Origin of the sequence: Siminovitchia acidinfaciens (assembly GCF_003605385.1) — a bacterium.
GTDB lineage: Bacteria > Bacillota > Bacilli > Bacillales > Bacillaceae_C > Siminovitchia > Siminovitchia acidinfaciens.
In genome coordinates this window covers 173,014-229,370 of sequence record NZ_QYTV02000005.1, presented here as the reverse complement: position 1 = coordinate 229,370, position 56,357 = coordinate 173,014, and the positions used below count along the sequence as shown (strand labels likewise).

General features: G+C 42.0%; 65 protein-coding genes, 1 pseudogene and 1 riboswitch (2 of these 67 only partly in view). Of the genes and pseudogenes, 52 read left to right on the top strand and 14 right to left on the bottom strand.

All coding sequences use genetic code 11. The features are described 5' to 3' along the window. The 3 genes from D4T97_RS13240 to D4T97_RS13230 form a co-directional block, all read left to right on the top strand. Window positions 1-50 carry the final stretch of a metal ABC transporter ATP-binding protein gene (locus D4T97_RS13240; protein WP_126051220.1) on the top strand. It extends 685 nt beyond the left edge of the window, so 50 of the gene's 735 nt are visible here — the last part of the coding sequence; its start codon lies off the left edge, out of view; it ends in the stop codon at window positions 48-50. Window positions 51-239: 189 nt separating this feature from the next. Continuing rightward, complete coding sequence (locus tag D4T97_RS13235) at window positions 240-1,091, top strand: metal ABC transporter permease (RefSeq protein ID WP_126051318.1); 852 nt, start codon at window positions 240-242, stop codon at window positions 1,089-1,091. A gap of 9 nt (window positions 1,092-1,100) precedes the next feature. Continuing rightward, on the top strand, window positions 1,101-1,529 hold the full coding sequence (locus D4T97_RS13230; RefSeq protein WP_126051219.1) for a Fur family transcriptional regulator: 429 nt from the start codon (window positions 1,101-1,103) through the stop codon (window positions 1,527-1,529). Here the strand turns inward: D4T97_RS13230 and D4T97_RS13225 are convergent. Continuing rightward, window positions 1,526-2,113: a 5' nucleotidase, NT5C type gene (locus tag D4T97_RS13225; protein ID WP_126051218.1), complete on the bottom strand. Its 588-nt coding sequence runs from the start codon at window positions 2,111-2,113 to the stop codon at window positions 1,526-1,528. The two genes, D4T97_RS13230 and D4T97_RS13225, sit on opposite strands and share 4 nt — an antisense overlap. 143 nt (window positions 2,114-2,256) lie before the next feature. On the opposite strand from D4T97_RS13225, the gene D4T97_RS13220 reads away from it, so the two are divergent. After that, complete coding sequence (locus D4T97_RS13220) at window positions 2,257-2,580, top strand: DUF4190 domain-containing protein (protein WP_126051217.1); 324 nt, start codon at window positions 2,257-2,259, stop codon at window positions 2,578-2,580. A gap of 39 nt (window positions 2,581-2,619) precedes the next feature. On the opposite strand, the gene ispG is transcribed toward D4T97_RS13220, so the two are convergent. From ispG to D4T97_RS13205, 3 genes are all read right to left on the bottom strand, one after another. Next, the gene (ispG, locus tag D4T97_RS13215) at window positions 2,620-3,717 is read right to left on the bottom strand and encodes a flavodoxin-dependent (E)-4-hydroxy-3-methylbut-2-enyl-diphosphate synthase (RefSeq protein ID WP_206435574.1); all 1,098 of its coding nucleotides are present in this window, start codon (window positions 3,715-3,717) and stop codon (window positions 2,620-2,622) included. Window positions 3,718-3,842: 125 nt separating this feature from the next. Continuing rightward, window positions 3,843-4,187: a hypothetical protein gene (locus D4T97_RS13210; RefSeq protein ID WP_126051215.1), complete on the bottom strand. Its 345-nt coding sequence runs from the start codon at window positions 4,185-4,187 to the stop codon at window positions 3,843-3,845. Window positions 4,188-4,254: 67 nt separating this feature from the next. Next, window positions 4,255-4,797, bottom strand: coding sequence for a DUF1189 family protein (locus D4T97_RS13205; RefSeq protein ID WP_126051214.1), 543 nt, complete (start codon window positions 4,795-4,797; stop codon window positions 4,255-4,257). 131 nt (window positions 4,798-4,928) lie between these two features. Here D4T97_RS13205 and D4T97_RS13200 point away from each other — a divergent pair, with 131 nt between their 5' ends. From D4T97_RS13200 to D4T97_RS13185, 4 genes are all read left to right on the top strand, one after another. Further along, window positions 4,929-5,414, top strand: a complete 486-nt coding sequence (locus tag D4T97_RS13200) for a DUF456 domain-containing protein (protein WP_126051213.1) — start codon at window positions 4,929-4,931, stop codon at window positions 5,412-5,414. Between the two features lie 103 nt (window positions 5,415-5,517). Continuing rightward, a complete protein-coding gene (gene sodA / locus D4T97_RS13195; RefSeq protein ID WP_126051212.1) occupies window positions 5,518-6,126 on the top strand; it encodes a superoxide dismutase SodA in 609 nt (202 codons plus the stop codon). Between the two features lie 438 nt (window positions 6,127-6,564). Further along, complete coding sequence (locus D4T97_RS13190) at window positions 6,565-7,779, top strand: MFS transporter (protein WP_126051211.1); 1,215 nt, start codon at window positions 6,565-6,567, stop codon at window positions 7,777-7,779. A 68-nt stretch (window positions 7,780-7,847) separates the two neighbouring features. Beyond that, window positions 7,848-9,959 (top strand): peptidoglycan D,D-transpeptidase FtsI family protein, encoded by a 2,112-nt coding sequence (locus D4T97_RS13185; protein ID WP_126051210.1) that lies wholly within the window; start codon window positions 7,848-7,850, stop codon window positions 9,957-9,959. 76 nt (window positions 9,960-10,035) lie between these two features. Here the strand turns inward: D4T97_RS13185 and D4T97_RS13180 are convergent, their stop codons facing one another. Further along, the gene (locus D4T97_RS13180) at window positions 10,036-10,497 is read right to left on the bottom strand and encodes an endolytic transglycosylase MltG (protein ID WP_126051209.1); all 462 of its coding nucleotides are present in this window, start codon (window positions 10,495-10,497) and stop codon (window positions 10,036-10,038) included. Then, a complete protein-coding gene (locus D4T97_RS13175) occupies window positions 10,498-10,881 on the bottom strand; it encodes a hypothetical protein (RefSeq protein WP_126051208.1) in 384 nt (127 codons plus the stop codon). A gap of 217 nt (window positions 10,882-11,098) precedes the next feature. Here D4T97_RS13175 and rpmG point away from each other — a divergent pair, with 217 nt between their 5' ends. The 3 genes from rpmG (at window position 11,099) to D4T97_RS13160 (ending at window position 12,171) form a co-directional block, all read left to right on the top strand. Further along, entirely contained in the window at window positions 11,099-11,248 is a 150-nt protein-coding gene (gene rpmG, locus D4T97_RS13170; protein ID WP_018705928.1) for a 50S ribosomal protein L33, read from the top strand. A gap of 120 nt (window positions 11,249-11,368) precedes the next feature. Further along, the gene (locus tag D4T97_RS13165; RefSeq protein ID WP_235872247.1) at window positions 11,369-11,941 is read left to right on the top strand and encodes a 5-formyltetrahydrofolate cyclo-ligase; all 573 of its coding nucleotides are present in this window, start codon (window positions 11,369-11,371) and stop codon (window positions 11,939-11,941) included. A gap of 50 nt (window positions 11,942-11,991) precedes the next feature. Further along, window positions 11,992-12,171 carry a hypothetical protein gene (locus tag D4T97_RS13160; RefSeq protein WP_126051206.1) on the top strand — a complete coding sequence of 60 codons (180 nt, stop codon included), beginning with the start codon at window positions 11,992-11,994 and terminating at the stop codon, window positions 12,169-12,171. Window positions 12,172-12,216: 45 nt separating this feature from the next. Here D4T97_RS13160 and D4T97_RS13155 read toward each other — a convergent pair. Further along, window positions 12,217-12,376: pseudogene (locus D4T97_RS13155) on the bottom strand (IS3 family transposase); the annotation flags it as partial. An 83-nt stretch (window positions 12,377-12,459) separates the two neighbouring features. On the opposite strand from D4T97_RS13155, the gene D4T97_RS13150 reads away from it, so the two are divergent. From D4T97_RS13150 to D4T97_RS13140, 3 genes are all read left to right on the top strand, one after another. Next, complete coding sequence (locus D4T97_RS13150) at window positions 12,460-13,971, top strand: rhomboid family protein (RefSeq protein WP_126051204.1); 1,512 nt, start codon at window positions 12,460-12,462, stop codon at window positions 13,969-13,971. A gap of 18 nt (window positions 13,972-13,989) precedes the next feature. Continuing rightward, complete coding sequence (locus tag D4T97_RS13145; RefSeq protein WP_126051203.1) at window positions 13,990-14,199, top strand: YqgQ family protein; 210 nt, start codon at window positions 13,990-13,992, stop codon at window positions 14,197-14,199. A gap of 324 nt (window positions 14,200-14,523) precedes the next feature. Then, window positions 14,524-16,413: an LTA synthase family protein gene (locus tag D4T97_RS13140; protein ID WP_126051202.1), complete on the top strand. Its 1,890-nt coding sequence runs from the start codon at window positions 14,524-14,526 to the stop codon at window positions 16,411-16,413. 351 nt (window positions 16,414-16,764) lie between these two features. On the opposite strand, the gene D4T97_RS13135 is transcribed toward D4T97_RS13140, so the two are convergent. Further along, a complete protein-coding gene (locus D4T97_RS13135; protein ID WP_126051201.1) occupies window positions 16,765-16,932 on the bottom strand; it encodes a DUF2759 family protein in 168 nt (55 codons plus the stop codon). Window positions 16,933-17,166: 234 nt separating this feature from the next. On the opposite strand from D4T97_RS13135, the gene D4T97_RS13130 reads away from it, so the two are divergent. After that, window positions 17,167-17,790, top strand: a complete 624-nt coding sequence (locus D4T97_RS13130) for an MBL fold metallo-hydrolase (RefSeq protein WP_126051200.1) — start codon at window positions 17,167-17,169, stop codon at window positions 17,788-17,790. Window positions 17,791-18,276: 486 nt separating this feature from the next. Here D4T97_RS13130 and D4T97_RS13125 read toward each other — a convergent pair whose 3' ends face one another. Further along, window positions 18,277-18,522, bottom strand: a complete 246-nt coding sequence (locus D4T97_RS13125) for a DUF2626 domain-containing protein (RefSeq protein WP_126051199.1) — start codon at window positions 18,520-18,522, stop codon at window positions 18,277-18,279. A gap of 236 nt (window positions 18,523-18,758) precedes the next feature. Here D4T97_RS13125 and comGA point away from each other — a divergent pair, with 236 nt between their 5' ends. From comGA to D4T97_RS13085, 8 genes are all read left to right on the top strand, one after another. After that, entirely contained in the window at window positions 18,759-19,832 is a 1,074-nt protein-coding gene (gene comGA / locus D4T97_RS13120) for a competence type IV pilus ATPase ComGA (protein ID WP_126051198.1), read from the top strand. Beyond that, window positions 19,792-20,847 (top strand): competence type IV pilus assembly protein ComGB, encoded by a 1,056-nt coding sequence (comGB, locus tag D4T97_RS13115; RefSeq protein WP_126051197.1) that lies wholly within the window; start codon window positions 19,792-19,794, stop codon window positions 20,845-20,847. The genes comGA and comGB overlap by 41 nt, the downstream gene beginning before the upstream one ends. Window positions 20,848-20,861: 14 nt before the next feature. Then, a complete protein-coding gene (comGC, locus tag D4T97_RS13110; RefSeq protein WP_126051196.1) occupies window positions 20,862-21,170 on the top strand; it encodes a competence type IV pilus major pilin ComGC in 309 nt (102 codons plus the stop codon). Window positions 21,171-21,174: 4 nt separating this feature from the next. Continuing rightward, window positions 21,175-21,624, top strand: coding sequence for a competence type IV pilus minor pilin ComGD (comGD, locus tag D4T97_RS13105; RefSeq protein ID WP_126051195.1), 450 nt, complete (start codon window positions 21,175-21,177; stop codon window positions 21,622-21,624). After that, on the top strand, window positions 21,611-21,919 hold the full coding sequence (gene comGE / locus D4T97_RS13100; RefSeq protein WP_126051194.1) for a competence type IV pilus minor pilin ComGE: 309 nt from the start codon (window positions 21,611-21,613) through the stop codon (window positions 21,917-21,919). Before comGD ends, comGE begins: the two co-directional genes overlap by 14 nt. Further along, window positions 21,891-22,382 (top strand): competence type IV pilus minor pilin ComGF, encoded by a 492-nt coding sequence (comGF, locus tag D4T97_RS13095; protein ID WP_126051193.1) that lies wholly within the window; start codon window positions 21,891-21,893, stop codon window positions 22,380-22,382. The genes comGE and comGF overlap by 29 nt, the downstream gene beginning before the upstream one ends. A gap of 41 nt (window positions 22,383-22,423) precedes the next feature. Then, window positions 22,424-22,585, top strand: coding sequence for a hypothetical protein (locus D4T97_RS13090; protein ID WP_164525572.1), 162 nt, complete (start codon window positions 22,424-22,426; stop codon window positions 22,583-22,585). Window positions 22,586-22,658: 73 nt separating this feature from the next. Further along, the gene (locus D4T97_RS13085) at window positions 22,659-22,847 is read left to right on the top strand and encodes a YqzE family protein (RefSeq protein ID WP_126051191.1); all 189 of its coding nucleotides are present in this window, start codon (window positions 22,659-22,661) and stop codon (window positions 22,845-22,847) included. Between the two features lie 62 nt (window positions 22,848-22,909). On the opposite strand, the gene D4T97_RS13080 is transcribed toward D4T97_RS13085, so the two are convergent. Both D4T97_RS13080 and D4T97_RS13075 read right to left on the bottom strand, forming a co-directional pair. Beyond that, complete coding sequence (locus D4T97_RS13080) at window positions 22,910-23,704, bottom strand: YqhG family protein (protein ID WP_126051190.1); 795 nt, start codon at window positions 23,702-23,704, stop codon at window positions 22,910-22,912. Continuing rightward, window positions 23,673-25,367: a DEAD/DEAH box helicase gene (locus tag D4T97_RS13075; protein ID WP_126051189.1), complete on the bottom strand. Its 1,695-nt coding sequence runs from the start codon at window positions 25,365-25,367 to the stop codon at window positions 23,673-23,675. Before D4T97_RS13075 ends, D4T97_RS13080 begins: the two co-directional genes overlap by 32 nt. A gap of 208 nt (window positions 25,368-25,575) precedes the next feature. After that, window positions 25,576-25,666, top strand: a riboswitch (glycine riboswitch). Between the two features lie 167 nt (window positions 25,667-25,833). Here D4T97_RS13075 and gcvT point away from each other — a divergent pair. From gcvT to gcvPB, 3 genes are read left to right on the top strand one after another with little or no spacing between them, the layout of a single operon-like run. Continuing rightward, complete coding sequence (gcvT, locus tag D4T97_RS13070; protein ID WP_126051188.1) at window positions 25,834-26,940, top strand: glycine cleavage system aminomethyltransferase GcvT; 1,107 nt, start codon at window positions 25,834-25,836, stop codon at window positions 26,938-26,940. Between the two features lie 22 nt (window positions 26,941-26,962). Beyond that, window positions 26,963-28,306, top strand: a complete 1,344-nt coding sequence (gcvPA, locus tag D4T97_RS13065) for an aminomethyl-transferring glycine dehydrogenase subunit GcvPA (protein ID WP_126051317.1) — start codon at window positions 26,963-26,965, stop codon at window positions 28,304-28,306. Then, complete coding sequence (gene gcvPB, locus D4T97_RS13060; protein WP_126051187.1) at window positions 28,303-29,763, top strand: aminomethyl-transferring glycine dehydrogenase subunit GcvPB; 1,461 nt, start codon at window positions 28,303-28,305, stop codon at window positions 29,761-29,763. Before gcvPA ends, gcvPB begins: the two co-directional genes overlap by 4 nt. A gap of 408 nt (window positions 29,764-30,171) precedes the next feature. Here gcvPB and D4T97_RS13055 read toward each other — a convergent pair whose 3' ends face one another. Then, a complete protein-coding gene (locus D4T97_RS13055) occupies window positions 30,172-30,552 on the bottom strand; it encodes a rhodanese-like domain-containing protein (protein WP_126051186.1) in 381 nt (126 codons plus the stop codon). 427 nt (window positions 30,553-30,979) lie between these two features. Between D4T97_RS13055 and D4T97_RS13050 the strand changes: the two genes are divergently transcribed. Together D4T97_RS13050 and D4T97_RS13045 are read left to right on the top strand one after the other, a co-directional pair. Beyond that, window positions 30,980-33,535 (top strand): vitamin B12-dependent ribonucleotide reductase, encoded by a 2,556-nt coding sequence (locus tag D4T97_RS13050; protein ID WP_126051185.1) that lies wholly within the window; start codon window positions 30,980-30,982, stop codon window positions 33,533-33,535. 209 nt (window positions 33,536-33,744) lie between these two features. Beyond that, window positions 33,745-34,629 (top strand): patatin-like phospholipase family protein, encoded by an 885-nt coding sequence (locus D4T97_RS13045; protein WP_126051184.1) that lies wholly within the window; start codon window positions 33,745-33,747, stop codon window positions 34,627-34,629. A 14-nt stretch (window positions 34,630-34,643) separates the two neighbouring features. On the opposite strand, the gene D4T97_RS13040 is transcribed toward D4T97_RS13045, so the two are convergent. Continuing rightward, window positions 34,644-34,997 (bottom strand): SA1362 family protein, encoded by a 354-nt coding sequence (locus D4T97_RS13040; protein WP_126051183.1) that lies wholly within the window; start codon window positions 34,995-34,997, stop codon window positions 34,644-34,646. A gap of 397 nt (window positions 34,998-35,394) precedes the next feature. Here D4T97_RS13040 and D4T97_RS13035 point away from each other — a divergent pair, with 397 nt between their 5' ends. The 4 genes from D4T97_RS13035 (at window position 35,395) to aroD (ending at window position 38,926) form a co-directional block, all read left to right on the top strand. Then, window positions 35,395-35,877 (top strand): YqhR family membrane protein, encoded by a 483-nt coding sequence (locus tag D4T97_RS13035; RefSeq protein ID WP_126051316.1) that lies wholly within the window; start codon window positions 35,395-35,397, stop codon window positions 35,875-35,877. Between the two features lie 334 nt (window positions 35,878-36,211). After that, entirely contained in the window at window positions 36,212-37,273 is a 1,062-nt protein-coding gene (locus D4T97_RS13030; RefSeq protein ID WP_126051182.1) for a M24 family metallopeptidase, read from the top strand. Window positions 37,274-37,294: 21 nt separating this feature from the next. Further along, window positions 37,295-37,852, top strand: a complete 558-nt coding sequence (gene efp / locus D4T97_RS13025) for an elongation factor P (protein ID WP_126051181.1) — start codon at window positions 37,295-37,297, stop codon at window positions 37,850-37,852. A 321-nt stretch (window positions 37,853-38,173) separates the two neighbouring features. Further along, window positions 38,174-38,926, top strand: a complete 753-nt coding sequence (aroD, locus tag D4T97_RS13020) for a type I 3-dehydroquinate dehydratase (RefSeq protein WP_126051180.1) — start codon at window positions 38,174-38,176, stop codon at window positions 38,924-38,926. Window positions 38,927-38,979: 53 nt separating this feature from the next. Here aroD and D4T97_RS13015 read toward each other — a convergent pair whose 3' ends face one another. Beyond that, a complete protein-coding gene (locus D4T97_RS13015) occupies window positions 38,980-39,501 on the bottom strand; it encodes a shikimate kinase (protein ID WP_126051179.1) in 522 nt (173 codons plus the stop codon). A 190-nt stretch (window positions 39,502-39,691) separates the two neighbouring features. On the opposite strand from D4T97_RS13015, the gene spoIIIAA reads away from it, so the two are divergent. The 20 genes from spoIIIAA to ahrC all read left to right on the top strand — a co-directional run. Next, window positions 39,692-40,606, top strand: a complete 915-nt coding sequence (spoIIIAA, locus tag D4T97_RS13010; RefSeq protein ID WP_126051178.1) for a stage III sporulation protein AA — start codon at window positions 39,692-39,694, stop codon at window positions 40,604-40,606. After that, window positions 40,599-41,114 (top strand): stage III sporulation protein SpoIIIAB, encoded by a 516-nt coding sequence (spoIIIAB, locus tag D4T97_RS13005; RefSeq protein WP_126051177.1) that lies wholly within the window; start codon window positions 40,599-40,601, stop codon window positions 41,112-41,114. The genes spoIIIAA and spoIIIAB overlap by 8 nt, the downstream gene beginning before the upstream one ends. A 154-nt stretch (window positions 41,115-41,268) precedes the next feature. Beyond that, window positions 41,269-41,472: a stage III sporulation protein AC gene (spoIIIAC, locus tag D4T97_RS13000; RefSeq protein WP_018705962.1), complete on the top strand. Its 204-nt coding sequence runs from the start codon at window positions 41,269-41,271 to the stop codon at window positions 41,470-41,472. Window positions 41,473-41,493: 21 nt separating this feature from the next. Continuing rightward, on the top strand, window positions 41,494-41,880 hold the full coding sequence (gene spoIIIAD, locus D4T97_RS12995) for a stage III sporulation protein AD (protein ID WP_126051176.1): 387 nt from the start codon (window positions 41,494-41,496) through the stop codon (window positions 41,878-41,880). A 24-nt stretch (window positions 41,881-41,904) separates the two neighbouring features. After that, window positions 41,905-43,092, top strand: coding sequence for a stage III sporulation protein AE (spoIIIAE, locus tag D4T97_RS12990; RefSeq protein ID WP_126051175.1), 1,188 nt, complete (start codon window positions 41,905-41,907; stop codon window positions 43,090-43,092). A 16-nt stretch (window positions 43,093-43,108) separates the two neighbouring features. Beyond that, entirely contained in the window at window positions 43,109-43,735 is a 627-nt protein-coding gene (spoIIIAF, locus tag D4T97_RS12985) for a stage III sporulation protein AF (protein WP_126051174.1), read from the top strand. After that, window positions 43,732-44,403 (top strand): stage III sporulation protein AG, encoded by a 672-nt coding sequence (gene spoIIIAG / locus D4T97_RS12980; protein WP_126051173.1) that lies wholly within the window; start codon window positions 43,732-43,734, stop codon window positions 44,401-44,403. Before spoIIIAF ends, spoIIIAG begins: the two co-directional genes overlap by 4 nt. Then, window positions 44,403-44,933 carry a SpoIIIAH-like family protein gene (locus D4T97_RS12975; protein ID WP_126051172.1) on the top strand — a complete coding sequence of 177 codons (531 nt, stop codon included), beginning with the start codon at window positions 44,403-44,405 and terminating at the stop codon, window positions 44,931-44,933. Before spoIIIAG ends, D4T97_RS12975 begins: the two co-directional genes overlap by 1 nt. Window positions 44,934-45,415: 482 nt before the next feature. Beyond that, entirely contained in the window at window positions 45,416-45,925 is a 510-nt protein-coding gene (gene accB / locus D4T97_RS12970) for an acetyl-CoA carboxylase biotin carboxyl carrier protein (protein WP_126051171.1), read from the top strand. A 12-nt stretch (window positions 45,926-45,937) separates the two neighbouring features. Then, the gene (accC, locus tag D4T97_RS12965) at window positions 45,938-47,293 is read left to right on the top strand and encodes an acetyl-CoA carboxylase biotin carboxylase subunit (protein ID WP_126051170.1); all 1,356 of its coding nucleotides are present in this window, start codon (window positions 45,938-45,940) and stop codon (window positions 47,291-47,293) included. A gap of 15 nt (window positions 47,294-47,308) precedes the next feature. After that, the gene (locus D4T97_RS12960) at window positions 47,309-47,725 is read left to right on the top strand and encodes an Asp23/Gls24 family envelope stress response protein (RefSeq protein ID WP_126051169.1); all 417 of its coding nucleotides are present in this window, start codon (window positions 47,309-47,311) and stop codon (window positions 47,723-47,725) included. A 249-nt stretch (window positions 47,726-47,974) separates the two neighbouring features. Then, complete coding sequence (gene nusB, locus D4T97_RS12955) at window positions 47,975-48,361, top strand: transcription antitermination factor NusB (RefSeq protein ID WP_126051168.1); 387 nt, start codon at window positions 47,975-47,977, stop codon at window positions 48,359-48,361. 15 nt (window positions 48,362-48,376) lie between these two features. Then, the gene (gene folD / locus D4T97_RS12950; protein WP_126051167.1) at window positions 48,377-49,228 is read left to right on the top strand and encodes a bifunctional methylenetetrahydrofolate dehydrogenase/methenyltetrahydrofolate cyclohydrolase FolD; all 852 of its coding nucleotides are present in this window, start codon (window positions 48,377-48,379) and stop codon (window positions 49,226-49,228) included. 192 nt (window positions 49,229-49,420) lie between these two features. After that, a complete protein-coding gene (gene xseA, locus D4T97_RS12945) occupies window positions 49,421-50,773 on the top strand; it encodes an exodeoxyribonuclease VII large subunit (RefSeq protein ID WP_126051315.1) in 1,353 nt (450 codons plus the stop codon). After that, window positions 50,770-51,000, top strand: coding sequence for an exodeoxyribonuclease VII small subunit (locus tag D4T97_RS12940; RefSeq protein ID WP_126051166.1), 231 nt, complete (start codon window positions 50,770-50,772; stop codon window positions 50,998-51,000). The genes xseA and D4T97_RS12940 overlap by 4 nt, the downstream gene beginning before the upstream one ends. Window positions 51,001-51,020: 20 nt before the next feature. Beyond that, complete coding sequence (locus D4T97_RS12935) at window positions 51,021-51,881, top strand: polyprenyl synthetase family protein (RefSeq protein WP_126051314.1); 861 nt, start codon at window positions 51,021-51,023, stop codon at window positions 51,879-51,881. A gap of 681 nt (window positions 51,882-52,562) precedes the next feature. After that, complete coding sequence (locus D4T97_RS12930; RefSeq protein WP_126051165.1) at window positions 52,563-53,177, top strand: hypothetical protein; 615 nt, start codon at window positions 52,563-52,565, stop codon at window positions 53,175-53,177. 18 nt (window positions 53,178-53,195) lie between these two features. Then, on the top strand, window positions 53,196-55,079 hold the full coding sequence (gene dxs, locus D4T97_RS12925; protein ID WP_408021610.1) for a 1-deoxy-D-xylulose-5-phosphate synthase: 1,884 nt from the start codon (window positions 53,196-53,198) through the stop codon (window positions 55,077-55,079). A 4-nt stretch (window positions 55,080-55,083) separates the two neighbouring features. Continuing rightward, window positions 55,084-55,926: a TlyA family RNA methyltransferase gene (locus D4T97_RS12920; protein WP_126051163.1), complete on the top strand. Its 843-nt coding sequence runs from the start codon at window positions 55,084-55,086 to the stop codon at window positions 55,924-55,926. Between the two features lie 99 nt (window positions 55,927-56,025). Continuing rightward, window positions 56,026-56,357 carry the 5' portion of a transcriptional regulator AhrC/ArgR gene (gene ahrC, locus D4T97_RS12915; protein WP_126051162.1) on the top strand. Its footprint extends 118 nt past the window's final position, so only the first 332 of its 450 coding nucleotides appear in the window; the start codon lies at window positions 56,026-56,028; its stop codon lies off the right edge, out of view.

Below are 56,357 nucleotides of genomic sequence, written 5' to 3'. Positions count from 1 at the left end.
ATAAGCGAGTAAGAGGTGAAAGATTTTCCCTCATGGAAAGTGTCAAGTAAAGAGTTTTTTGTTAAGGCTTATGTAATCTAAAGCTTCCGCGGGTATAATCCTTGGAATGCGAAATAACCGATTGTCGCCGCTTGTTCTGACAATGGGAAGTGTGGCAGGAACATATGGAAGAAGTGTTGATGTTGATGCCAAGATATTGACCAACATGGTTCCTAGTTTATAAAGGGTGGATGTTTGATTTGATCACAGCGATTTTTCAATATGAATTTTTACAAAATACATTTATCACCGGGCTTTTGATCGGCTTGATAGCACCATTGCTCGGCACTTTTTTGGTGGTTCGAAGGCTGTCCCTCATTGCGGATGCTTTGAGCCATGTCACGTTGTCCGGAATAGCAGCAAGTCTTTTTTTAAGTAAAACATCTGCCTTGTTTGCCGGACTTAATCCACTTTTTTTCGGAATGGGATTTTCTGTGATCGGATCCATACTGATTGAACGTCTTCGGACTGTTTATTCACATTATCAGGAGTTGGCCATTCCAATCATCTTATCCGGCGGAATCGGTATCGGTGTCATTTTTATTTCGCTAGCGGATGGATTCAATACAGAACTGCTGAATTATCTGTTTGGGAGCGTCAGTGCAGTTACCCGCACTGATTTATGGGTGATTGCCGGGATCAGTGTATGTGTCTTCGGTATCGTCATATTTCTATATAAAGAACTATTTTTGCTTTCATTTGATGAAGAGCATGCCAAAGCATCCGGCATCCCATCAAAGGTAATCCATTTAATTTTTATCATCATGATTGCCCTGGTTATTGCCGCGTCCATGCGGATTGTCGGGATTCTTCTTGTTTCGGCTTTAATGACATTGCCTGTTGCTGCAGGGATGAGAGTGGCAAGCGGCTTTAAAAAGACTATTTTTATCTCAATCATCTTCGGCGAAACGGCAGTGATCGGGGGACTGATCAGCGCTTATTATCTCGATTTAGCACCAGGAGGGACAATTGTTGTCATTTCCATTGCCATTTTGCTAGGGGCTATCTTATATAAACGCATTTATCATAAACTGCAGCTGAAATTTCATTGAGGTGATATCATGCATATTGCTGAAGCGATACAAATGGTAAAAGAAAGCGGATATAAGCTGACGGATAAACGAGAATCGATGCTGGACATATTTTCTGCCAATAATAAATATTTGACAGCAAAAGAAATTTTGGAACTGATGCAGGAAAATTATCCAAGGGTAAGCTTTGATACGATATACAGGAACCTGTCTTTGTTTTTGGAGTTGGGAATCCTTGAAGCCACAGATCTTGCCGGAGAGAAGCATTTCCGTTATACATGCGGGAAGCATGAGGGGCATCATCATCACTTCATTTGCTTGAAATGCGGCCGTTCAAAAGCGATTGATGCCTGTCCAATGGCATATGTCACAGAAGATTTGCAGGGATATGACGTAGCTGACCATAAATTTGAAATATATGGAAAATGTCCGAAATGTAAAAAAGAAGCCGTAAGCTAGGCTTCTTTTTTTATTTTATTCCTCCCGAACATGTTCTTCACCCATTGCTCGGCCTCCTGCCAACTGTATACCCTGATGACATCTTTTGGAGAGGGCTTTCGGTTATACGGGGTATCAAACAATATGACCGGAATGCTAAGCTCTTCTGAAATAGCAACTGCATTATCATGCTTGTCCTCAAAAAATAAATCAACTTCGTGCTTCTTGGCAGTAGAAACTTTATCATGGGTTCCGATCAACTCAATATGATGATAGTCAAGATTGTGCTGTTGGAACCATGTTTCCGTTACGTCAAGCAATGCATTTCCTCTTGCACTGATAAAATAAAGCTCGTGCTCATTAACCCACTTTTTTAACACTTTCTGCGCCCCGCTTGCAATCGGGGATTGTGCATATATTTTAGGTTCAGTCTCAACGAACCATTGATATAAAGCTTCCTCGGGAATATCGAGGCATCTGTTCAGTTCATATTCAGTCAGATCGTCCAAGGTGATGTTTAAATTAAACGATTCATTGATGAATGGTACAAGGGACGTTGGACATGTAACAGTTCCATCAATATCAATACCGAACCTTCTCTGCATACAATTGACTCCTTTTTGCTATATTGATGAGAAAAACACTTGTATTATTCATTGTAACACATTCCTTCCCATCGGATAACGGATGAAAAGCAGACGTATGAGCAAACTAATCATGCTTGACCGTTAAGCAGGGAGGAAATGTGATGGAACAGCAACAAGATGATGTAAACAGTTTTAAAAAATTTGATGAACGGAGTTTAATCGAAGAAACAGCGGCTGAAATAACTCCGGATATTTTTTGGGAAAAAGCGGCAGATGATGGAATTGGACGATCAAATATATTGGGATATACCGCTCTTGCCATGGCCATACTGTCACTATTTTTTATGCCTGGCCTGATGGGGATTGCAGGGGCTGTGTTTTCGGTTATTGCGATCGCCCGGGGCGCTCATACAATTGGCGGATGGGCGCTTTCCGTCGCTTTGTTATCCCTAGGGTGGCGCTTCCTTATAGTTCCTTTTATTTAAACGTATTAAAAGCACGGTCGAGGGGACCGTGCTTTTACATTACACATTTTGCTTTTCAGCTTCTTGTTTTTTAAAGTATTCCTCAGCCATAATGTCAATTTCTTTTTTCAATTCTTCGACCATCGTTTCCTCTGGAACTTTACGGACTGTTTTTCCTTTTTTGAAGAGCAGGCCTTCTCCACGTGCACCTGCGATTCCGATATCAGCTTCCTTTGCCTCACCCGGTCCATTAACGGCACAGCCAAGGACGGATATTTTAAGGGGAGCTTTGATCTTTTGAATATATTCTTCCACTTCGTTGGCAATACTGATCAAATCGATTTCGATTCTTCCACATGTTGGACAAGAAACGAGTGTAGCTGCGTTGGAAATCAGTCCGAAATCCTTCAGCAATTCCCTGGCGACTTTTACCTCTTCAACAGGGTCAGCACTTAATGAAATTCTAAGCGTGCTGCCAATGCCCCTGCTTAAAATAGCGCCAAGGCCGGCGGCGCTTTTGACTGTACCAGCGAATAAAGTCCCGCTTTCTGTAATTCCCAAATGAAGCGGATAATCAAAGGCTTTCGCCGCTTTTTCATATGCCTCGATGGCAAGATTGACATCGGAAGCTTTTAAAGAAACGATAATATCATGAAAATCGAGATCCTCAAGGATTTTTATATGATGAAGCGCACTTTCGACCATGCCATCTGCAGTTGGATATCCATATTTATTCAATATTTCTCTTTCCAGGCTTCCGGCATTTACTCCGATGCGAATCGGAATGCCTTTTGCTTTCGCTGCTTTAACAACAGCTTCAACTCTTTCTCTTTTTCCGATGTTCCCCGGGTTGATACGTATTTTATCCGCTCCGCCTTCAATCGCTTTTAAGGCAAGGCGGTAATCGAAATGGATATCAACAACAAGAGGGATGTTGATTCTTTTTTTGATTTCGGAAATAGCATTCGCTGCTCTTTCATCAGGGCAGGCTACCCTTACGATTTGGCAGCCAGCTTCTTCTAGGCGTGCAATTTCTTTTACTGTCGCATCCACATCATGTGTTTTTGTCGTTGTCATGCTTTGGATGATAACTTCATTGCTGCCGCCAATCGTCAGATTTCCCACTTTTACCGGGCGTGTTTTGGATCGATGTATGATTGTACCCAAAGGTCATTCTCTCCTTTATCAAATATAGAGACGCTTGTCTCTATTTTTAAATCAAACAAGTTTTCCACCCTTTATTGTATCAATTTATGTGCCTTTATGACAACAGATAGACTAAATTATTCCTCTCTAGGGCGGTATAAGGGGAATTTATACTCTTTATTTATTTGAATTTCATCAGGCTTTAGCCCTTTATTCAATGTCTGGAAGTCATCTATCAACTGATCGATGGAAACCGGCAAAGGACCTTGATGCAGCTCTTCGGTAATTGAAATGACAGTATCGCCGGATTTCGTTGTTTTTGTATGATAGGGCATGTTATCGGATTGTTCCAGTTCGGTGCCAACATTTATTTCTGAGACAGCTGTTACGGCCTTGTCCAACGACAATGTTCCAATTGTCAGGTCATAATAAATACTATAGGCGATAACGGCGACTGCTAGGAAAGCTGCGATTTTTTTCAACGAATATCCCGCCTCATTATTTAAGATGTCCCAAATATATGCAGTCGAGACGGGCTTTATTCCTTGATTAGCTCTTTTTTCTTGGCTTCGGGATAGCTTTAATGCTGACTATAATAATTACGACGGCCATGATCAGAGCTAATAAGATGAAATATGGTTGATCGAAATGAAATAGGTTTAGCAGGCTGAATAAGACAACAGGCAATGTTGTACTGCAAGCTGTCAGCCTCCAGCTTTGTCTATAGGGAAGTTTTCTACCAAGCGCTTTAGCTATCGGCTCACCGATAACCGCCAAAATCGTAATTGACAAGAATGCAAGTCCAGAATTTAATATGAATGCCATCAAAACGACAAGGGCAGCAAAGAGGACCTTCGTTCCAGTATCAGAAGCTGTATGTCCATAGCCTGCGGTAAAATCCTGCTGAAAAATCGCATCATAAAATCCAGCCAGCGATAAAAACAGTCCAAGAATAAACACATATTGGATTGACTTTCCAATAGTAAGGAACCTGTACTTTGCAATTTCTTTCGGTGAGTATATGCTTTTAGAGAAAATAGTTATAAGAGAGATTTTTCTCAAAACCTTCACGTCCTTCATTCGTATACTCATTATTTTGGTTCCTTAATCAAATACATTCAAGCTTTTGAAGAAAGTTTGACAAAAAAGTCGAAAATAGGTTTATTTATATCCTTAATGTCGTATAGAAACATAATCCATTTATAGAAATGAGGGAGCAGATCATGGGAGTTGTATATTGGTCAATTTTTATTATTTTGATTGTCTTGGCATTTGTGGGACTTGTGTATCCGATCATTCCCAGCGTTTTGTTGTTAGTTTGCGCCTTTTTGTTGTATGGCTTCTTTTATACCTTTGAACCTCTGAACTATCTGTTTTGGACAGTTCAAATTCTGTTTGTGTTACTTATTTTTGCCGCAGATTATCTGGTAAATCTATATGGTGTTAAAAAGTTTGGGGGTTCGAAAGCCGGAATATGGGGAAGCACATTGGGCCTGCTTATTGGACCATTCGTTATTCCTGTCGCCGGGATTTTAATCGGGCCGTTCCTCGGAGCAGTTGCAGGGGAGTTGTTGGTTAATCGCACGGCATTCAAACAGGCTGTCAAGATTGGTGTCGGATCTGTTCTTGCGTTTGTTGGAAGTGTTGCGACTAAAGCGGTTATCCAGCTTTTTATGGTGGGCTACTTCCTATTCCTCGTATTAAAATGATCAAGCATAAAATTTGAATGCGATATCAATATTTGATAATCTTATGATGGAATACGATTGAATCGTTCAATGATTCAAATAATTACATAGGAGGAATTTTATTATGGCATACGAATTACCACAATTACCTTACGAATATGATGCATTGGAGCCACATATCGATAAGGAAACAATGAACATTCACCACACAAAGCACCATAACACATATGTTACAAACCTGAACAACGCAGTAGCTGGTAACAGCGAGTTGGAAGGCAAGTCAGTCGAAGAATTGATTGCTGACCTTGATTCCGTTCCTGAATCAATCAGAACAGCAGTCCGCAATAATGGTGGAGGCCATGCAAACCACTCATTGTTCTGGAAATTGCTTTCTCCACAAGGCGGAGGAGAGCCAAGCGGCGATTTGAAGGATGCCATTGAAAGCAAATTCGGCAGCTTTGATAAATTCAAGGAACAATTCGAAGCGGCAGGAGCTGGACGTTTCGGTTCTGGATGGGCTTGGCTGATCGTTGACAACGGTGAGTTGGCAATCACAAGCACTCCTAACCAGGACAGCCCTGTAATGGAAGGCAAAAAGCCGATTCTTGGCCTTGATGTTTGGGAGCATGCGTATTACCTCAAATATCAAAACCGTCGTCCGGATTACATGAAAGCATTCTGGAACGTCGTGAACTGGAACGAAGTGCAAAAGCTTTACAACGAAGCAAAATAATTTTAATGAAAACGAATTGCCTGTATGATGCGGGTGATTCGTTTTTTTTATTTGACAAATCCAGGGGTGACAGTCGCACCTACCGGGCTCCATCCGCTTTTCCATTTTCTAGCTACAGGCGCCTTTCGCTTTTCCTATTGTCCAGCTTCAACGCCTAGCCCCTCGAGGTCATAAGCCAATTCCCTGTGGTGGCTGAAGGGCTGCCTCCTCGGGAATCGTCTTATGCTTGTCGGGGCTAATCAAGGCGTTTCCGCTTTTCTATTGTCCAGCTACAGGCGCCATCGGCTCGAGGTCACAAGCCAATCGCTGCTGAAGGCAAACAGCGCCTTCTTCAGCGCTCGTCTTGTGCTTGTCGCCGATAAACAGTCGCCTTTCGCTTTTCTTAGTATAAAACATTCCCTTTCACAAAAAATAGTGTGTGTAAAGGGGAGTACTATCATGGTGAAAAAATTGTTTGGAAAAGTGGAAGTACCAAAGGACTTGGGGCTGCTTCTTCTTGTTGGCGGCTTGTATTCACTGAGCATCGCTTTGTCGAACACATTTGTAAACATATATTTATGGAAGCAGTCGGGAAAATACATAGACTTGGCCCTTTACAATTTGGCTATTGTCTTTTTTCAGCCATTGACTTTCATATTAGCAGGAAGATGGGCGAAAAAAATTGACAGGGTGATTGTACTTCGAATCGGCGTAGTATTTTTGGCATTCTTTTTTTTAGTCGTACTATTTCTGGGAGAAAAAGCACAATCTTACTTAATTATTTTAGGGAGCCTGCTTGGGATTGGCTATGGCTTTTATTGGCTCGCATTCAATGTGCTGACATTTGAAATTACTGAGCCCGAAACACGAGACTTTTTCAACGGATTCCTTGGGACGCTTACTTCTGCAGGCGGGATCATCGGCCCAATATCAGCCGGCTTCCTTATTACAAGATTTACCTCGAATATAGGCTATACAATCATATTTGCCATTTCTTTGGCGTTGTTTGCGCTTGCTGTGGTAATCAGTTTTTTTATTAAACGCCGTCCAGCCAATGGGGTGTACTGCTTTAGAAGGGTATGGCGGGAAAGGAAGAAGAATCAGAACTGGAAATATATTACCAATGCGCATTTCTTTCAGGGATTCAGGGATGGTACATTCATTTTTATCATCTCGGTCTTTGTGTTCATTTCAACTGGAAGCGAACTTGCTTTGGGAACGTTCGGTCTGATCAATTCGGGAATATCGTTTATCGCTTATTATCTGGCAGGGCGTTTTATTAAAAATGATAAAAGAAAGCCGGCTATGCTTATAGGCGGGCTATTACTGTATCTGGCGATTTTTCTGATTGTATTTAAAATGAACTATCCGCTTCTGCTTACATATGGGGCAGCAATTGCCATCGCTTATCCCATTATGCTCGTTCCGTATTTTTCAATGACCTATGATGTGATCGGGAAAAGCTGGAAGGCAGCTGAAATGAGGATTGAATATATTGTCGTTAAGGAAGTTTTTTTGAATACGGGTCGGGTAGTTTCAATTTTGTCTTTCATTGTGGCCATCCTATTTTTTGACGCACAAAAAAGCATTCCCATATTATTGCTTATCATCGGTACAGGCCATGGTCTTGCCGCAATACTGCTTCAAAAAGTAAAAGTCACCTTTTCTTCATGAACAAACATCATCTTTTTGTCCCACACTGTAGAAAAAAAAAGCTTTTTCTTTTACAATAAAAGATACGGATGAGGGAGAAAGGGCTGGAGAAATTGAATAACACTAAGGAAAAGAAAAAAAACCATGTTCCCTTTAGAATGAACATGCTGTTTTTTATTGTCTTCTTGTTATTTTCGCTGTTGATTCTCCGTCTAGGAGTAATTCAGATTGTGTACGGTGAAGATGCAAAACGGGAAGTTGAACGGACTGAGGACGTTACCGTCAACAAGTCTGTACCCAGAGGAAAAATTTACGATCGGAAACATAGGCTTATTGTTGATAATGACCCGAAAAAGGCAATAACGTATACCATTCCGAACCAATTTGACCAAGAGAAAACGCTGGAAACGGCCCAAGCTTTGGCTAAGCTCATTAATAAGGACACGGAAAAAATTACGGAAAGAGATAAGATTGACTACTGGCTTATGACTCATCCTGATGAGGCGGCGAAAAAAGTCACCAAGGCAGAATTGGAAAAGTATAAAGACAAAAATGATGAAATTTATAAGCTTCAGCGAGACCGCGTGACGAAAGAAGAACTGGCTAGCCTAACCCAAGACGACTTGGAAGTGCTTGCGATTTATAGGGAGTTTACAGGCGGATATGCTCTTACCCAGCAAATTGTAAAAAATGAAGATGTTACAACCGAGGAATATGCGCAGGTGAGCGAAAGGCTTTCAGAGCTGCCGGGTGTTGACACTACGACAGACTGGGAACGCAAGTATACCTACGGTGAAACCTTGAGATCGATATTGGGCGGTGTCAGTAACGGTTTACCTAGTGAGAAACAGGATTATTACATGTCACGGGGCTATAGCAGGAACGACAGGGTAGGAAAAAGTTATATCGAACTTCAATATGAAGATGTACTCCGCGGTCAAAAAGAGAAGATCAAGAACATCACCCGCTCGGGTGCTGTCATAGAAACAAAAGTCCTTCATGAAGGCCAGCGCGGAAAAGACCTTATTTTGACAATTGACATGGAACTGCAGGAAGCGGTTGACCAGATTATTGAAGAAGAACTCCGTAAAACAAAAATGAGGGGTGGCACCGGGCTTCTTGATCGGGCTTTCGTGACTTTGATGGATCCATACACTGGAGAAATTTTGGCGATGTCCGGAAAGCAATATGCTTATGATGAAGATGAAGGAAGGTATAAATTCAGTGATTTTGCTGCCGGAAACTTCACGACATCCTATGTTGTAGGTTCATCTGTCAAAGGAGCATCTGTGCTGACAGGATATATGAGTGGAGCTATTGCACCTGGAAGAAATGTTTTATTGGACGAACCGATTGTCATAAAAGGATCAAAGCCTAAAAGCTCCCATTTTAACAGGGGTGGATATATTTATCTTAATGATCATACAGCTTTAGTGAGATCTTCAAACGTTTATATGTATAAGATTGCCATTGCCGTCGGGGATGGGCAATACAGAAGAGGGCAATCTTTAATTATAGATAAAGAAAAGGCGTTTAGGGAAATGCGTATGTACTTCAGCCAGTTCGGGCTTGGAATCCGTACAGGCATAGATCTCCCAGGGGAGCAGATCGGTTTCCGTGGCTCTGTGGAACTTGCCGATGGAGGTAACGTACTGGACTTTGCCATCGGGCAGTATGACTCCTATACACCGCTTCAACTGGCTCAATACGTATCGACCATTGCCAACGGCGGCTATCGGATGCAGCCGCATGTCGTAAAAGAGATTAGAGATCCTTCTAACGAAAAAGAAGAAATTGGACCGCTCGCCCAGGAAATAAAGCCAAAGGTACTTAATAGAATTAATGCACAAGATTCGTGGATTCAAAGGGTCCAAGGCGGTTTCTGGGGAGTTTTCCACGAAGCGAACGGAACAGGAAGAGCATTTGCCAGCGAACCATACCGTCCGGCAGGAAAAACGGGAACAGCCGAAACTGTAGACAGGGGCACCGGTGTTTGGAACCTCTCGCTTGTAGCCTATGCCCCCTACGAGAATCCGGAAGTGGCAATGGCTGTCATTGTCCCTTCGGCGTATGTCAAGGGAGGAACACCGAACAGCATCAATTCTGAAATTGGCAAGCGGGTACTGAAAGCTTATTTTGATTTAAAAAATAAGAAAGATGATGCAGCTTCTGAAGAAACAAATGAGGATCAAGGAGAATAATAAGAAACGCAAGCGCATGTTCATCGATAGAATTATATAGTTATGAACGAAAATAAAGCAGGCTCTTTGGCCTGCTTTACTCTTTCTTAGGTAAATTTCCCGTGATTGTTTCGGCGATTTTCTGCATTTCCATTTCGCTTGTAAGCTCATAATCGCCGATTTGAATGGACTGCTGCCAATTCTTTGCAGCGAGATAATCATTGAATTCGTTCGCATCTTTAATGATCTCGGCTTTTTCCATTTGCTTGCTCACTTCTTTTGAAGTCATACCGTCATTAATGTACAAATGCATGATCTTTACGACTGTTTTGTCCTTCTCTTTCCCTGTTGTTTCTTTTTGCTTCAGCTCTTCATATTTTTGTTTCCATTGGTCGCGTTCCTTTTCCAGGCCTGTGTAATCCGACTGCTTCACTTCAATAAATCCTGCCTCGGGCGCTGCGACAGCTTCTTTCTTTGGCTGAATGTTTTTTATGCCGATCAGGATAATTGCTATCACAAGGAGAAGTGAAGCCAATTGCCTAGTGAGCCGTTTGTCCATTTATATCATCCTCCTGGCAGCGGGATCTGATTCGATAATCCTTTTGACAGTATGCAAAGGGAGGGATGACTGGTTTGATATCCGTTGTAAATCAATACCTTGATTATGCAATGAAAGTACTTGGTTTTTTATGATTTCGTGTACAGCCGGCGGATCTTCCTCAATCCTAGCCTTACCAGTCGAAGGGTGGACAATCTGTTTTTCCAAAAGCAGCTCTTCCTCCAGCAACCCGATCCTTTTTTTGATGTTATGGTAATCTTGCAAAAGTGTCATGGATAATTCTTCAACTTCGGTTTCAAGCTGACTAGTCTTATCTTTTTGAAAAATAGAGATGATAAAGAGTAACGTTGACAGTGACAATAAAATAATGATAGCGGTATCCATAGTTCACCTCGAATTAAGTTTACCTATCTGTTATACCATATACAGGAATTTTCAGCTATGCTATTAGTCGTGTTTCCGTATAAATACTGATACAATTTTAAAGTTTATCAATACATTTTTAGGAAATACAGACTGGCATTTCATCGGAATTAATGATATTATAAAAAAGTCCTTAGAATAGTAAAGAATGCCATGAGGTTTGGAGGGATAGATAGACATGCGTGTAAATATTACATTGGCTTGCACCGAGTGCAATGATCGCAATTATATTTCAACAAAAAACAAACGTAATAATGCTGACCGCCTTGAGCTTAAAAAATATTGCCCAAGAGAAAAAAGGGTTACATTGCATCGTGAAACAAAATAATGACCAAAAGAGCCAGAACACTGATCAAGTGGAGCTGGCTTTTTCTATTTAATGTAAAAGCTAATTGGTAGTTTCATTACGATCAACGGGCGTTTACGCTTTTAAATGAGGAGTGGTGTTTTGGACAAAAAATCCATAAGGCAAAACATAAGCAGCGAACTTCAGGCAATGGATCGAATGACATATGAACAGTTCTCTTATTTGATTGGAAACGTACTGGTTGAAACAGATGATTGGAAAAGTAGTGGCACCATTGGCTTGACAGTATCACGTTTTCCCGAAGTGGATACTTGGCAATTGATACGCACAGGTTGGGAACAAGGGAAAAGAATCGTTGTTCCAAAATGTATCCCGGAAACAAAAGGAATGTCCTTCCGGAGAATATCCGCTTTTACTCAATTGGAAAGTTCATTTTTCGGGCTTTTTGAACCGATTGAATCCCAAACAGAAGAAATATCTAAAGACGAGATCGACCTATTGATTGTGCCTGGTCTCGTATACAGCAGAAAAGGCTACCGCACTGGTTTTGGCGGCGGATATTATGACCGTTTCCTGACCGATTACCATGGCAAGACAGTATCGCTTGCATTTTCCAGGCAATTGGCTGAACATGTGCCTGTTGAGGAACATGATATACCTGTTGAAAAAATTATTACTGAAAAAGGTCTGATTGATTGTAACAATGTAAATTAATGTATAAAGCCTCCTCACTATCGAACAATAGTAGGGAGGAGGAGATGAAAATGAGAAAGCTTATCTCAGCTGTGGTGCTTCCGCTTGCAGCAATCATGCTTTACAAATGGCGGTACAAACTTCTGAATCTGGTTTTGGGCAATGACTCAATTAGAAGAATGAGTGTAAGGGCTGCCATGGGCATGCCAGGTATCAGATCCCGCCTTCTCAGCAGAGCATTTCGGAGTTAAGAAAGACCTCAAAGTGTACTGAACCCCAAAAGTTAGACTTCAATATTAAGCAGCTGGTTGGCTGGTATGAAGACGGTATTCAACCGGGCTCATGCCAGTCAATTTTGTTTTTATCCGTATTGTTATAGTAAAAAATATAATCAGTCACAGCTTGCTTTAGCTCTATAAATGATTGATACACCTTTCGATAATACATTTCCTGTTTCCTTTACAATCACTTCCACACTTCGCTATATTAGAGTCACAAAAAGAGAGCGATTTGCGCCGGGAAAGCGGGGAAGGAAAATTTTGACGGAACGTGAGCAATATTTATTTTGGAAGTTGGCCAATTATTTTATAATAGATCTGGATTACAGGCTTGTTCACATGGATCAGGAAGAAAATGAGATTTGGATTGAAACTGTTCGCAATAAAAGTGTTAATCTGATTCGGATTTTTGCCGAAGATATCGACTGGGCGAATTGGTTGAAACGGGATATACAGCAAACTGGCACAAGGGCCGAAGAAATTCGAAAGCAATTTTTGAAAAAAGAATTCACCGTGCTTAATATTTATGTGTCAAAATATCCACCTGTGGACGATTATGAATATGTCATTCAACAGCCCTATGATGTTCAAGGCGGCAAAACACAGGTAAAAACCTTGCTGATGGCAAACGGCTTATTGGAGGATTCCTTTCAGCAAATAGCCGTGATCTTTAATAGGTCTTTTCAATTCCAACCTCAAAATCCATATGACGAAGCTCTCATACAAGGGTTAAAAGAAGCTGCCCTTCAAAAAGCGAATAGCCGGGAAAGAGAAGAGAGAGAGCTGTTCGAAAATGGAAAACCTTTTTTTACTTATTTTTTCGTTGCTGCTCAGCTTCTGATGTTTTTTATCCTCGAAAGTAATGGAGGCAGCACGAATGTAGAGACACTCGTTAAATACGGGGCTAAATATAATCCGCTCATATTGACTGGTGAGTGGTGGCGTTTTTTTACTCCCATCTTCCTGCACATTGGACTATTACATTTAATGATGAATACTTTGGCACTTTATTATTTGGGCTCTGCTGTTGAGAAAATTTTTGGACGCTTACGTTTTTTATGGATCTACTTATTTTCGGGCTTTGCAGGTTCAGTAGCCAGCTTTGTATTTACAAGTAATTTATCGGCGGGAGCAAGCGGAGCCATATTCGGATGCTTTGGTGCACTTTTATATATGGGTGTCGTTAATCCCAGGCTTTTCTTCAGGACAATCGGAATGAATGTCATAGTTGTGATCATTATCAACCTGATCTTTGGGTTCACTGTGTCCGGCATTGATAATGCGGGTCATATAGGTGGACTCATTGGGGGCTTTCTTGCCACGGGTATTGTGCACTTGCCTGGTAAAAGAAAATGGGGAAGGCAATTTATCTTCTTATTGGCAGCGGCAGTAGCGGTCTATTACATGCTGAATATTGGTTATCACAATGACCGCCCCGATGCAGTGAATGCCAAAGCCCAGAAGCAGATAGAAAATGGAGAAATTCAAGCGGCCTACGAAACACTCTCAAGCTTTGTGGATGAAGGAAAAGGAGATGCTGTCAGCTTTTTTCAACTTGCATATGCGGAAATTCAACTTCAAAAATATGATGATGCAAGGTTACACTTGGAAAAGTCAGTTGAATTGGAACCAAAGTTTCACGAAGCGCATTTCAATTTGGCGATAATTTATTATGAACAAGGCAATATCGAAAAAGCGAAAGAACATGCTTCAAAAGCAGAAAAATTAGCGGACCAACAAAAATACCGGGATTTTTTAAAGAAAATAGAATAATAGCATTAAGGTGATGTAATGAACTCCGTTTACGATGTACAACAATTGTTAAAAAAATTCGGCATTTATGTTTATATTGGCGACAGGCTTTCTGACTTGGAGCTGATGGAAGAGGAGATCAGGGAACTGTATTCAGCAAAGTTGATTTTAAGGGAGGATTTTACACAATCCATCTTGATACTTAGAGCGGAGAGAAGTCGAATACAAAAAGATCAAAACAAAGAATGAAGGAAGGGGAATTTCCTCCATTCTTTGTTTTTGATGAAATTACGCCTATTTCAATTCGACACACACTGCTTTTCAAATAAGTTTGTCCACCATGTAATTCACAAAAAAGGCACTTAAAATGGAAATAAAGCGAAACCTTTTCAAAGTTTATTTCGTCTAATCTAAGGGGATAGAGCATACGCTGTCTCTATGTATGGGATGTTCGTCCCAACGTACGCCGTATTTGATTTTTTACAAGAAACATATTATGATATTGCTTAGTGCTGTCATGGTATTTCAAAAAAATGGCAAAAAAGAACCAGATAGCAATCGGGAGGTAGGGCATTGAACAGGCTTAAGATTGAAAAGATTTCTCTACCGGTTTTAGCGGCTGTCATGCTTTGGCTCAAGACATACATCGTTTATAAAACAAGCTTCAACATTAAAATTGAAAATGTCATGCAGGAACTTATATTGTTCATCAATCCTTTAAGCTTTCTGTTATTTGCTTTCGGGATTGCGCTATTTTTTAATTCAGAGAAAAATAGAAATCGGTATGTCATCATCACGAGCTTTATATTAGGTTTCATCCTATATGCGAATGTGGCGTTTTATCGGTTTTTCACCGACTTCATCACATTGCCGGTCCTATTCCAGACGAGCAATTTTGCCGACCTGGGGGACAGTGCGCTGACGGAAATCCATCTTTACGACATTGTTTACTTTATCGATGTCATTCTATTGCTTGTTTTCATTAGATACAAGCGGAATTTTCAGGTGTTTACACCAATGAAAAAAGTGAAGCGCCGGGCTTATTTCCTTGTTGCGGCAGCTCTGCTATTTTTAAATATAGGTCTGGCAGAAACCGAGCGTCCACAGTTGCTGACAAGAACATTTGACAGGGAAATGCTTGTGAAGAATCTTGGAACGTATAATTACCATTTATATGATATTTTCCTGCAGTCAAAATCATCCGCACAGCGGGCAATGGCTGACGGCAGCGAATTGGTGGATATTGATAACTATGTAAGGGCCAATTATGTCAAGCCGGACAAAAATATGTTTGGCATTGCCGAAGACAGGAACTTGATTGTTGTTACACTTGAATCACTCCAGAGTTTTGTCATCAATAACGATGTATACGGCGAAGAGGTAACTCCGTTCTTAAATGAGTTCATTAATGACAGTTATTACTTTGACCAGTTTTACCATCAGACTGGCCAAGGGAAAACATCGGATTCCGAATTTTTGATTGAAAACTCTTTGTATCCGCTGAGCCGAGGAGCAGTTTTCTTTACACACTCAGGCAATGAGCTGAATTCTCTTGCCCAAAATTTAGGCGAACGGGGATATTTTACATCCGCCATGCACGCCAATAACAAAAGTTTTTGGAACCGGGACATCATGTATAAGGCCATTGGTTATGATTACTTTTATTCTGCTTCTGACTACGAAATCACCCCTGACATTTCTGTCGGTTGGGGTATGAAGGATATCCCATTCTTTGAACAGTCAGTAGATCTGATGAAAGAAATGCCGAAGCCTTTTTATACGAAAATGATCACGTTGACAAACCACCATCCTTTCAGGCTGGACGAAGAAGATATCTTCATTGACGAATATGATTCGAAGAGCGGTACATTGAATCGTTACTTCCAGACTGTCAGGTATATGGACGAAGCTGTAAAACAGTTTATTCAAAAACTGAAGGATGAAGGATTATATGACAATTCCATCATTGTCATGTACGGAGATCACTACGGGATATCGGAAAACCATAATGAAGCGATGGCGCAATATTTGGGTAAAGAAGTAACTCCATTTGTTAGCGCACAGCTCCAGCGGGTTCCTTTGATTGTCCATATCCCTGGGGTGACAGATCATGGGAAAGGGAAAGTCATATCCAAGGTGGGTGGACAGATTGACCTGAAACCGACGATATTGCATCTGTTGGGAGTCGATACAAAGCAAGCCATCCATTTTGGAGAAGACTTATTTTCAAATGACCATCGTGATTTTGCAGTTTTCCGGGACGGGCGCTTTGTTACAAAAGATTATGTTTATGCTGATAATACATGTTATTCAAAAGAGACTGAAGAACCGACAGAGGCCTCTTACTGTGACCAGTATAAGGAAAAAGCACGTGCTGAGCTTGCTTACTCGGATAAAATCATATATGGTGATTTACTGAGGTTTTATGAATCTTCTGAATATAGAGTGGAAAATCAGGAATAGGAGCTCCCATTAAAGGGAGCTTTATTTTTTGTTTAGAAAAATTTAAGCTATTGTATAACTTCACCATAAAGCTATGCCAGTCCAGAGAGGTTACAAGCGGTCAAGAAAGCTATTTAAGAAGAAGATGCTCCTTTGCCACAGGTGATTCGAAAAAGGATTGCTCAGCTCGTCGCAAAGTTGCACAATAAAGAATCAAAGAAGTTTTACATGAAGGGATTGAACCAGCAGCTTACCCGGTGGCTTCCGAACTGCCACTTCGAGAAATGACTGGTTTGCCAGTGCTAAGCAAGGGGATTGCACTTTTTCTGGAAAATAAAAAAAGCAGAAACCGAATTGTTTCTGCTTTTTGTGTTATTGAGGAAAGCCTGATTTTATTATGGTCATGATTGAGAAGAAACCAAATACCGCTACCGTTCCGAATGTGAAAACCAATGCTAGTACATTTCTGTTTTTTAACGCGCCGATGAATGCAAAAATGGCAAGGATTGCTACTAAGGCAAATATAATTGCTGTTCCCATTTATTAAGATCTCCCTTCCGAAAATATTAAGGAATTAATTAAACTATGTATGAAAAATACGGCTCCCCCATATTTTATAGCTTTTTATCGTGTTTGTCGAGTTTCAAAAGTGACACTTCTTTGACTTATCTATAGGATACCCCGGTTGGATCCTTTTAACCGTATATGTTTCCTTAACTACCATTTGCGGATTAATGGTAAACTTGAGAAAGAAAACGTGAAAGGAGTATGCATATGAACTGGAAACAAATTCCCTTGGGACCGCTGCAAACAAATTGTTACCTACTTTTCAACGAGGATAAGCAGTGCATCGTTATCGACCCAGGAGCACAAGGAGAAGACTTGATACAATATATGGAGCAGGAAGGACTGAAGCCTTTGGCAATCTGCCTCACCCATGCGCATTATGATCATATCGGAGCAGTCGAGAATGTTCGCAGTCACTGGGGCATCCCTGTATACATACATGAAAACGAGAAAGAGTGGCTTACGGATCCTTCCTTAAACGGATCTGCTCGCCATCCAATGGAGCCTGTTTCAGGGCAGCCTGCAGATCATCATCTGGAAAAGGAGGGCGCTTTGGAGATAGGGCCATTTACAATGGAAGTGCTTGAGACACCCGGACATTCTCCAGGAAGTGTCTCCTATTATATAAAAGAAATAGAAACTGTATTTTCAGGGGACGCCCTTTTTAATGGTGGTATCGGCAGAACGGATTTGTTGGGTGGAGATCATGCTACATTGATTGACAGCATCCATAACAAACTTTTGAGTTTGCCGGATCAAACAACAGTCCTGCCGGGCCATGGATTTTCAACCTCGGTGGAAAAGGAAAAGACAAGTAATCCGTATCTTTAAAAACAAGGCGCTGAATATCTTATTTATTTTTGTTAAAAACAAGTTTTGCTGTTTGTAGTAGAAGACACCGGCTCCTATAAAAAAGGCGGAGGGCGACGTCTAGCCTATGAAAAGACCGAAGCGTTCAGAGAGACTCAAACCCGCGTCCAGAAAGGGTAAAGGCGTGTCCAGGTTGATCCCGCAGGAAAGCTGTCAATGGCCCGTAAGCGTGCGCGAGGAAGTCTCATGGACTGCCTGAAGGGGTAATTACAGGTGTTATCTAATAGAACAACAACAAAAAAGCTTCCGGAACTCCGGAAGCTTTCTTGTTGTTGATGAAATTATTGATTTCCCAACTTGTGGACGACTTTAAATAAGATATTATTCGTCCAGCTCAGCGCCTAGCTCCTCGAGGCCACAAGCCGCTTCCTTGTGGTGGCTTAATAGCTGCCTCCTCGGGGAATCAGTTTGTGCTTGTCGGGGCTAATCAAAGCGCTTCTGCGTTTGTTACGACAATCCGCCGCCAGGCGGCATGATGAACATGGTGTAGTATGTAAAACCAGCAAAGAATACAGTCAGGTATGCGCCAAACACATACATATACATACGTTCTGTCAGGTTCATATAGCCAAGCAGTACAAAGAATCCTGTTTGACCGAGAAAGAGTAAAGCAGTCTTATCCATTCCTCCAAGGTAAAACATAACAGTAAAAATTGCAGTCCAAAAACCCATTACTCTGTACATGCGATCCATAAAGATTCCCTCCTTTGCAGCATGTAATCCATCAATTTCTTATTATAAAGGAAAAGCAACAAAAATGTAAATATATTCGCAGGCTCGATTGTGTCGAATGCGTGATAAAACTAATGATTAATGATTATCATACCCCTTTTTAACAGATTTAAAATATTTATTATTTTTAGCAGGAAAATGCCAAACATTGTCGAATACGTATTATCAAGAAGAAAAAAGGAGGTATTGTATGATAAATGACAATTGAGAGGACAGCTGATTTGCTCATTACCCAGGCGGTACAGCTGAATGCATCTGACGTTCATATCACTCCGCGCCGTCATGATTACCACATCAAGTTCCGCCTTAACGGACAGCTTACCCACCACAAGAACCTTCCGCCTATTGCAGGAGAAAGACTCATATCTCATCTAAAGTTCATGGCCTCGATGGATATCGGGGAAAAGAGAAAGCCCCAAAGCGGTTCATGGCAGACATATTGCCAAAACACGTTCGTTGCCCTTAGAATCTCCACCTTGCCATCCACCCTCTCCAAAGAAAGCCTGGTCATCCGCATCTTTCCGCAAAACAATTCTTTTTCACTAGAAACCATGGCCCTTTTTCCAAAAAGTATGGCAAAGCTTACCTCTTTGATGTCCCATTCGCATGGAATGATCATTTTTACAGGGCCTACAGGCTCAGGCAAGTCGTCGACGATTTATTCACTTGCAGAATACTGTGCATCTCAATTGAATCTCAATATTATCACTTTGGAGGATCCTGTGGAGAGGCAGAGTGATCGTTTTATACAAATGCAAGTGAATGAAAAAGCAGGCATCACATATGAAACGGGGTTAAAAGCTATTTTGCGCCATGACCCGGACATGATTTTTGTGGGAGAGATCCGTGATGCAGAAACAGCAGAAATTGCTGTACGGGCAGCGATGACAGGGCATCTTGTGCTAACAAGTATGCATACAAAAAATGGAGAAGGAGCAGTTTATCGACTGTTGGAATTCGGTATCATGCCTTTGGAAATCGAACAAACCCTGATTGGCGTTACAGCCCAGAGACTTGTCTCTTTACTTTGTCCTTTTTGCGGTACGAGCTGTTCAAAGTACTGCAATGGAAGCCTGATTAAACGGGCAGCCATTTTTGAAATACTTGAGGGGCGAAGGTTGGAACGAGTCATTCAAATGGCAAGGAAGTCAGCAGGATCCAGGCTTTTTGATCACGCATATTCACTAAGGAGATTAATCAGAAAGGGGATTGCGCTTGGATATATCGCCGATGAAGAATATCGCCGTTGGATTTTTCATGAAGGAGATTAAGCTGCCTTGGAAAGATCAAGGGCTGTATCTGACCCGGATCAGTGAAATGCTTGATAAAGGTTTTACATTGGGGGAATCGCTTGATTTTCTAGGGCGCACTAATGTAAAACGACTGGGAATGTTTCAGTCAATGGCAACTTTACTGAAGACCGGTCAGCCCATTTACGAAGTATTTTACATGGAGGGTTTTGATCATCAGACATGTACACAGCTTTATTTTGCAGAAAAGCACGGCTTCCTCATCACCGCTATGAAAGAATCAGGAGAGTATCTTCTTCGAAAGGATGACCAGCGTAAAAAATTAATTCGCTTATTGCAATATCCAATAATTTTAGTAGTGATTTTAATCATCGTAAGCTTTCTTCTTCAAACTCTTCTTTTACCACGATTTCAAATGTTCTACGACTCCATGGATTACCAACCTAACTTCATTCTCAAGCTGTTTCTTCAAATCATCCAGACTTTTCCGCTATATTCAATGCTTGTTATTCTTTTAATTCTTCCGACCAGCATTGTTTTCACAAAAGGTTTATTCAAAAAGTCGGCTATGGAAAAGGCTGTGTTTCTTTCACGATTTCCAGGCCTACAATCTTATTACAAGCTATATCAAACAATTTTCCTAGCGAGAGAATGGAGTTTTTTATTAAAAAGCGGTTTTTCCATCAACGAAATCATTCACATCATGAGAAGGCAGGATTTTCACCCATTATTAAAGGAGTCTGCAGTTGAGATAGGAGAAATGCTGAAGTTTGGATATTCATTTTCCGAAGCGATTTCACACCTTGGATTTGTGGAAGAGGAGCTTATGGTTATTGTTGCCCACGGTGAAAAAAACGGAAAGCTTGAAGATGAATTGATGTTTTATAGTCAATTTTGTCTCCAAAGGATGGAAGAAAAAATAATGAAGGCATTGTTGGTGGTCCAGCCTGCAGTTTTTGCATTGATCGGCTTAGTCGTCATAGCTATCTACTTATCGATTTTTCTTCCGATGTTCCAAGTGATCGACTCAATTTGAAGGGGGAAAATGAAATGAAACGCTTTTTTAAAAATGAAAAGGGCTTCACTCTTATAGAAATGATGATCGTTTTGCTAGTGATTACTGTGCTACTGTTAATTGCTTTGCCGAACATTACAAATCATAGTGCAAACATTAATGAGAAAGGCTGTTCTGGTCTTAAGCATATGGTCCAGGGGCAGGTTGAGGCCTACAGGATGGATAAAAATGAAATTCCCAATGCTGCTCAATTAGTAGATGCTCAGTATTTGAGAGATGCGGATTTAAAATGTCCGGATGGGACAAACCTAACAATCGATCCAACGAGCGGCAAGGTTGAATAATGCTATGCCATTAATATACTTTCGTTCAAACAGTGGCTTCACCTTGTTAGAATCTCTAATCGTTATGTCCGTTGTTGCGATCGTTCTTCTTTTTGGGATTTTCACGCTGAATCCCGTGATGGAATGGGTGCAAAAAAGGATGTTCATATCCCAGCTGCAGTCTGATTTGTACTATGCTCAATCTCATGCCATTAATCGAAAGGAAAGGGTGTCAATTATCTTTTCGAGAAACGACAATCGCTATTCAGCCACTGGGGAAGCAAGCGGCATATTAATTAGCAGGGACCTTAAGCATCCTGTCAAAATTACAGGCGGGTCGTTAAACCAGCTTCGGCTTCACATTACCCCGGAGGGGACAATCAATAATTTCGGAAGCGTAAATTTTAATTTGAACAAGCAAGTGATAGTGCTCAATTTCCATATTGGTAGGGGGCGGTTTGTTGTTAAAGAATGAAAAGGGGTTCACGTTTTTGGAAAGTATCATTTCTTTAAGTTTTATCTTGCTAATTTCATCTTCGTTTTTTCCCGTCATGTCGAACATGCTGGCCCACTTAAAGGAAGGTAAGAAAGAAATGACCGCTTATCGCCTGATGTATGAGCATGTGGAAAGGGAGGTTATGAGCGGTACAATGGGCAAAGGACAAGTGAATTGGAAAAACATCACATATGAGTTATTTATAGAAGAAAATAAAAAAGGAGATTGGAAAGCATGCGCCCGCTATGAGAAAAAAACACTTTGTGTTGACTGATCAATCAGGTTTCACCCTTATCGAATCCATTTTTTCGATAGTCGTTCTAACTATTCTCATGTCCCTCCTGCCCTTGATGTACAATTCTTTATCAGCAATTGACCGTTCAATATCATTGGAGGAAGATTTTGAATGGAACATCTTCCTTATACAGCTAAGGGATGAGCTGGGGACCGTTGACAGCTGCAGGTTTGGGACAGAACGTGTTTATTTAATAAAGAACACAATCTCAATCAAGTATGAACGATTCCAATGGGATATCAGGAGGCAGGTAGGTGACAAAGGGCATGAGGTAGTTTTGCAAAATGTAAGAAAGTTTGATGTCAAGGATGAGGCCCACATGCTTGTCATCAATGTGGAGTTCATAAATGGTACGAAAGAGGAGGCAAGGTTCATTATGCCGGCAAGGGAGGAGGGAGAAATATTTTCAACGAAAGAGGCTCCGTTTTACCCATTACATTGATAATAATATTGATAGCCATGTTCACTTTAGGTCAGGCATCCTTGAGCTATATTTCGCAATATAATTATCTCAATGAAATCGGGCAGTATTATGAAAAGGAGATCCAGTTGCAGCTTGTTAAAGGAAAGCACAGATTGGCATATAGGGATGAGGGAGTGATGAATCTATTGTCTGAAACACAGGGGCAATGGATTGAAGAATAGGTTGGAATGGACCGCTGCTGGGTTCAATTTTCCTTATTCCGGTCATACTATGGATAAGGAGGGATGTGTTGAGATGTCAACAAATGACTATGTGAAATACATGACTGAAAAATTGATCCAGCGTATGGAAACTCCAAAATCTGAAAGAAAGGAAATGAAAAAGGAACAGAAAGAAATAAAAACACCATTCCTTGTTAATTGGTTCGGAATGGTGCCCTTTTCTATTCTTATGTTGCTCAAAAAAGATAAACAGCCATTATAAAGTTCATTGATGAAATGGCATGGATTAGTTGTAAATTTAAATATTGGCTGACTCGGTCTGGATTACGCTGGTAGGGATTGGAGGTAAAATATCCCTCCGTTTAAAATATCAATTTGAATGTCCGGTTTATATTGGTCTTCAAGAGCTTTTTTCTCTATGAAATACGTTTCAGGCTTTTCCTCCTCGCCATCATAAAACTGATCCAACAGCTTGGAATCTTCCATCCATCTTTTTTGAGCTGCGTCAGCCCAGGGATGTTCATGGCTATGAATTTCATTTGTTAAAAAGGCCTCAATCCTTTTAAGACCACTCGTAGGCATGATAATTGGCGAGATTGTAAAACAGTAGTCAGGTATTTTTGGCGTAAGAGACACTGGGGAGATTTTTTCATCAAATTGTTCAATCAGGCTGCCATTTATTAAATTAAGGCCAAAAGATCTGTATACATCTTTCTTTCTGTCAGAGCAGTATGATATTTTCATATTCACATTCAACCAAGGGTGAAGCGGGACGTTTTGTGTTGAATGCATGTGTGGGCTTTCGTAGAGCCGTATATACGCTGCAAGCTTTCTGGCAGCCAAAAAGAGCTGATGCAACCGCGGTGCCCCAAAATGGATGAACTCCCCTTTTATATTCGGTGGTGCCTTTTCTTGATCTGTTATGAAAGTGACTTTCATCGGGTTGGGGATACCGCCTGTTTTCTCCAAATATGTCCAATAGAAAGGGCGGTTCATCAGTTCTTTATCCATTTCAACTGTTAGTTGAACGGTCAAGAACCCTGGGCCGTATTCTTCGATTGTACAGCCGGTTGCCAGGAAAAATTGTTCAAGATATTGATGGACTTCCTTTTGAAGCATAAGCTGCATCTTCCTTTCTAATCGTATCTGCAAACTCGATCATTGCTGCAAGATTGGCCATTTTGACTTTCATTTCCCCTTCTGTACTGGAGGTTTTAAAAATATCCATCATATGTTCCTCTATGCTTCCTCCATCAAGTTTGGCCAATATATCATCAAGTTCACCCACAACCCGTTCGAACAGCTTTATTTTGTTGGTCAAGAGATTCACTATATGCTCTTCGATGGTATGCTTTACAGCAAAATTGTATATATGCACATCCTCTTTCTGCCCCAGTCGGTGAACCCGTCCAATCCTTTGTTCCAGTCTCATAGGATTCCATGGCAGGTCATAATTGATGACGTTGCTGCAAAATTGAAGGTTAATTCCTTCGCCGCCTGCTTCAGTAGCGATAAGTACCTGAACATGATTTTTGAATAAATCCCTCATCCAATCCTTTTTGCTTCGTTTGAATCCGCCGCGGAACGGAACTGACTTGATTCCATGCTGCTGCAGAAACCATTGCAAATAAAGCTGGGTTGCCCGGTATTCTGTAAAGATGATGACCTTGTCATTAATATCTTTAATCAATTCCAAGGCTTTTTTTGCTTTAGAGTTTTCAGTAACGGCATCAATTTTCTGCTGAATGAGCTGAATGGATTTAACATATTGCTGTGATGGATTTTCCCGTTTTTGCAGCATGTTTTTTAAAGTGAAATAGACGGCTTCCCTGCTGCTGCACGCTTCCCGCTGCAAAGTCATAATCGAGAATGCGGGCATGGGCATATCGGTTTGCCGCAACAAGTCTATGGCATGGTACAATTCCTGTTCTTCTCTGTTGAAATCTATCGGAATCGTCTTAACATGGCGTTTTGTCCATTCGATTCCAGTATCAGCCCTTCTATTTCGTATCATCACCTTATTTACAAGACTTTTCAAATGCTCGTTCTCTGCAACTGAGAGCTTTTTGTTTTTATATTTCTCCAGAAAGCTTGTCTGGCTTCCAAGATGGCCGGGTTTAAGCAAAGAGACAAGGTAAAAAATTTCTTCAATCCGATTTTGTATGGGTGTAGCAGTAAGAAGAAGACAAAATTTCTTTTTAAGAGACTGTACAAACTCGTAATTTTTTGTTTTATGATTTTTAAGTTTATGTGCCTCATCAATAATGATCAGATCGAAGGACTGTTCCGCAATGATTTCCTTATGTGGGCTCCTTTTTGCCGTATCGATGGAGGAAACGACACAGTCATAGCGCTCCCATACATAGCTTTTGGTGGCTGCAATAGCATGTATGTAAAACTTTGAGTTCAATTCGGAGGTCCATTGGGAAACAAGGGATGCGGGTACGAGAATCAAAGCTCTTTTTACCAAGCCCCTGATCATATATTCTTTCAATATCAATCCGGCTTCTATAGTTTTTCCCAGACCAACTTCATCGGCAAGGATAGCTTTTCCATTCATATTTTCAATTACTTTGGCCGCGGTTTCCTTCTGATGCGGCAAAATTGTCAGCTCCGGCAGATGCTTTGGAGCTACAAGCCCTTCGAAATCTGGGACGAGGAGATGTTTTTCGGCAGTTAATGATAAATGAAAAAGTTTTTGGTTTGCCCATGGTCCGTCATTTTCGAGGCGTTCCAAGAAACCGGGCATCCAATTCTTGTTGAAATTGATTGTAACTGACATAATTGACCTCCTGTGTGATTCCGAGAAAAAATTTGAAAAGTAAATTAAAGAATGATACTATACAAGTGACAGAGTCGATACATATATTTTTTACTTTTAAGTAAGCGCAGTATGGCCAGCTTCGATAGTTAGGGCGTGCTAGCGCCATCACTCCCGCAGGGTGTGGTACTTTTCTTAGTATAACCATTCTTAAAAAGAATATAGGCGAATGAAGACAAGAGGAGAGACTGTATCAAAACAGCGCCGAAGGAGCAAGCGAATCTCGCGAATCTCTCAGGCAAAAAGACTCTTGTCCGACGCACCTCTGGAGAGTGTTCCGCCAGACGGAACCACCAACGGGGAAAGCCGGGTCATATCCGGTCAAACTTTCAGGTGCCAAGACAGAGAACCTTGTAACGGGGTTTTTCTGTCTTTTTTTATGCCCTTATACAGTAATAAACCAAAATCCAAGGAGGAATGAAAAGCGATGACCGAATTAAAAAAGACCCCATTGTATCCTTTGTATAAAGAATTTGGGGCAAAGACAATCGATTTTGGCGGTTGGGATATGCCGGTCCAATTTTCCGGCATCAAAGAAGAACATGAGGCAGTGAGAAAGAATGCCGGTATTTTTGATGTATCCCATATGGGTGAGATTATTGTCAAAGGGAAAAAAAGTCTGGACTTTCTGCAAAAAATCATGACAAATGACTTTTCCAAGCTTAAAGTCGGCGGTGCCCTTTACACGGCGTTATGCTATGAAAACGGCGGTGTGGTCGATGATTTGCTTGTCTATAAGTTAGGCGAGGAAGAGTATTTCCTTGTGGTCAATGCTGCAAATACGGAAAAAGATTATGACTGGATAACTGACCATGCTATTGATGATGTCAGCGTTGAAAACGTTTCGGATCAATACGTATTAATTGCCATTCAAGGCCCGAATGCTCAGTCAATACTTCAAAAGATTTCAAAAGATACTGACTTGGACGATATTGGTTTTTTCAAATTTAAGCAGGATGTTGATTTGGATGGAGCCCGTGCACTTGTATCCCGTACAGGGTATACAGGGGAGGGTGGATTCGAAATATATTGCCGTCCGGATGATGCGGAAAAGCTGTGGAGAACCCTTTTGGAAAATGGTAAAGAAGAAGGCATCAAGCCGTGTGGTCTCGGCGCAAGGGATACATTAAGGTTTGAAGCGGCGCTTCCTTTGTACGGACAGGAGCTTTCCCCGGAAATCACACCATTGGAGGCAGGACTGGGGTTTGCCGTCAAGTTGAACAAAGAGGCTGACTTTATCGGTAAAGACGCCTTGAAGCAGCAAAAAGAGCAAGGTGTGGAGAGAAAAATTGTCGGCGTTGAAATGATTGATAGAGGAATACCGAGAACCGGTTACAAGGTTTTTTCAGGTGACAACGAAATCGGCTATGTCACTTCAGGTACTCAGTCCCCTACTTTAAAGAAAAATATCGGGCTTGTTTTAATCAGTTCTGACTATAATGAAGAGGGAAATGAAGTGGAAATAGAAGTGCGTAAAAAACGCTTGAAAGCAAAAATTATTCAAACACCGTTTTATAAGCGCCTAAAAAAGTAGGATGGAGGATGAAGGAAATATGATCAAACATCGTTATCTGCCTATGACAGAGCAGGATAAAAAAGAGATGCTGGATACAATCGGGGTGGACTCCATTGATGAGCTGTTTTCCGATATTCCGGAAAAGGTCCGCTTCAAAGGCGAGTACAATATAAAACAAGCAAAATCGGAAACGTCATTAACGAAAGAGTTGGCTAATCTGGCAGCAAAAAATGCCGATTTAAAAAACAATGTGAGCTTTCTTGGAGCTGGAGTATATGACCACTATATCCCGATAATTGTAGACCATGTAATCTCCCGGTCTGAATTTTATACTGCTTATACTCCGTACCAGCCGGAAATTTCACAAGGTGAGCTGCAGGCTATTTTTGAATTTCAGACAATGATCTGCGAGCTTACAGGAATGGATGTGGCCAACTCATCAATGTATGATGGCGGCACCGCTCTTGCGGAGGCTGCGATGCTTAGCGCAGGACATACCAAAAGAAAAAAAGTTCTCGTTTCAAAAACTGTGCATCCTGAATCACGCGAAGTATTAAAGACTTATGCGAAAGGTCAGCACATCGAAGTTATTGAAATACCTTACAAAGACGGCGTGACGGATATTGAAGCATTAAAGTCGGAGCTTAATAATGACGTTGCGGCTGTTGTTGTCCAATATCCGAACTTTTTTGGCCTTATTGAACCATTGAAAGAGATTGAGCCTCTTATCCATGATATAAAAGCACAATTCGTAGTTTCCAGCAATCCCTTGGCGCTTGGTACACTTGCCTCTCCTGGGAGTCTTGGAGCTGATATCGTCACAGGGGATGCCCAGCCATTTGGTATTCCGACGGCGTTTGGCGGACCTCATTGCGGATATTTTGCCGTAACAAAAAAATTGATGCGTAAAGTCCCGGGAAGGCTCGTAGGTCAAACCGTCGATGAGGATGGAAAAAGAGGATTCGTTTTGACGTTGCAAGCTCGCGAACAACATATCCGCAGGGATAAAGCTACATCAAATATTTGCTCGAATCAGGCTTTGAATGCTCTGGCTGCTTCCGTCGCCATGACGGCATTGGGTAAAAAGGGTATGAAAGAGATGGCGTCCCAAAATATCCAAAAAACCCATTATGCGAAGGAAGCTTTTAAGAAAAATGGATTTGAACTTCCTTTGAACGGGTACCATTTCAATGAGTTTGTTGTAAAGCTGAACAGACCAATTAATGAAGTGAATGAAGGACTTCTTAAAAAAGAGATGATCGGCGGATATGATTTGGGGCGTGATTATCCGGAGCTTGAGAATCATATGCTTGTTGCGGTCACAGAAATGCGGACCAAAGAAGAGATTGATCAATTTATCAAAGAATTGGGGGATAATCAATGAGTGAAGTGGTTATGCCATTAATATTTGAAAAGTCCACTCCCGGCCGTATCGGGTATAGTTTGCCAGAGCTTGACGTTCCTGAAATTGATATTGAGCAATGCATCCCGTCGGGATATTTAAGGGAAGATGAGCCTGGTTTGCCTGAGGTTTCCGAGTTGGATATTATGAGGCACTACACTGAGTTATCGACTCATAATCATGGGATCGATTCTGGATTTTATCCGCTCGGTTCATGTACGATGAAATACAATCCGAAAATTAACGAATCTGTAGCAAGATTTCCGGGTTTCGCCCATATTCACCCATTGCAGCCGGAATCATCAGTACAGGGAGCTCTTGAATTAATGTATGATTTGCAGGAGCATCTAAAAGAGATCACCGGCATGGACGAAGTGACTTTGCAAACCGCAGCGGGCGCTCATGGAGAGTGGACGGGACTGATGATGATCAGGGCTTTCCATGAAGCAAATGGGGATATGGACCGGACAAAGGTCATCGTTCCGGACTCCGCACATGGGACAAATCCGGCATCGGCGACTGTAGCGGGGCTGGAAACTGTTACAGTCCGCTCAGGAGAAGACGGTCTCGTGGACCTGGATCATCTCAGGGAGCTGGTTGGCCCTGATACGGCAGCGTTGATGCTGACAAATCCTAACACGCTTGGTCTGTTCGAGGAACAAATTCTTGATATGGCTGAAATTATCCATAGTGCCGGAGGAAAGCTTTATTATGATGGTGCGAATCTGAACGCTGTTATGTCAAAAGCGCGTCCTGGTGACATGGGATTCGATGTTGTGCATTTGAACCTTCATAAAACATTTACCGGTCCGCACGGTGGAGGAGGACCAGGATCCGGCCCGGTGGGCGTTAAAAAAGAGTTGATACCATATTTGCCAAAGCCTGTCATTACAAAGAAAGATGATAAATTTACTTTTGACTATGACAGACCGAGAGCAATCGGCAGGGTAAAACCTTATTATGGAAACTTCGGGATCAATGTCAGAGCCTATACGTATATTCGTTCAATGGGTCCGGATGGGTTGAAAGCCGTAACGGAATATGCCGTTCTCAATGCAAACTACATGATGAGAAAATTGGCTCCGTATTACGATTTGCCATTTGACACGCATTGTAAGCATGAGTTTGTATTAAGCGGAACCCGTCAGAAAAAATTGGGCGTCAGAACGTTGGATATTGCAAAACGGCTGCTTGACTTCGGCTACCATCCGCCAACCATATATTTCCCGCTCAACGTGGAAGAGTGCATGATGTTTGAGCCAACAGAGACAGAATCCAAGGAAACCCTGGATGGGTTTATCGATGCGATGATTCAGATTGCTAAGGAAACGGAGGAAAATCCTGAGATCGTTCAGGAGGCACCTCACAATACGATCGTTAAAAGACTGGATGAAACGCAGGCGGCAAGAAAACCTGTACTTCGTTATACTCAAGAATAAAAAGCGTGTTTACCACGCTTAGCTCAGCTGAAAGCTGAAAATATCAAACAGCCTCTTCGTATTTGAAGAGGCTGTTTGTTGTCTGAGAAAATCAGATAATGTTTTCTTCGGATTATGATTTGTGGTCTGAATGACAGGCGCCCATCACCGCAATCGGCTGCAATGAAGCTCATTCTTTATGCGATGTATTCGTTGAAGTGTATGATACCCTCGTCGGAAAACTGCATGAAGCAAATTCGCTGATGTTTCTCAGGAAGTTATTTAAGCGGCTGCTATGCTGTGGTGGCCAAAAAGCTGCCTTATCAAAGTAAGTCGTGCATTTGTTGCCTAAGGCTGCATGCCTTGCGCTTTTCTTTAAAAGGAAAGGGAAGTATAAAAATTTCATGAATATTGGCGCTTGTGTTTTCTTTATTTCGATCTAATTTTTCCAGTCCACTGTTTGAATCCGCCTTGAAGATGATACAGCTGGCGGTATCCCTTCCTATATAACTGCTGGGCAGCTCTGCCGCTTCGCAATCCGCTTTGGCAATATAAATACACAGGTTTATCTTTCCTGATTTCTTTCATTCTCATTTTCAATTGAGACATGGGAATATTTCGCGCTCCCAAAATATGTCCGCCGTCATATTCTTTCTGTTCCCGAACATCAATTAATTGTGCTTTTCGATATCCGGCGCGGAACTCATCTTGATTCAATGTTTTTAATACTTTTTTCTGTTGAAAGAAATTAAATAGAGAAAAAGCGATGACTGCTCCCAAAATGATAAGCAACGTATAAAGCAATGACAATGTAAAAGCCCCTTTCTAGTAAATAACACTAAATTCTATTATATTCGTCAAGGTACAATGAATCAAAGGTTTTCTCCAGAATACTGGCACCGAATAATAAACAAAATGTGATAGATGAAAGATGGGTGCTCCATTTAATCTGTCAATGGAGGAAAAAGTCTAAAATTGTTGAAATCAATCGGTTTATGAGGGAGTTTCCTTCAATTACTTTGTTTTACTTTTGAATCCTCGCTTTTTAAGATTTGACAAATTGTAATCATTTATTTCTGAAAACACAATATATAGTGGAGAGATTTTAAATAAAAATCAACATATTGTGTTTAAGCATTGATTTTATGGATATATATATGGTAACTTAACTATGACAGATAGTTACATACATACAGTAATCATTCTTCAAATCGTTTTTTATAAAGGAGTTGGCAAAATGTCTGTTGCATTTACGAAAAAACCGAGCTTAAACATAGAGGGGCTCAACGAAGACATTCAATTATTTAAACATGTCCATCCGATTACACCTGATATGAAACTCACTCAAAAAGGCGTTTCACGACTGGTCATGATCGATCGATATGCCTATAAGGATACAGAAAAAATCACATTGTCCGTCGGCGATTTTGTTGTTTTGACTATAAAAGAAGATCCGAAATTCCCAGCAAGGGGACTTGGGTTTATCAAGTCTATTGATTGGGAAGCGAAAACAGCTGAAGTTCTTGTTGAGGAAGAATTTCATACAGCCCTGGACGATGAAAAAGAAAGGGAAACAGGACTCATAGTCCGCCCGCTCGATATCATTGAAAAGCCGCTTGAAGTCTTTTATGAGCAAATTGCGAAAAGAAATGCAACGGGACTTGCTTCAGTGGAAAAAACGGAAGAGAAGAGACAGGAATGGTTTGAGAAGTTCTATGAAGAGCTTGTCAATTTGAATTTTGTTCCGGCCGGCAGGGTGCTCTACGGGGCAGGTGCAGGAACAGATGTTACTTATTTTAACTGTTATGTGATGCCTTTTGTTGCGGATTCACGCGAAGGGATTTCTGAACACAGAAAACAAGTGATGGAAATTATGAGCCGTGGCGGAGGCGTTGGTACAAATGGATCAACTTTAAGGCCTCGGAATACGCTCGCACGAGGTGTCAATGGTAAATCATCTGGATCCGTATCTTGGCTTGATGATATTGCAAAGCTTACCCACCTGGTGGAACAGGGCGGATCACGCCGAGGAGCTCAAATGATCATGCTTGCATCCTGGCACCCTGATATCGTGGAATTCATTATTTCAAAAATGCAGAATCCAAGAATTTTACGCTTTTTGATCGAGAATACAAACGATCCGATCATTAAAAAGCATGCAAAGGATAAATTGAAATTCACTCCGTTGACGCAAGCGGAGGAAGCGATGTACCAAGGAGTGCTAAACTATCGTACAATGCCGGGTCTTGGCGGATTCAGCGAGGAAATTTTCCGTTCTGCTGAAGAAAAGCTGAGTGAAGGCGGGACATATTCAGTCCATAATCCGGAATTCTTAACAGGAGCTAATATATCTGTATGTATTACAAAAGAATTCATGGAGGCAGTTGAAAACGACGGAGATTATGAGCTATGTTTCCCAGATGTTGAAAACTATGATGCAGAGGAAATGAAGGCTTATAACGAAAAATGGCATGAGGTCGGGGATGTACGTGAGTGGAAAAGCCTTGGCCATAAAGTAAGGACATACAGGAAGATCAAAGCGAAAGAACTTTGGAATCTGATCAATATTTGCGCAACGTATTCCGCTGAACCAGGAATATTCTTTATCGATAATGCAAACGAAATGACAAACGCAAAAGCTTACGGACAAAAAGTTGTCGCAACGAACCCATGTGGCGAACAGCCTTTGGCTCCATATTCAGTTTGTAACCTTGCGGCTGTAAATCTAGCCCAAATGGCTGATCTTAAAAATAAAACAGTGGATTTTGAAAGATTGAAGCAAACCGTCAAAGTTGGTGTCCGCATGCAGGATAACGTAATTGATGCTACGCCATACTTTTTGGAAGACAACAAAAAGCAGGCACTCGGAGAGCGTCGTGTCGGCCTTGGTGTTATGGGACTGGCGGATTTGCTCATTTATTGTGAAAAAGAGTACGGCTCGCCTGAGGGTAACGAACTTGTGGACAAAGTGTTTGAAGTGATTGCTACAACTGCTTATCGTGAATCGGTCGAACTTGCAAAGGAAAAAGGCAGCTTTCCGTTTTTGACTGGCAAGAGAGACGAAGAAACAGCGAACCTGCGTGAAGCATTTATCCAAACAGGATATATGAAAGGAATGCCGGAAGATATTCGTGAATCCATTAAGGAGCATGGCATTCGGAATTCGCATCTGTTGACTGTTGCTCCAACAGGTTCAACTGGTACAATGATTGGATGTTCAACGGGTCTCGAACCATATTTCTCCTTTACTTATTACCGTAGCGGACGGTTAGGAAAGTTTATAGAGGTTAAGGCAGATATAGTACAAGATTATCTGAAGGAACATCCGGATGCTGATGAGGACCGTTTACCGGATTGGTTTGTGACAGCCATGGAGTTGGCTCCTGAAGCTCATGCCGATACACAGTGTGTTATTCAGCGCTGGATTGACAGTTCCATCTCAAAAACGGTGAATGCTCCAAGAGGGTATTCAGTCGAGCAGGTAGAGGCAGTTTACGAGCGTCTGTACAATGGAGGAGCAAAAGGGGGCACGGTATATGTAGACGGCAGCCGTGATTCCCAAGTACTCACATTGAAAGCGGAAGAAAATAATTTTGATGAAGAAAAAGATGAACAGCAGCCTGAACGGCCGGTTGTGCTTGTCGATACGATTCAGGATCTAAGGTCAACAAGCGTTACAATCGGTTCAGAGCTGGGGAATACATGCCCTGTCTGCCGAAAAGGACAAGTGAAAGAAATTGGCGGATGCAACACATGTGATAACTGTAATGCACAATTGAAGTGTGGAATATAAAATATTTATATTTGAAAAAGCTGGCTATGAAGAATAGCCAGCTTTTTCCTTTCTCTATTGTAGAGTGACGCATAGGAAGAGCCAGGGCGAGCAAAGCGGCGAGTGAGCTTTTGCGGAAAGGATCCCCTGAAGCGGAAATCGGCAGTTCTTAAATCGAGTCCTTCTATAATATCAATATAAAGACAACACGAAGAAGGGCGGCACAAAAGATGGATATTGACGGCGTGTTTTCCGGTGGGGGAATTAAAGGGGTTGCTTTGATTGGTGCCTATGAGGTATTGGAGGAAAGGGGTTTTATATTTAAAAGGGTTGCGGGAACAAGTGCCGGTGCAATTATTGCCTCTTTGATAACGGCTGGATATTCCAGCAAAGAGATGGCGGATCTGATGAAAGAACTGGATTTAAATGAATTCCTCGACCCACGGAAAACGCTATTGCCCTTCCATTTGGCAAAATGGCTGCTTCTTTACTTTAGAATGGGTTTATTTCGTGGTGATCAGCTCGAGGAGTGGATTGGAAAAAAGTTGGCAAAAAAAGGTATCTATACATTTAAGGATATGCCGCCTGATACTTTGAGAGTAGTTGCAAGTGATCTGTCCACAGGAAGAATGTTGATTCTTCCTGATGATTTAGAGAAATACGGCATCCCAAAAGAAACTTATCCAGTTTCACGTGCCATCAGAATGAGCTGCAGTATCCCTTATTTTTTCGAACCGGTCAAATTGCGTTCATTAAGTGGAATGAATGTCATTGTAGACGGAGGTATATTAAGTAATTTTCCTATCTGGCTTTTTCAAAAGGAAGAACAAAAGCAAGCAAGGCCTATTATCGGAATCAAACTGAGCCAACGTATTGAACAGCAGCCAAAAAGAACGATCAAAAATGGTCTTCAGCTGTTTGAATCATTGTTTCATACAATGAAAGATGCTCATGACGCCAGGTACATTTCCAGAAGGCATGAACGCAATATCATATTTATTCCCACGGAAGAGACATTCGCTGCTGAATTTACAATAAACGATGAAAAAAAAGAAGCCCTTTTGAGAAAAGGGCGGGTAAGAGCAGAACAGTTCTTAAAATCATGGACATATTAACGAAGACAGACAGATTAAAAAATAGCTCTGTCTTTTTTCTTGCTTTTCTTTCCTTCTATTACAGTAAGATGAGCAGTCGACCTTTTGCGAAGCGGTCGGTTTCGGAAATGGTTGCTGGTTTGAGCTGAAGTTTTCCTTTTTTTCGCCCGCATTTTAGACTGCTTTGCTGCTCTGGCAAATGCATTTTTCTCTCTGCCGCCTTGTGATCTATTTGTCCAAATACGGTAGATGATTAATACGGCAGCAACTACCGCTCCCATAAATAAGAGTTGTTTAAATAAACCAACCGGATTATTTATTAAATAGGAGCCCAAACCGATTACAGCTAAAATGAAAATTCCGCTTATGATCAAATTCCGTGCTTTCAAGAGCGCCACCTCCTCGGGAATAGTGGATATCTTTCCCAAAAAGAACATCCTTTATACATAATTAGATGTAGAGATTTAAATGAAATTCATCCTCTCTATCCTTTTCCACCATAATCAAGTCTTTAAACGAAGGAAGAGCGACTTTGTTGCAGGCAAGGTTCTTTTGACTAGCCGCTTGGTTAACATATAAAGAGAATTCTACCCTGGACAAATTCAGCCAGGGTCAAAAAGTGAAATATCAATCAGGATATAGTGTCCTGTAATTGAAGAACGCCTTCCAGTATCTAAATTAAGTATATCTAACTCTATTTTACTAAAAAAATGAAAATTTAACCAGATAAAAAGCTTCGTGAAACAAAATAGACATAAAGGACATGCTATGGAAGAGGTGGTTGTCATGGAAGAAAAAAATTATTATTCAATACCGCTGATCACGATGGCTGTTATCACAGGCTTTGTCGCCGGGGTAGCGGGAAGTTTGATGGGATACCTTGTACATTACTTAAACTTTACAGAGATAAGCCCGGGAATCATTCTAGCTCCCTGGAGCGGGGGGGGGAAGGGCGGCTGGGCAGGGATACTGCTTGCAGCTTTACTATATGGTTTGGTTTCAATCGTGACGGCACTGCTTTATTATGGAACTTTGAAAAAAAGAAAATCATTTTGGTGGGGAATAGCCTATGGAGTTGTTTTATTTTTAATTGTTTTTCTTGTGCTGTTTCCATTGTTTCCTGGAACGAAATCATTATTAAAATATGATATAAATTCAATATTGACTGGACTAAGCGCGTTTATTTTATATGGGGTTTTTATCGGATATTCAATTTCATACGAATATGAGGAATTTCAATACTTGAAACAACTGAAATTGAAACAATAACGGTTGTTTTCATTCATGTTTTTTCCAATCTTTTATGTTAAACTGTTTATGCCAGAACATTCCTGTTTCTTCTTAAAAACTATAATCTGACTATGTTTTCAATCTTGAAAATATGTGTTATGTCTAGCTCCAACGGAGAGGAAGTCCTAGTGCCACCGATAGGAAGTGCTAGTACAAGTGAAGCGACAGGACAAGGAAAGCTTTGGCAGCGTTACATTGCACGAAGGAAAAGCGTCAGCTTTTTCGAGGATGTGGCGTCCTGAGACGGCCAAACGCCTTGCGCTTTTCTTATCTTAAAAGCAACTCTAAGCCTAAATTCCGGGGGAGAAAAAAGATGGATAAAATCGAAAAAATACGAGGGAATTTCACTGAGTTCGACATTGATGGACTGTTGATAACGAGCCCATATAATCGCAGGTATGCTACAAATTTTACGGGGACGGCAGGCGTTGCCCTAATTACCCATGATGCGGCTTATTTCATAACTGACTTTAGGTATACGAAGCAAGCGGAGACTCAGGCGCCTGGATATGAAATCATCCAATACGCCGGATCCATTATTAGCGAAATAGCTGAAATAGTGGAAAAGCATGGAATAAAAAAACTCGGCTTTGAACAGGATTATGTCACTTATTCCGAGTGGACGAAGTATGAGGATGAACTGAAAGCGGAACTGGTACCGATTTCTGCCTTGATTGAAGAGCTGCGCATGATAAAAACGGATAGCGAAGTTGCTGTCATTAAGGAAGCAGCAGATATAGCGGATGCTGCATTTAAGCATATTCTCGACTTTATCAAACCGGGAGCCTGCGAAATTGACATCGCCAATGAACTTGAATTTTTCATGAGAAAATGTGGAGCAACTTCTTCGTCATTTGATATTATTGTCGCTTCCGGCTGGAGATCTGCTTTGCCACACGGGGTGGCGAGCGACAAGCTGATTGAAGCAGGGGATTTCGTCACTTTGGATTATGGAGCGCTACATAAAGGGTATATATCTGATATTACAAGGACCGTGGCTGTAGGGGAACCATCCCAACAGCTCAAGGAGATTTATCAGATTGTTCTTGAGGCACAAATGGAAGCAGTTGAAAAAATAAAGCCTGGCATGACAGGAATTGAAGCGGATAAGATTGCAAGGGATTTGATTGCGAAGCATGGCTATGGCGAACACTTTGGTCATTCTTTAGGTCATGGGATCGGACTGGAGGTTCATGAAGGTCCAGGTCTATCCCCGCGCTCTGAGAAAAAGCTTGTACCTGGAATGACGGTGACCGTGGAGCCGGGAATTTATTTGCCAAATGTGGGCGGGGTTCGGATAGAAGATGATATTCTAATTACCGATTCCGGGAATGAAAGATTGACACACTCAACAAAAGAATTGCTCATTTTATAATTGTTATTGGGAGGCAGTAAGATGATTTCAGTAAACGACTTTAAAACAGGATTAACAGTGGAAGTGGACGGCGGAATTTGGCGGGTATTGGAGTTTCAGCACGTCAAGCCTGGAAAAGGAGCCGCATTCGTCCGTTCAAAATTGAGAAATCTCCGTACAGGGGCCATCGCGGAAAAAACTTTCCGTGCAGGCGAAAAAGTGAAGAAGGCGCAAATCGATAATAAAACGATGCAATATTTATATTCAAGCGGAGATCAATATGTATTTATGGATCAGCATACTTACGAACAGATTGAACTTCCTGCCTCACAAATTGAATATGAATTGAACTTTTTGCTCGAGAACATGGAGGTTCATATTATCATGTTTAACGGTGAAACGCTTGGAGTGGAATTGCCAAATACAGTAAACCTCAAGGTCGCGGCTACAGAACCAGGGATTAAGGGAGATACGGCTTCCGGCGGTTCGAAACCTGCTACAATGGAAACCGGTTTGGTTGTTCAGGTACCGTTCTTCGTTAATGAAGGAGATACATTGGTCATTAATACTACAGATGGCTCCTATGTTTCGAGAGCTTAATCATGTAAAAGGATCAGCCGCGGATCATTCCGCGGTTTTTATGTCTAGCTCCAGGCGCCATCGGCTTGAGGTCACAAGTCACGCAGAAGTTTATTCAGGATGAATGTGCTCCCTGCGCCATAGTAAATTCGGGTAAGCCTTGTTCAGCTCGTCGCAAAGCTGAATGAAGCAAATTCGGTGATGTCTCTCACGAAGTGATTGAAATCAGATGCTTTGCTGTGGTGGCTGAGGAACTCCCTCATCAAAATTCGCCTTGTGCTTGTCGCCTAAGGCTGCGCGCCTTGCGCTTTTCTCAGTCTTGACTAGAAGGTAGGGAAGGAATTGGCTGTAATATTTGAAGAGAAGAAGATACCATATATTTGTACACCTTTAACTGGCAGGAACAAGGAAGAAATTATAGGAGAGCTGGAAGTGATTTTGCCTGAAAAGCCAGATTTGATTGAATGGAGAGCGGACTTTTTGGAAAATTTGGCTGATTTTTCCTGCGTATTGTCCATCCTTGAAGAAATTGCGAAAAAAAGCGGATTGCCGCTGCTTTTTACCATCCGCTCTGTTCATGAAGGCGGCCAGCCAATCACTTTAACCGAAGAGCAAAAAGTACAGCTTCTTAGTGACGTTTGTAAAAGTGATGCAATCAGCTTAATTGATTATGAAGTGTCAAATAATCCAGAGTACATAAGAGAATTGAGAAGGGTGTCTCAATTACATGGGAAACAATTGATCCTCTCCTATCATAATTTTAATTGCACCCCCAAAAACGAGGAAATTATGAAGAAGCTATTTCTAGCGGAGTTTTACGGGGCTGACATTGCCAAAGCAGCTGTAATGCCTGAAACGAAAGACGATGTTTTAAGGCTGCTGCAGATCACGAATAACGTGGAGGAATCAATGGATATTCCTTTGATCACGATGTCCATGGGCAGTCTCGGCGTTCTAAGCAGAATTATCGGCTGGACATATGGATCCTTTCTTACATTCGGTTCAGGAGTAGAGGCTTCGGCGCCAGGTCAGGTTCCAATTAGAAAGCTAAAACAATTGATTGCCATGACAAAAGAGGAAATGGATGCAAAATGAACACCAAAATAATAGCTGCTTCGGAGTATGGTGAACGCTCCGGCAGCTATTTTTCAATTTTTTTTACCTGAATGTAAATATAGTTCAACAATTTTATCTGCAGTTTCATCCGGTGTCAGGTCGTCAACCAATATGCTGTAATGGTGATCGGCATAAAGGACGCGCCGCTTTGAATATAGACCTTTTATCTCATCCAAGTCCCGATCCTGTAAAACTGGACGTGTATCAACGAGCAGTTCATAACGCTTTTTCCAAGCTTCCCATGATATATCCAAGAAAATGACGATCGTGCTGTCCAAACACGTTCTCCTGGTCCCTTCATCCATAAAAGCTCCCCCGCCAAGTGAAATCACTTGCCTTTTTTCAGTGCACTTAGATTCAATGATATTTTTCTCATATGTACGGAATGCTTTTTCGCCATGTTTTTTAAAAATATCCGTCGTCGGCATTCCGAATTCTTTCTCAATCTCCAGATCAATATCGATAAATCCAGTGTTTAACTTCCTTGCGGCAAGTTCACCGGCTGTCGTTTTTCCCGCACCCATAAATCCAATCAAAACAATACTTTTATCCATTCCGACCTGCACCCGCTTTTCTATAAATATCAATATTAATATAACACGTTACGAGGTTATTCGCTTATTCAATTTCCTGGTTCCCCGGTATTTAAGGTCAAACCAATTAATTGCAGTTAATTGGGTCGGTCATAATTAAAGCTTGGCCGAATACATATTAGGTAGAAAAGATGTCTGGGAGAGGGTCGCTTTGGAAAATATCATTCGAATCCTGCCAACTGAAGTCTCGGAATTGATGAATGTTCTTCCGGAAGAAACAAAAGAAGGTATCGAAGAAATCCGGCTCAGGGTCAACCGTCCGGTGGAAGTGACTTCAAGGGGTCTAACAAAATTCCTTCCGTATCTTTTTTCTAAAAGTGAGGCAGAACTACTCCTTGATAACTTAGCCGGACACTCCTTTTATACTCTTGATGAAGAATTGAGAAGAGGGTACATCACCATAGAAGGAGGGCATCGGATTGGGCTCGCGGGAAAAGTCATTCTGGAAGAAGGACGGGTAAAGGCCCTAAGGTATCTTACTTCTTTCAATATAAGGGTTGCTAGGGAGAAAATTGGAGCCGCAGACCAGTTCACACCTTATTTGTATGAAGAAACCTGGAAACATACGATGATTATTGGACCGCCTCAAACCGGTAAGACAACGCTTCTTCGGGATCTTGCAAGGGTTGTATCCACTGGTTGTCCGATGAAGGAAATCCCTGCCATGAAAGTGGGCATAGTTGATGAAAGATCAGAAATAGCCGGATGTATGCAGGGAATTCCTCAACTGCAGTTCGGGCCAAGGGTTGATGTGCTGGATGCATGTCCGAAAGCGGAGGGAATGATGATGATGATCCGTGCATTGAGCCCAGACGTACTGATTGTCGACGAGATCGGCCGGGAAGAAGACAAGGCAGCCATCATGGAGGCTGTCAATGCCGGTATCACCCTTATGATGACCACCCATGGAAATAGTCTTGAAGAGATTAAAAAAAGGCCTTTGCTCAAAGAAATCATAGACCATCAGGTGTTTCAAAGATTCATAGAACTATCGAGGAACGACGGTCCAGGCACAGTAGTTTCCATCAAAGACCATAACGGATATGTAGTGAATCACTATGCTTAAACTGTTAGGCGCTCTACTTATCATTGGAACGACTACATGGGCTGGTTTTGAGGCTTCAAGCCACTTTACCCGCAGACCTAAACAAGTGCGTATCATTAAAGATTCTTTGCAGGCACTGGATGCCGAAATCATGTACAGCCATACACCGCTCAGGGAAGCAGCAAAAAAAATTTCGTTGCAGATGCCAGAACCGGCCGCCCGTTTATATGATTTATTTTCTTCCAAGCTATCCCGGACGGATGTGACAGTGAAATCCGCCTGGAAAGATAGTCTTGATGAAATATGGAATACCACAGATATGAAGGACGAGGAATATGAAATCTTGATTCAATTTGGCGAAAGCCTTGGACGGCACGATCGCTATACTCAGCAAAAACAGATCCTACTTACACTTACCCATCTTGACAGGGAAGAAACTGAAGCAAGGGAGAAGCAAAAAAAATATGAAAAGATAATGAAAAGTGTCGGTATCTTATCTGGAATGCTGTTCATTATTCTACTCTTTTAGAAGGAAAGATTATTGAAATTTATGGTTGAGAGAATGCTGGTAGAGCAATCGGCACAGGACAATATGATAAATATAGAATACCGCGTCACCTTCGTCTTCAGATTCTTGCCTGGGTGCGCGCTTTGTACTTTTTCCGAGGAATGGAGGAAATAGGATGGGCATTGATGTGGATGTGATTTTCAAAATAGCCGGGGTCGGCATTGTTGTTGCCTTTTTGCATACAATCCTTGATCAGGTCGGTAAAAAGGAATATGCCCAGTGGGTCACATTATTTGGGTTTATATATATTCTGTTCATGGTTGTCACCATTGTCGACGGACTTTTTCAAAAAATAAGATCGGTGTTTTTATTTCAATGATGGGAGGGAACGGCGATTGCCATACTTCAAATAGCCGGTATAGCTCTCATTGCCACTTTCCTTGCCCTCATCATCAAGGAGCAAAAGCCTACTTTTGCTTTTTTGCTGATTCTTTTCACGGGATGTGCCATCTTTTTATTCCTGGTAGATCAGATACATGGAATCATTACTACCATCGAGGTTCTGGCTCAAAGTGCCGGCATCAATACGATGTACGTAAAAACAATCTTAAAAATCATCGGTATTGCATACATTGCTGAATTTGCTTCACACATCAGCAAGGATGCCGGCATGGGGGCCATTGCGGCAAAAGTTGAATTAGCGGGGAAAATTCTTATTTTAGCTTTGGCAGTCCCCATTTTGACCGTTCTGATTGATACCGTCATCCATATGATGCCCGTCAAGTAAACATCGACATGCGGGGTGAAATATATGCGTAAAACAATCCAGCTGCTCATTTTTTTCTATGCACTTTTTATAGGTTCATCCGCAATACAGGCAGATCAGGAAGAGGGGGTATCAAATGATGTCATCTCAAATATGGTGGACGAACAGATAGAGACGCTAGGCATTGAAGAGCTCAGCGGTTTTTGGGAAGGTATCATGGAAGAGTATGGAGGATATTTGCCCGAAAGTCAGCGGGGGACCCTTTTGGAGTTTTTAAAAGGGGAGAAATCCTTTTCAATAAAAGAGTGGTTTCGTGGAATTGCGGCATTTGCCTTTCAAGAGCTCACGATGAATGGAAAGCTTCTTGGTACTTTATTGCTTCTAACTGTTTTCAGTGCTTTTTTGCAATCGCTGCACACTGCATTTGAAAAAGGTTCAGTTTCCAAAGTGGCCTATGCCGTCGTTTTCATGGTCTTGATCATTATCGCTCTAAACAGCTTTCGGGTGGCTGTAGATTATGCGGTGGCAGCCATTGATTCAATGTCCCAATTCATTTTTGCACTGATACCCCTTATTCTTGCATTGATTGCCTCATCGGGAGGGGTGACGTCGGCCGCATTTTTCCATCCAGTTCTGGTTTTTTTAATTCAGACAAGCGGTCTCCTCATTCAAGCGGTTGTTTTGCCACTTCTTTTTATGGCATTGCTATTAAACATCGTAAGTGCACTGAATCAAAATTACAAAGTGACTCAACTTTCCGGCCTCCTGAAAAAAGCCAGTATAGGCATTTTAGGTGCATTCATGGCAGTGCTATTGGGCGTCATTTCCATTCAGGGGACAGCATCGGCGGTAACGGATGGAGTGGCAATCAGGACTGCTAAGTATGTAACGGGTAATTTCGTCCCGGTGGTCGGACGGATGTTCACGGATGCGGCGGATACGGTATTGACCGCCTCTGTCTTGATAAAAAATACAGTCGGTTTGGCCGGAGTGGCAATTATCCTGTTGATCGCCGCCTTTCCTGCGGTAAAAATACTCGTCATCATTTTTATCTATAAGCTTGCCGGCGCCTTGCTCCAACCCATAGGTGACGGCCCCATTATCGGATGCCTCGATTCGATCAGCAAATGTATGATGTATGTGTTTGCTTCGTTGGCCATTGTTTCTTTCATGTTTTTTCTGTGCGTCACCATTGTTATCACTTCGGGAAACATTACAATGATGATCCGCTGAAAAGGGAGGATAGACTGTGCAGCTGCTTTCCGAATGGATTATAAATATTGTCATTTTTATTTTGCTGGCGATGATTGTGGACATGCTCCTCCCCCAGACTGCCATAAAAAAATATGTGAAGCTTGTTGTGGGTCTACTATTGATTTCAATAGTTGTCACACCCATTTTTCAAATTTTCTCGACCGACTTTGATGAGGTCCTGGACTCGTTTTTAACAGAGAAAAGCAACCTTGGTATATCCTTGCAAAATGCGTCTGATGAAAAAAAAAGAGAAATAGAAACTTCCCTGCATGCATATACATTAGAGCAAATGGCTGTCCAACTTAAAGAGAAAGCTGAAAAGGAGATGATTGAGAGTCATGGCATGATCATTACCAATATTGATATATCAAGTAATTCTTCTCCCACGCAAGATCCTGAGAACATTTTGGAACATATAAAAAAGATAACTGTCCATATAGAGCCATTGATGGAAAATGAATTGGTGGCTGAAGTGGAACAAGTATCTATTAAGATCAAGGATCGGGGTGAAAGTAAAAACGCCGGCCTGGATGAGAAAATAAAAATGATGCTAGCAAATGAGTGGGACGTGCCAGAATCCAAAATAGAATTGCAGGCGAAGGGAGGAACCGGCCATCAATGAGCAAAAAAAACGGTCCTCTTGATTGGTTGAAAAATTTGTGGTCAGAAGGCAATAAGGCAGATCCTTCACGTAAGAAAAACAATAAACTTTATTACGTTCTCATTCTGGTCCTGGTGGGCGCAGCTTTAATGATCATCTCCGACTTTTGGAAAGCTGGCGAAGAAAAAAATGCTACTACTGCAATGAAAGAAATGGAAGCAGGGGCGGATGAAGAAGAAGCCTTCGGAAGAAAAAAGGATTTAAATGAAGATGGAATGAAAGCTCTGGAAAACCAATATGAAAATCAATTGAAAGAAGCCCTTGAGCAAATAGTGGGAGTCTATGATGTAACGGTTGTCGTAAATGTGGAGGCAACTGCAAAAACAGTTTTAGAAAAGAATCTCACTTTAAAAAACCAGACAACAGTGGAAGAGGATAAAGAGGGAGGAACTAGAAAAATAGAAGACCAATCGACAGAGGATCAGCTTGTGCTGATCAAGGAGGGGGACAAAGAGGTTCCGATAGTATTGGAGACGCGTAAGCCGGAAGTGAAAGGAGTACTTGTGGTTGCGGGAGGAGCTGAAAATATCCAGATTAAGAAATGGATTGTGGAATCTGTAACAAGGGGCCTTGATGTTCCAAGTCATAAAGTGGCAGTCATGCCGAAAAAGTCAAAGGGGGATTCGTAATGCTGTTGAAAAAACAGACAGTTTGGCTTCTAACTATGCTGAGCCTTGTCGTGGTACTTTCCGTATACTATGTGACATCCGATCCAGCCAAAAATGATCTTGTGACGGGCGGAAAAGAAGAGGCTGCGGGTGAAATGGCAGCCAGTGATAAAGACATGAAAGTGATTACCGAAGCTTCCGGAGATGAAGCCTTTGAAACTATAAGGATGGAGGTCCAGGACAAACGGAGTAAGGAAATATCCGATTTAACTGCTCAAGTAGCCTCTCCTGACCTGACTGCCGAGGAAAAAAATGAACTGTATACGAAGATGCAGGATTTATCAGCATTGGAAACAAAAGAAAAAACTCTTGAAAGCTTGATCAAGACCCTTGGATATGAAGATGCGTTAGTACGGACGGAAAATAATGAAATGCTGATAACAGTGAAGGCAAAGGAACACACGCGAAAAGATGCTGCGCGGATCCTCCAGGTTGTAAGAGAAGAGATCGGTACAAATACGGTTGCCACGGTAGTATTCCAGACAAATTAAGAAATTGACGGAGGGGAGGATTCCTGTCCGTCTTTTTTTGCCGAAAAAATGAAAGTGTATGATATTTTGATATTGTTCTGGTGTTGGTTCCCCTTGTCCTGTCGCTTCGTTTGTACTAGCACTACCTGTGCGTAGGTGGCAATAGGATGTCGTGTCAGTCAGAAGGAAAAACAAAGAACTCGTTTTGATTACAATGGTATTCCTTCCAGCGCTTGTCGCCCCTAAACAGCTACCCTTCGCTTTTCTTAATGTCCAGCTGCGACGCCTAGCCCCTCGAGGTCACAAGCCGATTCCCTGTGGTGGCTGAAGAGCTGCCTCCTCGGGAATCGTCTTGTGCTTGTCGGGGCTGATCAAGGCGTCTTCGCCTTCCCTATTGCATTTTAGGATTTATTTCTGTATATTTACCCTGTCGTCGTTGTAATTTTATAACCCGTTATATTATGATATTAAGAGCTACTCATAATTTTTAAGGAGTGTCGTGAATGTTGAAGGTTCAGGAAATACGTGAAATTATAAAACTTATAGACCAATCGGATATTGAGGAATTTGTCTATGAGCATGAAGGCTCAAAAATTGAATTGAAGAAGCGAGTGAACGCGGTTGTTCAGGAGCAGGTACGGTACGTGTCAGAACCAGTTGTGGCACCTCAGCCAGTTGTTCAACAGGTAGCTGCCCCTCAACAGCCGGCAGGAGAAAAAGCGCCATCTGCAACCGAAGCAGCGCCAGCACCAAGTGCAGCAGAAAACAGCAATTTACATAAAATCGTCTCTCCAATGGTAGGAACTTTTTATGAGGCTCCTTCTCCTGACAGCGATGCATATGTGAAAGTGGGATCCGAGGTCACTGCCGACTCTATCGTTTGTATTGTTGAAGCGATGAAGCTGTTCAATGAGATTGAGGCGGAAGTTGAAGGGAAAATAGTGGAGATCCTCGTGAAGGATGGGGAACTTGTGGAATATGGCCAGCCGCTGTTCTTAGTTGAGCCAAGGTAAGGAGCGAAATACATGATTAAAAAACTTTTAATAGCAAACAGGGGAGAAATCGCTGTCCGAATTATCCGGGCTTGTATGGAGCTGGATATTGAGACAGTCGCAGTATATTCCGAAGCTGACAAAGAAGCTTTGCACGTACAATTGGCAGACGAAGCTTATTGCGTAGGACCAACTGCATCTAAGGATAGCTATTTGAACTCTGCCAACGTAATCAGTGTAGCGAAGCTGACGGAATGTGACGCCATCCATCCCGGCTACGGATTTTTAGCGGAAAATGCTGATTTTGCAGAGCTGTGCCGCGAGTGTAACATCATCTTTGTCGGGCCAAGCCCGGAAGCCATCACCAAAATGGGGACAAAAGATGTGGCGCGTTCCACGATGAAAGCCGCTGGAGTGCCTATCGTACCCGGTTCGGACGGAATTGTGGAAACGATGGATGAAGCAAGGGCAATTGCCGAAGAAATTTGTTATCCCGTGATCATTAAAGCAACTGCAGGCGGCGGAGGCCGGGGAATCCGGGTAGCAAAAACAGAAGAAGATTTAATTAAAGGTATTGAAATCACTCAGCAGGAGGCCGCGGTTGCTTTTGGAAATCCCGGGGTGTATATCGAAAAATATATAGATGATTTCCGCCATGTGGAAATTCAGGTTTTAGCCGATACACATGGAAATACAATCCACTTGGGAGAAAGGGATTGTTCCATTCAGCGAAGACTTCAAAAGCTGTTGGAAGAGACTCCTTCACCTGCGATCAGTGAAGTGATGCGGGAGAAAATGGGGGAGGCTGCTGTCAAGGCCGCAGAAGCAGTCGATTATACCGGAGCGGGAACGGTGGAATTCATTTTTGACCATAAAAACCAAGAGTTCTACTTTATGGAAATGAATACACGCATCCAGGTGGAACATCCTGTTACAGAAATGGTGACAGGGATTGATTTGATTAAAGAACAAATTTATGTAGCTTCAGGAAAAGCGCTGTCCGTTACACAGGAAGAAGTAGAATTTAGCGGCTGGTCTATTGAGTGCCGTATCAATGCAGAAAATCCAGAGAAAGGCTTCATGCCTTCAGCAGGGAAAATTGAGATGTATCTGCCGCCGGGAGGCATGGGAGTGCGTGTCGATTCAGGCGTATACCCTGGTTATACGATTCCCCCTTACTATGATTCCATGATTGCAAAAGTGATTACCTATGGTTCCACTAGGGAAGAAGCGATAGCGAGGATGAAACGAGCACTTGAGGAATTCATCATCGAAGGTGTTTACACGACGATCCCCTTCCACTTGCAACTTCTGGAAAATGAAACGTTTGTGGGCGGAGATTTCAACACGAAATTCTTGGAACTGCATCCTGTTATGAAACAAAAATAAACGGAGGTGTTCTTAATGGAAGAAAAGTTGAACATGCTTGAGATGACTCAGGAAAATGGCCAGGATCACGGGAAAATTGAAATTGCCCCCGAAGTGATTGAAGTTATCGCCGGAATTGCTGCTTCTGAAGTAGAAGGTGTAGCTCAAATGAGGGGTAACTTTGCCACAGGAGTGGTAGAGAGACTTGGTAAGAAAAACCATGGAAAAGGGATTAGGGTGGAACTGACAGAAGAAGGAATCATTGTCGATGTTTACTGTCTGATGAACTTCGGAGTTTCCATTCCTACTGTTGCCCAAAAAGTGCAGGACAATATCCGCCAGACGTTATTCAATATGACGGCGCTGGAAGTGGAAGAGGTTAATATTCACATTGTTGGTGTGACGTTCGATCAAGGCAAGCAGGAAACCGAAGAAGAATTTGAAACGGAATAAATGAGGCCAAAGGTGAAATCCCTTTGGCATTTTTAAATGATGGACACGTCTAGCTTCAGCGCCTAGCCCCTCGAGGTTACTAGCCGCTTCCCTGTGGTGGCTAAAGTACTGCTTCCTCGGGAATCGTCTTGTGCTTGTCGGGGCTGATCAAGGCGCTTGCGCTTTTGCGCATGCTTGTTTTTCTTCTTATGTGGTAAACTAAGAAAAACCCAGGGCTAACGAGCCATTTTTAAAGGAGCCTTATGAATAATGAAAAGAAGAGAAGCGCGCGAAAAAGCTTTGCAGGCTTTATTTCAAATAGATATGAGTGATATTCCCCCCGAAGAGGCCCTAATGAACGTTCAGAAGGAAGGACAGTCTGATGATTTCTTACGAGATCTGATTGTCGGTGCAACTTCCAACTTAAAAGAAATTGACCAAGAAATCAGCAGCCATCTAGAAAAGTGGTCAATTGACCGCCTTGGAAAGGTTGACCTGAATGTGCTTCGTATTGGAACATATGAATTAAAATTTACCGAGGTTCCGCCAAATGTAGCTATCAATGAAGCGATTGAAGTTGCAAAAACATATGGTGATGAGAAGTCAGGACAATTTGTGAATGGAATATTATCGAAAATCAAAGGCGAAGGTATGTAAGTAGGAGGAATTGCAATGACAGCAGAGTTGATTGATGGTAAAAAAATATCGCAAGAAATAAGAAAACAGCTTGAAAGAGAAGTCGAGGAACTAACTGCGAAAGGAATAAAGCCTGGGCTTGCAGTTATTCTGGTTGGTGAGGATCCGGCATCCCGAACCTACGTCACTTCCAAGCAAAAAAGCTGCCGTGCAATCGGAATGGAGTCTGTGCTTATTGAGTATCCGGACGATGTAAGCGAAAATGAGCTGCTGGATAAAATCAGGGAATTGAATGCAGATGACAGCATTCATGGGATTTTGGTCCAACTTCCGATTCCTCCGCACATTTCGGAAACAAAAGTCATAGAAACCATTTCTCCTGAAAAAGATGTTGATGGTTTCCATCCAATAAATATCGGAAAAATGATGACTGGTCAGGATACATTTTTGCCTTGCACACCGTATGGCGTTATTAAAATGCTTGAATTTATGGATATCAAGCCGGAGGGCAAGCATGCTGTCATTATAGGCAGAAGCAATATTGTTGGTAAACCAATGGGGCAGCTGCTGTTAAATGCAAATGCAACGGTTACCTATTGTCATTCAAGAACAGCCGATTTGAAATCAATTACAGAACAGGCAGATATACTTGTAGCAGCGGTCGGAAAAGCAAAAATGATTAAAGCCGACCATGTAAAGCAGGGGGCCGTTGTCATTGATGTCGGTATTCACAGGGATGAACATGGAAAGCTATGTGGCGATGTTGATTTTGAAGATGTAAAGGACAAAGCTTCATACATCACTCCAGTTCCGGGAGGAGTCGGACCGATGACTATTACTATGTTGCTATACAATACGGTTAAATCAGCAAAAAAAACGGTTAAATGAACCCAATACCCAATAAAAATATAGTAGAATTAAAGGTGAACATGATGAAAGCTGTCAACTCTAACAAAGGGGCAGCTTTTTGTGTGAAAAGCGGACGCGCTCGTTTAGCGATGTCCTTTGCGTCGGCAGGCTCAAGCAGCCACGTCCTGTGCGTCGCTGACTATGTCAAAAATGGAGGGCGGCCCTTTGGATATGCAAAATCCACAATATTTGACTGTAAAGGCATTAACGAAATACATAAAAAGAAAGTTTGATGCAGACCCGCATTTGGAGCAGGTTTTTGTAAAAGGGGAAATCTCCAATTTTAAAAAGCACTCCAGCGGCCACATGTATTTTACACTAAAAGATGAAGATACAAGGGTCATGGCTGTAATGTTTGCCAGATATTCTGCAGGAATGAAGTTTGTTCCCGAAAATGGCATGCATGTACTGATTAGGGGAAGCGTTAGTGTATACGAAATGAGCGGACAATATCAAATATATGTAAATGAGATGCTTCCTGATGGAATAGGAGAGCTATTCCTTGCTTTTGAGCAGTTGAAAGAGAAACTAGGAAAAGAAGGATTATTCTCCCAGGAAACAAAGAAGCCAATCCCCATCTATCCCAATGTAATTGGCATCATTACATCTCCAACTGGCGCCGCGATAAGAGATATCATCACTACAATTAAGCGGCGATATCCGATGGGTCAAATACTTGTCATTCCCGCCCTTGTACAGGGAAAAAACGCCTCAAAGACAATAGCAAAGGCAATAGAAAAGGCGAATGCGGGAAATGTGGCCGATGTTTTGATCGTTGGACGTGGTGGAGGCTCAATGGAAGAATTATGGGCTTTTAATGAGGAAGTTGTTGCGAGAGCGATATACGAATCAAAAATTCCTGTTATTTCTGCAGTCGGCCATGAGACGGATGTTACAATTGCTGATTTTGTTGCCGATCTAAGGGCGGCAACTCCTACAGCGGCTGCTGAATTGGCCGTCCCTCATATTGAAGATCTCATGGAGCAGCTTATGCAGCGAAAGGCCAGACTGTATCAGGGCATGGGAGCAATTATTAAAACAAGAAGAAATCAATTGAATTACATGGAGCAGTCCTACATTTTAAGGAATCCTCACAAATTATATGAGCAGAAGTGGCAGCAACTTGATAGGATGAAGGAAACTCTCATCGCAGCCCAGAACCATATCATTTTTAAGAAGAACAGCCATTATGGTGAATTGCGAAACAGACTTGCAAGGAGCCACCCGTCTGCTCTATTCGAAATGAATAAAGAAAGGGCTGCAAGGGCGGAAACAAGACTGCAGCAGGAAATACGGACAATCATAAAAACGAAAGTCAGTGAATTTATGGGGAAAACCGCAACACTCGATGCACTTAATCCTTTGAGTATTCTTCGCAGAGGTTTTAATGTAGCCCATACGGAAGATGGAAAATTGATAAAAAGTGTCAGTCAAGGGTCGGTCGGAGATAAATTAACGCTGACGCTGGCAGATGGCCGGCTGTATTGTAAAATTGAGAATAAAGAAGAAGGTGCGCAAAAATGAGCGAGAAACTAACCTTTGAACAAGCACTCGAGCAGCTGGAAACAATCATAAAAAGGCTTGAAGAGGGGGATATCCCTTTAGAAGAGGCGCTTGCAATCTATCAAGAGGGGATGGAATTGTCAAAGACGTGCCATGATAAGTTAAAATATGCGGAAGAAAAACTGACGAAGGTATTAACGGAAGATGGCGAAGAGGAGTTTCGTGTCAGTGAGGAGGACCAAACTTGACGAGTAATTTGGAAGACTTCATGGAAAAGCATAAGAAAATATTGAACAAGCAATTGTTAGCTAGTGTGTCCGGGCTCGATGCACCACCTGTACTAAAGGAAGCGATGGCCTACTCGCTTGAGGCCGGCGGAAAAAGAATCAGACCGCTGCTTTTGTTTGCAGTTATTGATTCGTTTGGAAAAAATCCGGAAATCGGCTTGTCAACAGCATCCGCTCTGGAAATGATACATACATATTCATTAATCCATGATGATCTTCCAAGCATGGACAATGACGATCTAAGGAGAGGAAAGCCGACTAATCATAAAGTATTCGGCGAGGCGATGGCAATATTGGCAGGGGACGGGCTGCTTACTTACAGCATCCAGTTAATCGCGGAGGATAAGAATCTTCAAGCCGACCAGAAAGTGGAGCTTCTTCAGTTACTCTCCCAGTGTGCTGGGCCTGAAGGCATGGTCGGTGGACAAGTTGCAGATATGGAAGGCGAAAATAAAGAGCTTGGCCTGGATGATCTTGAATATATTCATACACATAAAACAGGCAAGCTTTTAACATTCAGTGTTCTTGCCGGAGCAATCATAGGTGGTGCAGACAGGAGCCAAATGGATTGGTTCAAACATTTTTCACATCATTTGGGACTCAGCTTCCAAATTAGTGATGACATTCTTGATGTAACAGGAGATGAAGAGCTGATGGGAAAACCGGTCGGGAGTGACACCGGCAGGCATAAAAGCACATATCCATCCGTTCTGACATTAAAAGGGGCCCAGGAACAACTTGCCCGACATATTGAAGAAGCCAAAACAGCATTACGCCAAACTAATTTAAATACCGGCATTCTCAATCAAATTACAGATCTAGTCGCCGACCGAACGCATTAATACTAATGTTTGTATTGATTCACCGGTTATGGTATAATTTCTGCAGATTATCGGATGGTGCAGTATTCTAGTCGGCCTACCAGTTCTGAAGGTGAGCCTAAAAATTCACTAAAGGGCACATCGATGAAGTTCCTTGTTCCGGCTTGAGGAGCCCAGCCTTGGGTCGGAGCTGGGAGTAAAGGTATAAGGGCGATCCACAAAGGCATGTGGGCGTAGACCCTGTACCGCGGAGGCTTCGCCATGTTCGGCTAGCGCAAATGCATTGCACGAAAAGCGAAGTATAGACCTGCAACGTGATGAAGGGCATCACTAGCAGCGTAGCCTGCCTTGAGTGAAGCGTGAGGGGATTATGGTTATAAGAGGGCAGCTCGGTTGGCCATCGTTCTGTTCTCTTCCGTCCATATGAAATCAGTTTTGCAAAAGAGGCTAGGAACCAGGTTAAAGGCTGTTGAGGAAATCTCCTAGACTGTTCCAAGGGACATATGAAGAGGATTATAGTGCGGACTAAGTGGCAATCCAGTCTGGCATATGGCGACAGTGTCAAGATGGGTTTAAAGGGAAACCGCCAGCATGGCGACATGCGGTACCTGTCTGGGAAAACCTACTGGACCTAAGCCGTAATTTTTACTCTTCCTATGACCATCCGACTTAATTAATAAGAACGGTGAATGAACGCTTATTATGAATGAATTGATAAAAAATTCCATAAAATGGAGTATTAGTATTGCCGTTATCACTTTCGTGTTAGCGGCTATTTTTTCAATTGCTTCTAATGGTGTCCTGATAGGAGTATCTTGGACATATGGCCTTCTTGTTGTTCTTTTTATTGTATTAATTGGGATCTTTTTTGATATGATTGGGATTGCTGCAGCTGCTGCAGATGAAACTCCGTTCCACTCGATGGCATCAAGAAAGATATACGGGGCTAAGCATTCCATAAGGATTGTCCGAAATGCCGACCGTGTTGCCAGTTTCTGTAACGATGTCATTGGCGACATATCCGGTATTATCAGCGGGACGGCCGCCGCTCTTGTAGTCATTCAAATAGCTCAGAGTGCGGGTCTGTCCAGTACGTCTCCGGTGGAATACGCGATCAATGTGGGACTGACAAGTCTAATAGCAGCGTTGACAGTAGGGGGAAAAGCGCTCGGCAAATCTTTTGCAATTGCACACTCACGGGATATTATTTTTCGTGTGGGAAAAGTGCTGCAATTTTTTGAAGAAAAGCTTAATCTCTCAATCATTAAAGACAATAAGAGGAAGAAGCCGAAGCAAAAAAACAAGAAACGAAAGTGAGTGATCCTTTTGGATCTCATGTCAATTAAAGATCCTTCTTTTCTTAAAGATCTTAATAAGGAACAATTGGAGGAATTAAGCTCTGACATTCGGAGATTCCTCATTGAAACTTTATCTAGAACCGGTGGCCACATCGGCCCTAATTTGGGGGTGGTCGAACTGACCATTGCCCTTCATAAATGTTTTGACAGTCCAAAAGACAAAATCATTTGGGATGTGGGACACCAGTCCTATGTCCATAAAATTTTAACTGGCAGAGCAGGCCAGTTTGAGTCTTTGCGACAGTATCAAGGATTATGCGGATTCCCAAAAATGTCAGAAAGCGAACATGATGTGTGGGAAACCGGCCACAGCTCGACATCGCTGTCTGCTGCGATGGGAATGGCCATCGCAAGGGATGTTAAAAAAGAGGACAATTATGTCATACCTGTCATTGGAGATGGCGCTCTGACTGGCGGCATGGCTCTGGAGGCATTAAACCATATCGGCCATGAGCAAAAAGACATGATAGTCGTATTGAATGATAATGAAATGTCCATCGCACCGAATGTCGGTGCATTGCATAATGTCCTAGGAAGACTGCGGACAGCAGGAAAATATCATTGGGCAAAAGAAGAACTTGATTATTTATTGAAAAAAATCCCGGCCGTCGGAGGAAAGCTGGCAGCAACAGCCGAAAAGGTCAAAGACAGCTTGAAATATATGCTTGTATCCGGCGTATTTTTTGAAGAGCTCGGCTTTACTTATCTAGGCCCAGTCGATGGACATGACTATGATTCATTGTTTGAAAATCTGGCTTATGCGAAGAAAACAAAAGGGCCAGTGCTTTTACACGTCATTACAAAAAAAGGAAAGGGCTACAGCCCTGCGGAACATGACAAGATCGGAACTTGGCATGGAACCGGACAGTACAAGATTGAAACAGGGGACTTTATTAAACCAGTGAACACCCCTCCTGCTTGGAGTGCTCTAGTGAGTGAAACTGTCAGGAAGCTTGCCAGAAAGGATGATCGCATCGTTGCCATCACTCCTGCAATGCCTGTAGGATCGAAATTGGAAGGTTTTGCTTCGGAATTCCCGGACCGCATGTTTGACGTAGGAATAGCAGAGCAGCATGCTGCAACAATGGCTGCAGGCCTGGCAACACAAAAGTTAAAACCGTTTTTAGCAATTTACTCCACTTTTTTACAAAGGGCATACGACCAAGTTTTGCATGACATAAGCAGGCAAAAGTTGAATGTCTTCATCGGTGTGGATAGGGCAGGACTCGTTGGGGCAGATGGCGAAACACACCAAGGTGTATATGATGTGGCCTTCCTGAGAAACCTTCCTAATATGGTTTTGATGATGCCTAAAGATGAAAATGAAGGCCAGCATATGGTTTATACAGCCTTGAAGTATGATGATGGCCCAATCGCGCTTCGTTTTCCTAGAGGAAACGGCTATGGTGTTCCTATGGATAAAGATTTGAAGCAAATTCCAATCGGTTCATGGGAAGTATTGAAAAAAGGAAAAGATGCTGCCATTTTGACATTCGGTACAACTATACCGATGGCACTTGAGGCAGCGAACCGTCTGGAAAAACAGGGAATATCGGTCCAGGTCATCAATGCTCGATTCATCAAACCGCTTGACGAGGCGATGCTTCATGACATTTTTCAAGCGCATTTACCGGTCCTTACGATTGAGGAAGCTGTTCTTCAAGGAGGGTTTGGAAGTGCAATCATGGAGTTTGCTCATGACCACGGATATCATCATGCATTTATTGACCGTCTTGGGATTCCTGATCGCTTTATCGAACACGGAAGCGTCAAGGAGCTTCTCAAAGAGATAGGAATGACATCTGAGAATGTCGTGATGAAAATCAAATCGCTCATACCAAAAAAGCAAAAAAGGGCCTAAACAGATGAAAGCAAAGAAGCAAAGATTAGATGTTCTATTAGTTGAAAGAGGATTGGTTGAGACTCGGGAAAAAGCAAAAAGAGCTGTCATGGCAGGCCTTGTTTTTTCAAAAGAAATGCGATTGGACAAACCTGGAGAGAAAGTGAATGATGATATTCCTCTTACTATTAAAGGCAGCATGATGCCTTATGTGAGCCGAGGCGGACTAAAACTGGAAAAAGCCTTGAAAGCTTTTGAGTTATCAGTTAAAGACAAAGTCCTGCTGGATATCGGTGCATCTACTGGCGGGTTTACCGACTGCGCCCTGCAGCACGGCGCAAAGATGTCCTATGCGGTTGATGTAGGGTATAATCAGCTTGCTTGGAAGCTCCGTCAGGATGAGCGGGTAATGGTGATGGAAAGGACAAACTTTCGGTATGTGACCCCTGGGGATCTTCCAGGGCCAACACCTGATTTTGCTTCAATTGATGTTTCATTCATCTCTTTAAGGTTAATATTGCCTGTTTTAAAAAATCTACTCGTTCCTGGAAGCGACGTCGTTGCTTTGATCAAACCGCAGTTTGAAGCAGGAAAGGAACAGGTTGGAAAAAAAGGGATTGTGCGTGATCCAAAGATCCATGGAGAGGTCATCAATAAAATAAAAGATATGGCGATGGCTGAGGGATATGATGTCATGGCGCTTTCCTTTTCGCCCATAACCGGGGGCGAAGGAAATATAGAGTTTTTAATCCACTTGAAATGGGAAGGCAGGCAATCTGCCGGCAAAGTTAAAAGCCAAATCCCGGTGAATGACGTAGTGAAAGAAGCGCATGAACATTTAAATAAATCAAATGTGGAAAAGGGGTAATCTAATGGAGATTGCCCTTTTTTCGACGTTTATTTATAATACATACTAGTGAACGTATAAAAATACAGTACGCTGTAAATATCAATGAGGTGGATAAATGTGAGTAAAGGACGACGGCATTTAAAAATTCGTGAAGTAATCGGCAATAAGGAAATAGAAACACAAGATGAACTTGTCGATTATCTTAAAAATCAAGGGTTTAATGTTACTCAAGCGACGGTATCCCGTGACATCAAGGAATTGCACCTTGTGAAAGTTCCATTACCAGACGGGCGTTACAAATACAGTCTTCCCGCAGATCAGCGCTTTAACCCACTGCAAAAATTAAAACGTTCGCTGACTGATTCCTTCGTCAGCATCGACTATACCGAGCATTTTCTTGTGCTGAAAACGCTTCCTGGAAATGCCCAGGCGATTGGAGCATTGATCGA

Bases quoted from the DNA above. Each gene is read 5' to 3' on its own strand.
- D4T97_RS13230 (WP_126051219.1), top strand. From the start codon at position 1,101: ATGCATATTGCTGAAGCGATACAAATGGTAAAAGAAAGCGGATATAAG.
- D4T97_RS13225 (WP_126051218.1), bottom strand. From the start codon at position 2,113: ATGCAGAGAAGGTTCGGTATTGATATTGATGGAACTGTTACATGTCCA.
- D4T97_RS13220 (WP_126051217.1), top strand. From the start codon at position 2,257: ATGGAACAGCAACAAGATGATGTAAACAGTTTTAAAAAATTTGATGAA.
- D4T97_RS13205 (WP_126051214.1), bottom strand. From the start codon at position 4,797: ATGAGTATACGAATGAAGGACGTGAAGGTTTTGAGAAAAATCTCTCTT.
- D4T97_RS13200 (WP_126051213.1), top strand. From the start codon at position 4,929: ATGGGAGTTGTATATTGGTCAATTTTTATTATTTTGATTGTCTTGGCA.
- sodA (WP_126051212.1), top strand. From the start codon at position 5,518: ATGGCATACGAATTACCACAATTACCTTACGAATATGATGCATTGGAG.
- D4T97_RS13190 (WP_126051211.1), top strand. From the start codon at position 6,565: ATGGTGAAAAAATTGTTTGGAAAAGTGGAAGTACCAAAGGACTTGGGG.
- D4T97_RS13185 (WP_126051210.1), top strand. From the start codon at position 7,848: ATGAGGGAGAAAGGGCTGGAGAAATTGAATAACACTAAGGAAAAGAAA.
- D4T97_RS13180 (WP_126051209.1), bottom strand. From the start codon at position 10,497: ATGGACAAACGGCTCACTAGGCAATTGGCTTCACTTCTCCTTGTGATA.
- D4T97_RS13175 (WP_126051208.1), bottom strand. From the start codon at position 10,881: ATGGATACCGCTATCATTATTTTATTGTCACTGTCAACGTTACTCTTT.
- rpmG (WP_018705928.1), top strand. From the start codon at position 11,099: ATGCGTGTAAATATTACATTGGCTTGCACCGAGTGCAATGATCGCAAT.
- D4T97_RS13160 (WP_126051206.1), top strand. From the start codon at position 11,992: ATGAGAAAGCTTATCTCAGCTGTGGTGCTTCCGCTTGCAGCAATCATG.
- D4T97_RS13145 (WP_126051203.1), top strand. From the start codon at position 13,990: ATGAACTCCGTTTACGATGTACAACAATTGTTAAAAAAATTCGGCATT.
- D4T97_RS13135 (WP_126051201.1), bottom strand. From the start codon at position 16,932: ATGGGAACAGCAATTATATTTGCCTTAGTAGCAATCCTTGCCATTTTT.
- D4T97_RS13130 (WP_126051200.1), top strand. From the start codon at position 17,167: ATGAACTGGAAACAAATTCCCTTGGGACCGCTGCAAACAAATTGTTAC.
- D4T97_RS13125 (WP_126051199.1), bottom strand. From the start codon at position 18,522: ATGGATCGCATGTACAGAGTAATGGGTTTTTGGACTGCAATTTTTACT.
- comGA (WP_126051198.1), top strand. From the start codon at position 18,759: ATGACAATTGAGAGGACAGCTGATTTGCTCATTACCCAGGCGGTACAG.
- comGB (WP_126051197.1), top strand. From the start codon at position 19,792: ATGAAGAATATCGCCGTTGGATTTTTCATGAAGGAGATTAAGCTGCCT.
- comGC (WP_126051196.1), top strand. From the start codon at position 20,862: ATGAAACGCTTTTTTAAAAATGAAAAGGGCTTCACTCTTATAGAAATG.
- comGD (WP_126051195.1), top strand. From the start codon at position 21,175: ATGCCATTAATATACTTTCGTTCAAACAGTGGCTTCACCTTGTTAGAA.
- comGF (WP_126051193.1), top strand. From the start codon at position 21,891: ATGAGAAAAAAACACTTTGTGTTGACTGATCAATCAGGTTTCACCCTT.
- D4T97_RS13085 (WP_126051191.1), top strand. From the start codon at position 22,659: ATGTCAACAAATGACTATGTGAAATACATGACTGAAAAATTGATCCAG.
- D4T97_RS13080 (WP_126051190.1), bottom strand. From the start codon at position 23,704: ATGCTTCAAAAGGAAGTCCATCAATATCTTGAACAATTTTTCCTGGCA.
- D4T97_RS13075 (WP_126051189.1), bottom strand. From the start codon at position 25,367: ATGTCAGTTACAATCAATTTCAACAAGAATTGGATGCCCGGTTTCTTG.
- gcvT (WP_126051188.1), top strand. From the start codon at position 25,834: ATGACCGAATTAAAAAAGACCCCATTGTATCCTTTGTATAAAGAATTT.
- gcvPB (WP_126051187.1), top strand. From the start codon at position 28,303: ATGAGTGAAGTGGTTATGCCATTAATATTTGAAAAGTCCACTCCCGGC.
- D4T97_RS13050 (WP_126051185.1), top strand. From the start codon at position 30,980: ATGTCTGTTGCATTTACGAAAAAACCGAGCTTAAACATAGAGGGGCTC.
- D4T97_RS13045 (WP_126051184.1), top strand. From the start codon at position 33,745: ATGGATATTGACGGCGTGTTTTCCGGTGGGGGAATTAAAGGGGTTGCT.
- D4T97_RS13035 (WP_126051316.1), top strand. From the start codon at position 35,395: ATGGAAGAAAAAAATTATTATTCAATACCGCTGATCACGATGGCTGTT.
- D4T97_RS13030 (WP_126051182.1), top strand. From the start codon at position 36,212: ATGGATAAAATCGAAAAAATACGAGGGAATTTCACTGAGTTCGACATT.
- efp (WP_126051181.1), top strand. From the start codon at position 37,295: ATGATTTCAGTAAACGACTTTAAAACAGGATTAACAGTGGAAGTGGAC.
- D4T97_RS13015 (WP_126051179.1), bottom strand. From the start codon at position 39,501: ATGGATAAAAGTATTGTTTTGATTGGATTTATGGGTGCGGGAAAAACG.
- spoIIIAB (WP_126051177.1), top strand. From the start codon at position 40,599: ATGCTTAAACTGTTAGGCGCTCTACTTATCATTGGAACGACTACATGG.
- spoIIIAC (WP_018705962.1), top strand. From the start codon at position 41,269: ATGGGCATTGATGTGGATGTGATTTTCAAAATAGCCGGGGTCGGCATT.
- spoIIIAE (WP_126051175.1), top strand. From the start codon at position 41,905: ATGCGTAAAACAATCCAGCTGCTCATTTTTTTCTATGCACTTTTTATA.
- spoIIIAG (WP_126051173.1), top strand. From the start codon at position 43,732: ATGAGCAAAAAAAACGGTCCTCTTGATTGGTTGAAAAATTTGTGGTCA.
- D4T97_RS12975 (WP_126051172.1), top strand. From the start codon at position 44,403: ATGCTGTTGAAAAAACAGACAGTTTGGCTTCTAACTATGCTGAGCCTT.
- accB (WP_126051171.1), top strand. From the start codon at position 45,416: ATGTTGAAGGTTCAGGAAATACGTGAAATTATAAAACTTATAGACCAA.
- accC (WP_126051170.1), top strand. From the start codon at position 45,938: ATGATTAAAAAACTTTTAATAGCAAACAGGGGAGAAATCGCTGTCCGA.
- D4T97_RS12960 (WP_126051169.1), top strand. From the start codon at position 47,309: ATGGAAGAAAAGTTGAACATGCTTGAGATGACTCAGGAAAATGGCCAG.
- nusB (WP_126051168.1), top strand. From the start codon at position 47,975: ATGAAAAGAAGAGAAGCGCGCGAAAAAGCTTTGCAGGCTTTATTTCAA.
- folD (WP_126051167.1), top strand. From the start codon at position 48,377: ATGACAGCAGAGTTGATTGATGGTAAAAAAATATCGCAAGAAATAAGA.
- xseA (WP_126051315.1), top strand. From the start codon at position 49,421: ATGCAAAATCCACAATATTTGACTGTAAAGGCATTAACGAAATACATA.
- D4T97_RS12940 (WP_126051166.1), top strand. From the start codon at position 50,770: ATGAGCGAGAAACTAACCTTTGAACAAGCACTCGAGCAGCTGGAAACA.
- D4T97_RS12935 (WP_126051314.1), top strand. From the start codon at position 51,021: ATGGAAAAGCATAAGAAAATATTGAACAAGCAATTGTTAGCTAGTGTG.
- D4T97_RS12930 (WP_126051165.1), top strand. From the start codon at position 52,563: ATGAATGAATTGATAAAAAATTCCATAAAATGGAGTATTAGTATTGCC.
- dxs (WP_408021610.1), top strand. From the start codon at position 53,196: ATGTCAATTAAAGATCCTTCTTTTCTTAAAGATCTTAATAAGGAACAA.
- D4T97_RS12920 (WP_126051163.1), top strand. From the start codon at position 55,084: ATGAAAGCAAAGAAGCAAAGATTAGATGTTCTATTAGTTGAAAGAGGA.